This is a genomic window from Buttiauxella massiliensis (genome assembly GCF_902500225.1).
Taxonomy (GTDB): Bacteria; Pseudomonadota; Gammaproteobacteria; order Enterobacterales; family Enterobacteriaceae; genus Buttiauxella; species Buttiauxella massiliensis.
The window spans coordinates 1-57,671 of sequence record NZ_LR722653.1 but is presented as its reverse complement, the minus strand read 5'-3'; the positions used below and the strand labels follow the sequence as shown (position 1 = coordinate 57,671).

At 46.4% G+C, this 57,671-nt stretch carries 57 protein-coding genes, 1 tRNA gene and 3 pseudogenes (1 of these 61 running past the window's edge); 33 read left to right on the top strand and 28 right to left on the bottom strand.

Annotated features, from left to right (window positions below; all coding sequences use genetic code 11):
• The 10 genes from fliO to fliF form a co-directional block, all read right to left on the bottom strand.
• On the bottom strand, window positions 1-204 hold the 5' portion of the coding sequence (gene fliO, locus GC128_RS10835; protein WP_151994300.1) for a flagellar biosynthetic protein FliO. The gene continues 189 nt to the left of window position 1, outside the view; 204 of the gene's 393 nt are visible here — the first part of the coding sequence; the start codon lies at window positions 202-204; the stop codon falls past the left edge of the window.
• Window positions 205-208: 4 nt separating this feature from the next.
• On the bottom strand, window positions 209-622 hold the full coding sequence (fliN, locus tag GC128_RS10830; protein WP_134186496.1) for a flagellar motor switch protein FliN: 414 nt from the start codon (window positions 620-622) through the stop codon (window positions 209-211).
• Window positions 619-1,623: a flagellar motor switch protein FliM gene (gene fliM / locus GC128_RS10825; RefSeq protein ID WP_034458217.1), complete on the bottom strand. Its 1,005-nt coding sequence runs from the start codon at window positions 1,621-1,623 to the stop codon at window positions 619-621. Before fliM ends, fliN begins: the two co-directional genes overlap by 4 nt.
• A 4-nt stretch (window positions 1,624-1,627) precedes the next feature.
• A complete protein-coding gene (fliL, locus tag GC128_RS10820; RefSeq protein WP_151994299.1) occupies window positions 1,628-2,095 on the bottom strand; it encodes a flagellar basal body-associated protein FliL in 468 nt (155 codons plus the stop codon).
• Between the two features lie 249 nt (window positions 2,096-2,344).
• The gene (locus tag GC128_RS10815; protein WP_226812073.1) at window positions 2,345-3,577 is read right to left on the bottom strand and encodes a flagellar hook-length control protein FliK; all 1,233 of its coding nucleotides are present in this window, start codon (window positions 3,575-3,577) and stop codon (window positions 2,345-2,347) included.
• Window positions 3,574-4,017 carry a flagellar export protein FliJ gene (fliJ, locus tag GC128_RS10810; protein ID WP_134186500.1) on the bottom strand — a complete coding sequence of 148 codons (444 nt, stop codon included), beginning with the start codon at window positions 4,015-4,017 and terminating at the stop codon, window positions 3,574-3,576. Before fliJ ends, GC128_RS10815 begins: the two co-directional genes overlap by 4 nt.
• Window positions 4,018-4,079: 62 nt before the next feature.
• Window positions 4,080-5,438 (bottom strand): flagellar protein export ATPase FliI, encoded by a 1,359-nt coding sequence (fliI, locus tag GC128_RS10805; protein WP_151994298.1) that lies wholly within the window; start codon window positions 5,436-5,438, stop codon window positions 4,080-4,082.
• Window positions 5,438-6,139 (bottom strand): flagellar assembly protein FliH, encoded by a 702-nt coding sequence (gene fliH / locus GC128_RS10800; protein WP_151994297.1) that lies wholly within the window; start codon window positions 6,137-6,139, stop codon window positions 5,438-5,440. Before fliH ends, fliI begins: the two co-directional genes overlap by 1 nt.
• Window positions 6,132-7,124, bottom strand: coding sequence for a flagellar motor switch protein FliG (fliG, locus tag GC128_RS10795; protein WP_064512055.1), 993 nt, complete (start codon window positions 7,122-7,124; stop codon window positions 6,132-6,134). The genes fliH and fliG overlap by 8 nt, the downstream gene beginning before the upstream one ends.
• Window positions 7,121-8,806, bottom strand: a complete 1,686-nt coding sequence (gene fliF, locus GC128_RS10790; protein WP_151994296.1) for a flagellar basal-body MS-ring/collar protein FliF — start codon at window positions 8,804-8,806, stop codon at window positions 7,121-7,123. The genes fliG and fliF overlap by 4 nt, the downstream gene beginning before the upstream one ends.
• A gap of 217 nt (window positions 8,807-9,023) precedes the next feature.
• Here fliF and fliE point away from each other — a divergent pair, with 217 nt between their 5' ends.
• On the top strand, window positions 9,024-9,335 hold the full coding sequence (fliE, locus tag GC128_RS10785) for a flagellar hook-basal body complex protein FliE (RefSeq protein WP_134186506.1): 312 nt from the start codon (window positions 9,024-9,026) through the stop codon (window positions 9,333-9,335).
• Between the two features lie 503 nt (window positions 9,336-9,838).
• Here fliE and GC128_RS10780 read toward each other — a convergent pair.
• Window positions 9,839-10,060: a hypothetical protein gene (locus GC128_RS10780; protein ID WP_151994295.1), complete on the bottom strand. Its 222-nt coding sequence runs from the start codon at window positions 10,058-10,060 to the stop codon at window positions 9,839-9,841.
• A gap of 200 nt (window positions 10,061-10,260) precedes the next feature.
• On the opposite strand from GC128_RS10780, the gene yedD reads away from it, so the two are divergent.
• Window positions 10,261-10,674: a lipoprotein YedD gene (gene yedD, locus GC128_RS10775; protein ID WP_151994294.1), complete on the top strand. Its 414-nt coding sequence runs from the start codon at window positions 10,261-10,263 to the stop codon at window positions 10,672-10,674.
• Window positions 10,675-10,720: 46 nt separating this feature from the next.
• On the opposite strand, the gene amyA is transcribed toward yedD, so the two are convergent.
• From amyA to fliD, 4 genes are all read right to left on the bottom strand, one after another.
• Window positions 10,721-12,208: an alpha-amylase gene (gene amyA / locus GC128_RS10770; protein ID WP_151994293.1), complete on the bottom strand. Its 1,488-nt coding sequence runs from the start codon at window positions 12,206-12,208 to the stop codon at window positions 10,721-10,723.
• 102 nt (window positions 12,209-12,310) lie between these two features.
• Entirely contained in the window at window positions 12,311-12,673 is a 363-nt protein-coding gene (gene fliT, locus GC128_RS10765; RefSeq protein WP_064512050.1) for a flagella biosynthesis regulatory protein FliT, read from the bottom strand.
• Window positions 12,673-13,080: a flagellar export chaperone FliS gene (gene fliS / locus GC128_RS10760; protein WP_151994292.1), complete on the bottom strand. Its 408-nt coding sequence runs from the start codon at window positions 13,078-13,080 to the stop codon at window positions 12,673-12,675. Before fliS ends, fliT begins: the two co-directional genes overlap by 1 nt.
• A 15-nt stretch (window positions 13,081-13,095) precedes the next feature.
• Window positions 13,096-14,496 (bottom strand): flagellar filament capping protein FliD, encoded by a 1,401-nt coding sequence (fliD, locus tag GC128_RS10755; protein WP_151994291.1) that lies wholly within the window; start codon window positions 14,494-14,496, stop codon window positions 13,096-13,098.
• Between the two features lie 245 nt (window positions 14,497-14,741).
• Here fliD and GC128_RS10750 point away from each other — a divergent pair, with 245 nt between their 5' ends.
• The 8 genes and pseudogenes from GC128_RS10750 to sdiA all read left to right on the top strand — a co-directional run bounded on the left by GC128_RS10750 (window position 14,742) and on the right by sdiA (window position 22,515).
• Window positions 14,742-16,439, top strand: a complete 1,698-nt coding sequence (locus tag GC128_RS10750) for a FliC/FljB family flagellin (protein ID WP_151994290.1) — start codon at window positions 14,742-14,744, stop codon at window positions 16,437-16,439.
• 164 nt (window positions 16,440-16,603) lie between these two features.
• Entirely contained in the window at window positions 16,604-17,323 is a 720-nt protein-coding gene (locus tag GC128_RS10745) for an RNA polymerase sigma factor FliA (protein ID WP_064512046.1), read from the top strand.
• Between the two features lie 149 nt (window positions 17,324-17,472).
• Window positions 17,473-18,021 (top strand): annotated as a pseudogene (gene fliZ, locus GC128_RS10740) (flagella biosynthesis regulatory protein FliZ); the annotation flags it as partial.
• 211 nt (window positions 18,022-18,232) lie between these two features.
• Window positions 18,233-19,033 (top strand): cystine ABC transporter substrate-binding protein, encoded by an 801-nt coding sequence (gene tcyJ, locus GC128_RS10735; RefSeq protein WP_064512045.1) that lies wholly within the window; start codon window positions 18,233-18,235, stop codon window positions 19,031-19,033.
• A 123-nt stretch (window positions 19,034-19,156) separates the two neighbouring features.
• Window positions 19,157-20,143 carry a D-cysteine desulfhydrase gene (gene dcyD / locus GC128_RS10730; RefSeq protein ID WP_151994288.1) on the top strand — a complete coding sequence of 329 codons (987 nt, stop codon included), beginning with the start codon at window positions 19,157-19,159 and terminating at the stop codon, window positions 20,141-20,143.
• Between the two features lie 25 nt (window positions 20,144-20,168).
• The gene (gene tcyL, locus GC128_RS10725; protein ID WP_064512043.1) at window positions 20,169-20,837 is read left to right on the top strand and encodes a cystine ABC transporter permease; all 669 of its coding nucleotides are present in this window, start codon (window positions 20,169-20,171) and stop codon (window positions 20,835-20,837) included.
• A complete protein-coding gene (tcyN, locus tag GC128_RS10720) occupies window positions 20,834-21,586 on the top strand; it encodes an L-cystine ABC transporter ATP-binding protein TcyN (RefSeq protein WP_151994287.1) in 753 nt (250 codons plus the stop codon). Before tcyL ends, tcyN begins: the two co-directional genes overlap by 4 nt.
• Before the next feature lie 206 nt (window positions 21,587-21,792).
• Complete coding sequence (gene sdiA, locus GC128_RS10715) at window positions 21,793-22,515, top strand: transcriptional regulator SdiA (RefSeq protein WP_064512041.1); 723 nt, start codon at window positions 21,793-21,795, stop codon at window positions 22,513-22,515.
• A gap of 73 nt (window positions 22,516-22,588) precedes the next feature.
• Here the strand turns inward: sdiA and GC128_RS10710 are convergent, their stop codons facing one another.
• The gene (locus GC128_RS10710) at window positions 22,589-22,813 is read right to left on the bottom strand and encodes a DUF2594 family protein (RefSeq protein WP_034458173.1); all 225 of its coding nucleotides are present in this window, start codon (window positions 22,811-22,813) and stop codon (window positions 22,589-22,591) included.
• 420 nt (window positions 22,814-23,233) lie between these two features.
• On the opposite strand from GC128_RS10710, the gene uvrY reads away from it, so the two are divergent.
• From uvrY to ldtA, 4 genes are all read left to right on the top strand, one after another.
• Window positions 23,234-23,893, top strand: a complete 660-nt coding sequence (gene uvrY / locus GC128_RS10705; RefSeq protein WP_064512040.1) for a UvrY/SirA/GacA family response regulator transcription factor — start codon at window positions 23,234-23,236, stop codon at window positions 23,891-23,893.
• On the top strand, window positions 23,886-25,718 hold the full coding sequence (uvrC, locus tag GC128_RS10700) for an excinuclease ABC subunit UvrC (RefSeq protein WP_151994286.1): 1,833 nt from the start codon (window positions 23,886-23,888) through the stop codon (window positions 25,716-25,718). Before uvrY ends, uvrC begins: the two co-directional genes overlap by 8 nt.
• A 57-nt stretch (window positions 25,719-25,775) precedes the next feature.
• Window positions 25,776-26,333 (top strand): CDP-diacylglycerol--glycerol-3-phosphate 3-phosphatidyltransferase, encoded by a 558-nt coding sequence (gene pgsA, locus GC128_RS10695; protein WP_151994285.1) that lies wholly within the window; start codon window positions 25,776-25,778, stop codon window positions 26,331-26,333.
• 151 nt (window positions 26,334-26,484) lie between these two features.
• Window positions 26,485-27,420 (top strand): L,D-transpeptidase, encoded by a 936-nt coding sequence (gene ldtA, locus GC128_RS10690; RefSeq protein WP_407643479.1) that lies wholly within the window; start codon window positions 26,485-26,487, stop codon window positions 27,418-27,420.
• 58 nt (window positions 27,421-27,478) lie between these two features.
• On the opposite strand, the gene GC128_RS10685 is transcribed toward ldtA, so the two are convergent.
• The 6 genes from GC128_RS10685 to ttrB form a co-directional block, all read right to left on the bottom strand.
• Window positions 27,479-27,554: transfer RNA gene (locus GC128_RS10685), tRNA-Asn, on the bottom strand.
• 132 nt (window positions 27,555-27,686) lie between these two features.
• The gene (locus GC128_RS10680) at window positions 27,687-29,465 is read right to left on the bottom strand and encodes an aminopeptidase P family protein (protein WP_151994284.1); all 1,779 of its coding nucleotides are present in this window, start codon (window positions 29,463-29,465) and stop codon (window positions 27,687-27,689) included.
• Between the two features lie 12 nt (window positions 29,466-29,477).
• Window positions 29,478-30,938, bottom strand: a complete 1,461-nt coding sequence (locus GC128_RS10675; protein WP_151994283.1) for an AMP nucleosidase — start codon at window positions 30,936-30,938, stop codon at window positions 29,478-29,480.
• Window positions 30,939-31,081: 143 nt separating this feature from the next.
• Window positions 31,082-34,147 carry a tetrathionate reductase subunit TtrA gene (gene ttrA, locus GC128_RS10670; protein WP_151994282.1) on the bottom strand — a complete coding sequence of 1,022 codons (3,066 nt, stop codon included), beginning with the start codon at window positions 34,145-34,147 and terminating at the stop codon, window positions 31,082-31,084.
• Complete coding sequence (ttrC, locus tag GC128_RS10665) at window positions 34,140-35,162, bottom strand: tetrathionate reductase subunit TtrC (RefSeq protein ID WP_151994281.1); 1,023 nt, start codon at window positions 35,160-35,162, stop codon at window positions 34,140-34,142. Before ttrC ends, ttrA begins: the two co-directional genes overlap by 8 nt.
• Window positions 35,163-35,897: a tetrathionate reductase subunit TtrB gene (gene ttrB, locus GC128_RS10660; RefSeq protein WP_325063689.1), complete on the bottom strand. Its 735-nt coding sequence runs from the start codon at window positions 35,895-35,897 to the stop codon at window positions 35,163-35,165. It abuts the gene before it with no gap.
• A gap of 178 nt (window positions 35,898-36,075) precedes the next feature.
• On the opposite strand from ttrB, the gene ttrS reads away from it, so the two are divergent.
• Both ttrS and ttrR read left to right on the top strand, forming a co-directional pair.
• A complete protein-coding gene (ttrS, locus tag GC128_RS10655; RefSeq protein WP_151994280.1) occupies window positions 36,076-37,857 on the top strand; it encodes a tetrathionate respiration histidine kinase TtrS in 1,782 nt (593 codons plus the stop codon).
• Window positions 37,832-38,419, top strand: coding sequence for a tetrathionate respiration response regulator TtrR (gene ttrR / locus GC128_RS10650; RefSeq protein ID WP_151994279.1), 588 nt, complete (start codon window positions 37,832-37,834; stop codon window positions 38,417-38,419). The genes ttrS and ttrR overlap by 26 nt, the downstream gene beginning before the upstream one ends.
• Window positions 38,420-38,538: 119 nt before the next feature.
• Here the strand turns inward: ttrR and GC128_RS23105 are convergent.
• Window positions 38,539-38,688 (bottom strand): annotated as a pseudogene (locus GC128_RS23105) (Arm DNA-binding domain-containing protein); the annotation flags it as partial.
• Between the two features lie 477 nt (window positions 38,689-39,165).
• Between GC128_RS23105 and GC128_RS10640 the strand changes: the two are divergent.
• From GC128_RS10640 to GC128_RS10605, 8 genes are all read left to right on the top strand, one after another.
• Window positions 39,166-40,029 (top strand): DUF6387 family protein, encoded by an 864-nt coding sequence (locus GC128_RS10640; protein WP_151994278.1) that lies wholly within the window; start codon window positions 39,166-39,168, stop codon window positions 40,027-40,029.
• Window positions 40,030-40,175: 146 nt separating this feature from the next.
• On the top strand, window positions 40,176-40,391 hold the full coding sequence (locus GC128_RS10635; protein WP_061351232.1) for a helix-turn-helix transcriptional regulator: 216 nt from the start codon (window positions 40,176-40,178) through the stop codon (window positions 40,389-40,391).
• Between the two features lie 29 nt (window positions 40,392-40,420).
• A complete protein-coding gene (locus GC128_RS10630; RefSeq protein ID WP_151994277.1) occupies window positions 40,421-40,732 on the top strand; it encodes a hypothetical protein in 312 nt (103 codons plus the stop codon).
• A gap of 16 nt (window positions 40,733-40,748) precedes the next feature.
• Window positions 40,749-41,129 (top strand): hypothetical protein, encoded by a 381-nt coding sequence (locus GC128_RS10625; RefSeq protein WP_061351234.1) that lies wholly within the window; start codon window positions 40,749-40,751, stop codon window positions 41,127-41,129.
• 16 nt (window positions 41,130-41,145) lie between these two features.
• Window positions 41,146-41,445 carry a hypothetical protein gene (locus GC128_RS10620; RefSeq protein WP_151994276.1) on the top strand — a complete coding sequence of 100 codons (300 nt, stop codon included), beginning with the start codon at window positions 41,146-41,148 and terminating at the stop codon, window positions 41,443-41,445.
• Between the two features lie 75 nt (window positions 41,446-41,520).
• Window positions 41,521-41,814, top strand: a complete 294-nt coding sequence (locus GC128_RS10615) for a hypothetical protein (RefSeq protein ID WP_151994275.1) — start codon at window positions 41,521-41,523, stop codon at window positions 41,812-41,814.
• A gap of 59 nt (window positions 41,815-41,873) precedes the next feature.
• Window positions 41,874-42,194, top strand: coding sequence for a hypothetical protein (locus GC128_RS10610; RefSeq protein WP_151994274.1), 321 nt, complete (start codon window positions 41,874-41,876; stop codon window positions 42,192-42,194).
• A 56-nt stretch (window positions 42,195-42,250) separates the two neighbouring features.
• A complete protein-coding gene (locus GC128_RS10605; protein WP_151994273.1) occupies window positions 42,251-42,646 on the top strand; it encodes a hypothetical protein in 396 nt (131 codons plus the stop codon).
• A gap of 652 nt (window positions 42,647-43,298) precedes the next feature.
• Here GC128_RS10605 and GC128_RS10600 read toward each other — a convergent pair.
• On the bottom strand, window positions 43,299-44,033 hold the full coding sequence (locus GC128_RS10600; RefSeq protein WP_151994272.1) for a helix-turn-helix domain-containing protein: 735 nt from the start codon (window positions 44,031-44,033) through the stop codon (window positions 43,299-43,301).
• Window positions 44,034-45,310: 1,277 nt separating this feature from the next.
• Between GC128_RS10600 and GC128_RS10595 the strand changes: the two genes are divergently transcribed.
• The 6 genes from GC128_RS10595 to GC128_RS10570 all read left to right on the top strand — a co-directional run bounded on the left by GC128_RS10595 (window position 45,311) and on the right by GC128_RS10570 (window position 49,339).
• Window positions 45,311-45,580 (top strand): hypothetical protein, encoded by a 270-nt coding sequence (locus tag GC128_RS10595; RefSeq protein ID WP_151994271.1) that lies wholly within the window; start codon window positions 45,311-45,313, stop codon window positions 45,578-45,580.
• Window positions 45,581-45,709: 129 nt separating this feature from the next.
• On the top strand, window positions 45,710-46,195 hold the full coding sequence (locus GC128_RS10590) for a PAAR domain-containing protein (RefSeq protein ID WP_151994270.1): 486 nt from the start codon (window positions 45,710-45,712) through the stop codon (window positions 46,193-46,195).
• 3 nt (window positions 46,196-46,198) lie between these two features.
• Window positions 46,199-47,815, top strand: a complete 1,617-nt coding sequence (locus GC128_RS10585) for an S-type pyocin domain-containing protein (protein WP_151994269.1) — start codon at window positions 46,199-46,201, stop codon at window positions 47,813-47,815.
• 8 nt (window positions 47,816-47,823) lie between these two features.
• Entirely contained in the window at window positions 47,824-48,069 is a 246-nt protein-coding gene (locus GC128_RS10580) for a colicin E3-like toxin immunity protein (protein WP_151994268.1), read from the top strand.
• Window positions 48,070-48,523: 454 nt separating this feature from the next.
• Window positions 48,524-49,054, top strand: coding sequence for a membrane lipoprotein lipid attachment site-containing protein (locus GC128_RS10575; RefSeq protein WP_151994267.1), 531 nt, complete (start codon window positions 48,524-48,526; stop codon window positions 49,052-49,054).
• A gap of 9 nt (window positions 49,055-49,063) precedes the next feature.
• On the top strand, window positions 49,064-49,339 hold the full coding sequence (locus GC128_RS10570; protein ID WP_130956510.1) for a hypothetical protein: 276 nt from the start codon (window positions 49,064-49,066) through the stop codon (window positions 49,337-49,339).
• Between the two features lie 58 nt (window positions 49,340-49,397).
• Here GC128_RS10570 and GC128_RS10565 read toward each other — a convergent pair whose 3' ends face one another.
• Together GC128_RS10565 and mobQ are read right to left on the bottom strand one after the other, a co-directional pair.
• Window positions 49,398-49,940 carry a hypothetical protein gene (locus tag GC128_RS10565; RefSeq protein ID WP_151994266.1) on the bottom strand — a complete coding sequence of 181 codons (543 nt, stop codon included), beginning with the start codon at window positions 49,938-49,940 and terminating at the stop codon, window positions 49,398-49,400.
• Window positions 49,941-50,085: 145 nt separating this feature from the next.
• Window positions 50,086-51,584 (bottom strand): annotated as a pseudogene (gene mobQ, locus GC128_RS10560) (MobQ family relaxase).
• An 817-nt stretch (window positions 51,585-52,401) separates the two neighbouring features.
• Here mobQ and GC128_RS10555 point away from each other — a divergent pair.
• Window positions 52,402-52,716, top strand: coding sequence for a conjugal transfer protein TraD (locus GC128_RS10555; RefSeq protein ID WP_151994265.1), 315 nt, complete (start codon window positions 52,402-52,404; stop codon window positions 52,714-52,716).
• A gap of 460 nt (window positions 52,717-53,176) precedes the next feature.
• Here GC128_RS10555 and GC128_RS10550 read toward each other — a convergent pair whose 3' ends face one another.
• Window positions 53,177-54,157 (bottom strand): hypothetical protein, encoded by a 981-nt coding sequence (locus GC128_RS10550; protein ID WP_151994264.1) that lies wholly within the window; start codon window positions 54,155-54,157, stop codon window positions 53,177-53,179.
• Window positions 54,158-54,211: 54 nt separating this feature from the next.
• Window positions 54,212-55,795, bottom strand: a complete 1,584-nt coding sequence (locus GC128_RS10545) for a competence protein CoiA family protein (protein WP_151994263.1) — start codon at window positions 55,793-55,795, stop codon at window positions 54,212-54,214.
• Window positions 55,796-56,521: 726 nt separating this feature from the next.
• Between GC128_RS10545 and GC128_RS10540 the strand changes: the two genes are divergently transcribed.
• On the top strand, window positions 56,522-57,373 hold the full coding sequence (locus GC128_RS10540; RefSeq protein WP_151994262.1) for a DUF4297 domain-containing protein: 852 nt from the start codon (window positions 56,522-56,524) through the stop codon (window positions 57,371-57,373).
• A 173-nt stretch (window positions 57,374-57,546) separates the two neighbouring features.
• A partial coding sequence (locus GC128_RS10535; protein ID WP_226812084.1) for a transposase occupies window positions 57,547-57,671 on the top strand: 125 nt, incomplete at its 3' end.

The following is a 57,671-nucleotide window of genomic DNA, read 5'->3' as shown; positions in this document are numbered from 1 at the left end:
ACGTTCACGTGGGCCAACGCTACAACTGGCGCTGACTTTCATCTCTTTGCTGGAGCCAGTTTTCGGCGTAAAGCCAAAACGTTTTGCCACCCAGGCGGCGAGCAAAATAAAAACGATAATCGCGGTTAATGCGCCGCTCACCTGCACCAACGGAGAGCCGGTGCTGGCGGTGGGTTGTGACTGAACAGTTGCCTGGGTTTTCATCGAATTAACGGCTCAGGCGACGCATACGCTCGGATGGCGTAATAATGTCGGTGATACGAACACCGTATTTGTCAGCCACTACCACGACTTCGCCCTGAGCAATCAGATAACCGTTGATCAAAATATCCAGCGGTTCACCTGCTAAGCCATCCAGCGCTACCACTGAACCTTGCGACAAACGCAGCAGCTCTTTGATAGTCATACGGGTACGGCCCAGCTCCACAGTCAGTTTGACGGGAATGTCCATAATCAGGTCGATGTCTTGCATCGCGCCCGCTATGTCATTGCCTTCAAGCGCACGGAATACGCTGTCTGCGGTGCTTTTGTTGGTCGTAACTTTCTGTTCGTTTAACGCGTCAGCCCACAGATCGTCCACGGAGTCTGCATTGTCGTCGGACGGTTGATTAATATCACTCATTTGGGCTGTTCCTCGTTCAGCGAATTCAGTATCGGGTTGATCAAATGTTCGACGCGCAGAGCGTACTGGCCGTTAAGCGTACCGTACTGACTAGTCAGTACCGGAACACCGTCAACGTGCGCCAGAATCCTGTCCGGTTTATCAATCGGTAGCACGTCACCAGGTTTCAATTTTAAAATTTGTGAAAGGCGTAGCGGGATGTCAGCGAAATTGGCAATTAGCTCAAGCTCAGAATGCTGAACCTGACGTACCAGGGTATCGCGCCAGCTTTGGTCTTCCTGACGGGAGTTTTCCAGCGGCGGATTCACCAGCAGCTCGCGCAAAGGTTCAATCATGCTAAACGGCAGGCAGATATTAAACTCGCCGGTCAGGTTGCCGATTTCCACATGGAATGGCGTATTCACCACGATGTCGTTGGGCGACGTCGTAATGTTGGTAAATTTCACCTGCATTTCGGAACGCACATATTCCACTTCCAGTGGATAAATGGCTTTCCACGCGTCGCTATAAGATTCCAGCGCCAGTTTCAACATGCGGTTAATCACGCGCTGCTCGGTATGGGTAAACTCCCGGCCTTCAACTTTGGTTGGGAAACGTCCGTCACCACCAAACAGGTTGTCCACGGCGATAAACACAAGGCTTGGGGAGAATACGAACAAACCTGTGCCGCGCAGCGGTTTCAGATGCATCAAGTTGAGGTTGGTAGGCACGGGCAAGTTACGGGCAAACTCGTGGTACGGCTGAATGCGGATAGCCCCGACGGTAATGTCCGGGCTGCGACGTAACAGGTTAAATAACCCCATACGGAATTGACGAGCAAAACGCTCGTTAATAATTTCCAATGCCTGTAAGCGCTCGCGCACCACACGACGTTGGGTATTGGGGTCATAAGGACGAATGTCGGTTTCATTAACGACACTGGTCTTGGGTTCGTCGGAGTTGTCACTGTCGCCATTTAACAGTGCGTCAATTTCGGCCTGAGAAAGAATGCTATCGCCCATGGGATTACCGCAAAATAAAGGCGGTATACAGCACGTCGCTGACTGCCTGTTGAGGTTGTCCGGCGACCAGAGGCGGTGCCAGCGTATTCTTTATCGCTTCAACCAGTTTCTGTTTACCTTCATCGGTCGCAAGGGCTGCACTGTCCTGGCGGGAAAACAGCAGCAATAGACGACTACGTACTTCTGGCAGGAATTCACTCAGACGTTGACGCGTGGCTTCATCTTTCAGGCGCAATGTGACACCGATATACAAGACGCGGTCAGCATCACCGAGGTTAACCGTGAAGGTGTCCAGTGCGTAAAATACCGGTGCTGGTGGTGGCTCCGGTGCCTTCGCCTGCGCGGCAGCAGGTTGCTGCTGCATACGCCAGTAGCTGTAACCAGCGGTAGCACATGCGGCAAGTGTAATCAGGACCAGTAATGGCATCCAGATGGAGCGCTTGCGGCTTTTTGGCAAAGCGTTGTCAGTCATAAAATGAATCTTTCCTGTATCGGTACTGCATATCTACCCATCGCCCTTCAAGTTGCAGGGGTGTTGGCTGCTCTCATTCACCCGAATCACTTACACAAGTAAGCTCATCGGGATTCATTCGATTGCCGCCTACCTGCACCTTGAAGTAGCTTGGGTATCGGTTGATTATCCTGTGTCGGCGGGCGTTCAAAGGCCCGAAAACAGATGATATTTGTTGTTACCTCTGACGTTTAGCTTAGGGAGCGTGGCTCAGGCGAAAATATCCACCGCGTTATTACCCGATGCTAAACGTTGAATGCTGGCAGGAACCGTCAGCGAATCAGCATCACCCATTGATGGGAAAGTACCGCCCGATCGTGATGCTTGTTGCTGCTGTTGGCCTGATTGCTGTTGCTGCTGCCCGGCAGAACTTTCGCTACTGATACTGCTCTGTCCTAGCTGGATACCACTTTCTGCCAGCGCAATACGCAGGTTTGGTAATGTCGCCTCAAGTGCTGCGCGAACGTGGCTGTGGGCTGAAACCATCTGCAACTGTGCCTGGTTGTCATCAAGCTTCATGCTGATTTGAATCTGTCCTAAATCTTCAGGGTGCAGACGTAGCTCGGCACTTTGCTGGCCCTGGCGAGTGAATAGGGTGATGTGCTGGCTGACTGCCTGCTGCCACTCCTGGCTGCCAAGCTGGGCGCTAATCTGTGGTGCGACCGGCACAGCAATTTGCGCCGAAGCAGGTGTCGCCACCGTTGCGGTACTGAAGACTGGCGTGGTCAGTGCCGAAGCAGTGGTGGTGTTGTTCGCTGTGGCATCACGGTTGCCATTTTCAGTGCTACTTATGGTGAACGTTTTTGCTTCAACCGGTGAGTCGGTTGTTGCGGGTGCATTTTTTGCTGTCGCTGCGCTATCGAGTGTAACGGTGTTATCTGTCGCGATGGCGCTGTTGGTTCGCGCATCAACCGTCGGCGCATTTTTTATACCGCTACTGGAAAGCAAAGTATTCAGGCTAACCGCCGCGCTACTTTCACCATCTGACTGGGTATTGAGTGCGTTGGCGACCGGTAATTGCTGCGGCAGCATGGCAAACAACGCGCTTAATGCCTGCATGTCAGCATTGCTGAGCGTGTGGGTTTGCTCATGTTGCGCATCGACCTGCGCCGTTTTTTCCACGTTGCCGCTTTTCTTCACGTTAGAGAGCAGGGCAGACAATGCCTGTGGTGCATCGAGGTTATTTAACAGCGCGGCAAGCGTGGTTTTTTCATCAGCGGCATCAGCAGCAATTGCAGGTGCGTCTTTGCTCGCTGTTTTACCCAGAGCGGCTTCCAGAGACACGGTTTTACCATCTGCCAGAGTGACTTCACCTGGCAGCGCTTTGCTCAGCAGGCTCAGGAAATCCTCACTCAAGCTTTTATCGCCAGGAGCTACACTACCCGGAGCAGACGCAGTACTTGTGACATCGGGAGAGGTTATAATCAGGGGCTGCATAATCATTCTGCTTTCCTCAGTGTTGCCCGCTGGGCGTATTCATCCATCAGTTTTTGATCAAGCTTGTTCTCAGCCAACAGGACTTGTGCTGCTTTGCGCTGCTGTAAAGTGCTCCAGGCCTGCAATCTCTTCTGCTTCTCTTGCCATACATTCAGCGCCTGAGTGACCTTTCCGTTCCACTGCATCAACTGTTGGCGATGCTGATCGATAGCTTTCTCAAGCGTTTGTATAAATTGCTGATAATTCTGCCAACGGTTACTGGCAATGCCCTGACTCATGCTATCGTTGAGGCTGGAGCTATATTCAAATTGATAGTTAATCAGCATGTTGAGCTGTTCTTCTGCCGCCTGGCAGCCGCGGCGCATTTCCCCTAAGCGTACTGCTGCGTCCTCGACCTCTTTTTCTGCCAGGTCGTGCAGGGTATCCAGTGCTGTGCTTTGGTTCATTGTTACCTCTCGTCAAGCTTAAGTCGGATGACGCCGACACCTATCCGACCTACGATGGGTTATCAAACCGTTGGAAAAATAATCTCCAGTGACTGGCAGGCTTCTTCCCAGCCGCTGCGCTCAAAAATCCCTTGCTGCAAAAAGGCTTCCAGTTGCGGCCACAGCAAAATTGCTTTATCGAGCTGCGGATCGCTGCCTTTGGCGTACGCGCCTACGCTCACCAAATCTCGGTTGCGCTGGAAACTGGATAACAGCTGTTTGAAATGGCGTACGCGTGCGTAGTGCTGTTCGGTAATTAACGAAGTCATGGCACGGCTGATAGACGCTTCAATATCGATTGCCGGGTAGTGACCGCCCTCCGCCAGACGGCGCGATAACACAATGTGGCCATCAAGAATGGCGCGCGCCGAATCGGCAATCGGATCTTGTTGATCATCGCCCTCGGTCAAAACGGTATAAAACGCGGTAATCGAACCACCGCCAGAAATACCGTTACCGGCGCGTTCAACCAGCGCAGGCAGCTTGGCGAAGACTGACGGCGGATAGCCTTTGGTGGCCGGCGGTTCACCAATCGCCAGCGCAATCTCACGTTGCGCCATCGCGTAGCGCGTCAGTGAATCCATAATCAGCAACACATGCTGACCACGGTCGCGGAAATCTTCGGCGATGCGCGTGGCGTAAGCGGCACCTTGCATACGCAGCAGCGGCGAAACATCAGCAGGGGCGGCGATCACCACCGATCGCGCACGGCCTTCGGGGCCAAGAATGTTCTCGATGAAGTCTTTTACTTCACGCCCACGTTCGCCGATTAACCCCACAACAATCACATCGGCCTGGGTATAACGCGCCATCATGCCCAACAGCACACTTTTCCCCACACCAGAACCGGCAAACAGGCCCATACGCTGGCCGCGACCCACGGTTAGCAGCGCGTTGATAGGGCGCACGCCAACATCCAACACGTGTTCGATAGGGGTACGTTGTAAAGGATTGAACGGGGCGGCACCCAATGCACCAAGCGTGGTGGTTTCCGGTGCCGGAAGGCTGTCGAGTGGGCGACCACTACCATCCAGTACGCGGCCCAGAAGCGCCGGGCCGAGGGGCAGTTGTTTGCCATTATGTAGGCCACCTTCGCTGGTGGCGCGAGCATAAACACGCGCACCGGGCAGAATGCCTTCTACTTCTTCAAGCGGCATCAGAAACAGTCTTTGACCGTTAAAACCGACGACCTCACACTCGATATCTCGTGAATGCTGCTCGATGATGCAGGTCGCACCAAGCGGTAATTGCAGACCTGTGGCTTCCAGTACCAGACCGGTTGCGCGAGTCAAACGACCATAACGACGCACGGTCGGCAGTTGAGACATTTTCGCCTCAAAAGTATCGAGCGAATTGAGCCAGCGAGTCAGACGTGCAGTCATCACAACACTCCTGGCGCTGCAAGGCGGCAGAGCTCTTGCCAGCGCGTTGCAACGCTTGCGTCGAGATCGCCTTCATCAGCGGAGACTTTGCAGCCGCCCTGATGCAGACTTGGGTCGCCACGCAAACGCCAGCCATGCAGGCTGAGGGTGGCACCCAACATCTCTTCAACACGTTGCAAATCATCCGGGTGAACGCGCAACTGCGGTTTGCCGCTGAATAGTGGTTCTTGCTGCAATAGCGACTGAATCTGCTTAATCAGCGCAGTGTTATCAATGCCTTTGGTTTCGCCGATAACCTGGCGAGCCGCTTCCAGCGCCATCTGCATCAAACGAGAAGCGATAACGCTGTCGAGCGCGTCGAGCGTGTACTGGAACTCACTGACCAGTTGCTGCATTCGTGCATGTACCGGCGCTTGTTGCTGCTTAGCCTCAGCAAGACCTTGTTCAAGTCCTTGCTGAAAACCTGTTTTACGACCCTCTTCCACGCCAATTTTTTGCCCTTCGGCATAGCCCAGTTGATGGCCTTGCTCATGAGCCTGCATCTGCATTTGAGCAAGTTGTTGCTGTAAATCAGGCACGCTTTCCTGAGCCTGTTCAGGCTCATCGCCATCCGATTCCGACTGGAACATCGGCTCGAAGGCCTGTGAAGGCGGGGCCAGGTCGTCTGGTGTCCAGATTTTCCATGGCAGCGAGTTAGACATAGGTATCCTCGCTGGTGCCAATTACCATCTCGCCGGTTTCTGCCAGGCGACGAACAATAAGCAGAATGGCTTTCTGTTCGTTTTCCACTTGCGACAGGCGCACCGGGCCACGGTTGGAGAGGTCGTCGCGCAGAATATCTGCTGCACGCTGCGACATGTTGCGCAGGAATTTCTCGCGCAGCGGTTGCTCGGCACCTTTGAGGGCGATAAGCAGCGATTCGGATTCCACTTCCTGCAACAGGCGCTGGATACTGCGATCGTCCACTTCGACCAGGTTTTCGAACAGGAACATTTCGTCGATAATTTTCTGTGCCAGCTCGCCGTCGAAGTCGCGTACCGCGGAGATAACTGCTTCTTCCTGCTGAGTTTTCATCAGGTTGATAATTTCTGCTGCCGTTCTCACGCCGCCCATTTTGCTGCGTTTGAGGTTCTGACCATCGAGCAGGTTGTTGAGCACTTCGGTCAGTTCCGCCAGTGCCGCAGGTTGCACGCCGCCGAAGGTGGCGATACGCAGCATTACATCGTGGCGTAAACGCTCGTCGAACAGCGCCAGAATATCGGCCGCCTGAGCGCGTTTGAGGTGAACCAAAATCGTGGCGATGATCTGCGGGTGCTCGTCGCGGATAAGATCGGCGGCACTCTGTGGTTCCATAAAGTTGAGCGTTTCCATACCCGATGTGGTTTCGCGGGTTTCCAGAATATCTTCCAGCAGGCTGGAAGCACGCTCTTCACCCAACGCTTTGATCAGCACCGAACGCAGGTAGTCGTTGGCGTTAATCGACAGCGCCGCATATTGCTCGGCTTCTTGTTCAAATTCAGCTAACACCTCGGTCAGCTGTTTGTTGGAAATCTGGCGAATGCTGGCCATGGCCGCACTAAGATGCTGGACTTCACGTGGGCTAAGGTGCTTGAACACTTCTGCTGCACGGTCTTCGCCAATGGTCATCAACAGAATTGCGCTTTTCTCTGTTCCGCTAATACTCATAGTTCGTTACTCATCCATTGGCGTATAACCAGCGCAACGACGCGCGGATCGTTATCAGACATCTCGCGAATACGTTGACTCATCACTTCAGCGCTCAGTTTTTGATTCACTTTGCGTTGCTGCTGCTGTTCATCTTTCGTCAGACGAACTGAAACTGCATCGTCCTCTTCCGCACGCTGACGCTGTGCTGCCACCTGCGTTTGTTGCACCTCAACCTTGCGTTGAATCAGTGGGCGCACCAGTTTGCGCCACAGCAGCCAGGCAACAATCACTACTACCAACCAACGGCCTGCGGACATCAACATTTCGAAGAAGGCTTGTTGCTTCCAGAACGGCAGCTCAAGGCTGGTTTCTTCTGTCGCGCTAAATGGTGAGTTCACTACGTTGAGCGTGTCGCCACGTGTATCGGAATAGCCCATCGCTTCACGCGTCAGGTTCTCAATCTGCTTCATCTGCTCAGTGGTCAACGGCAACGGTTTGCCATCGGTTAGCTGGCGGTAATTCACGACGACTGCCACAGACAGGCGTTGAATATCACCGACGTTCAGCTTGGTATGCAAAATAGTGCGGTCGACTTCGTAGTTAGTCGTTTCGTCGCGCTGAGTATTGCTTGAGCCGGTTGGGGTAGATCCACCCATCGACGTCGTTTGATTTTGTTGAGGTGCATTTGCCGCATTATTTTGTGGTGCGTTGGCAATAGGGGCATTGTTCGGCGGAGCCGGTTGGTTTGAAAGAGCACCCGGAACACCACCTGGGTTACGGCCATTAACCTGCTCACTTTGGTTTAGCTGGCGTGAACGCACGGCGGCCTGAGAAGGATCGCTGTTCGGGCGATATTGCTCTTCAGTTTTTTCTTTATTGGCGAAATCTATCTGGGCGGTGACCTGAGCATGGACATTCCCGCTACCCACGATAGGAGCGAGGATTGATTCGATACGGCGCTGGAAGCGGCTTTCAACATCCATCGCATATTTCAGTTGAGCATCGTTTAAGTCGCGGCCTGCGGTATTGGACTGCGTGAGCAGATGCCCGCCCTGGTCAACAAGCGTTACATTACCTGGTGGCAACCCTGCAACCGCGCTGGAAACCATATGGACGACGGCGCTGATTTGCCCTTCATCTAAAGCGCGACCAGGCTCGAGGCTGAGCGTTACGGAAGCAGAAGGGGACTTTTGCTCGCGGACAAAGAGAGATGGTTTTGGCATGGCAAGATGCACACGCGCATTTTTTACCGGACCGAGTGTTTCGATTGTTCGTGCCAGTTCACCCTCCAGCGCACGCTGGTAGTTCACTTGCTCGCTAAACTGGCTGATGCCGAATTTTTCCTGGTCCAGCAATTCAAAACCGACCGCACCGCCTTTTGGCAGCCCTTGCTGGGCGAGGCGCAGACGCAGGTCGTAGACTTTATCGGCTGGAACTTCAATAGCACTACCGTTATCGGAGAAGCGGTAAGGCACATTCATTTGGGTGAGTTGCGTGACGATGGCGCCACCGTCCTGATCGGCCAGATTGCTGTATAGCACTTTGTAATCAGGTGTTTTGGCCCACAGTACCAGCGCGATAATAACGGCGATCGCCGCCGCACCTGCGACCATCAGTGGGATTTTAGGATTCGCGCGAACGCGGGTCAGCCACTCCTGGGGTTTGTTTTGTGACGTTTGTGCCTGGCTCGCTGCGGTCATTGAGCACCTCGCAGCTGAACATAGACATCATTTTTACTATAAAGAGTGAACAAAACGAGCTCCCACAACAAAAGTTCCACATAGATGGCACCGTCATTATTTTCTTTCTCAAAACTTTCGATGGCTGAATTAGCTCTATTTATTGACGCTAATTACCGCCTTTGTCCTATTGACAAGGTGTTAATCTTGCCGCGTTAAAAATCATTGGGGCAGGGAAATGGCAATTCAGGGCATTGAAGGCGTTCTTCAGCAGTTGCAGGCAACCGCGCTGTCGGCGGGGAATCCGGTTCAGAATAACGAGCCTAAAGTGAGTTTTGCCGGTGAGTTGCAGGCAGCACTTGGTCGCATCAGCGAAACCCAAACCGCTGCGCGTACCCAGGCTGAAAAATTTGCCCTGGGAACTCCCGGTGTTGCGCTAAATGATGTGATGGTCGATCTACAAAAATCGTCAGTTTCGTTACAGATGGGGATTCAGGTGCGTAACAAGATGGTGTCGGCCTACCAGGAAGTGATGAACATGCAGGTGTAGTTGCTTGATCTATCTAATATATAAGAATATAGACGTACATTTTTATCACTAAACTAAGAGAGCGTAGGTCAATATATAAGCACCTACGCAGACGTGTTGTTGTGAAAAAGTTTGTGGACTTGTTAATTATCATCTTTACTAAGCCACGATAATCATTATTTTTTTGTCATTAATTTCTTTAAAATTACTCAAATGTAATAAATGACTTGCTGCTTCCTGATTCCATTTACATAATCCGCGACAGTTTATAGGGGGTATTGTGGCAACTGTTTATTATTTTATGCTTCTGGCGTCAGGTTATACGAGTGAAGTTTCATGGAACGTGACCCCCATGCCTAGCATGGAAGTGTGCGAGCTCACCTTAAAAGAAGTGATGAAGGGAATTCCTGATGGAAGTTACGGCACTGTCCAGGCCCCATCCGCTGGAAAATGTATAGAAGTTCAGAAGTAAGCAAGATTTTTAAAATGATTCTAAAGGCTGACAATCGTCGGCCTTTTTCTATTCAAATCTTAAAGCCCTTGCCAATTTTTAAATGGTAAGGCAGCTCTACCCCAAATAGGCCTTCATTAATAACTCGGTTGAGGATCACAAACATTAGCGAAATCGGGTAAAGCGCCTTTGTTTTGGCATGAATAGTGGCCATTCTGAAAATTAAAATAATGAGCTTAGATTTGGCTGTGTTGATTTTTAAGTCATATTTTAATGTGGAAAAGAAATCACGCATGGCGATATTCCTTTTAAGATTTATAAGAATAATCTTGATTCATAATCTGCAACTCGCCATGGGGTCTGGTAAAAGATTTGCTATGCCAGGGCTTGAACGGCCCGTCTTAATTTCCTGCGATTGGTTGCAAGCTACTGAAACACTGGCGGGCTTAGTGCTTTAATGCGAAAATTATTTTTTCTCCGCAGTCGGGATAGATGATGAAGAAGATTGCATTATTGACAGTGTTGCTGGCGTTAAGCGGCTGTGTGCAGGTTGATAATTACCTCGAAGTGGTTAAAACCCCAGCGCCTGCCGGACTTGCTGGTTACTGGCAGTCACAAGGCCCGCAAAGTGAGATGGTGAGCCCGGAAGCGATCGCCACTCTTGTGGTCACGCCGCAAGGGGATACGCTCGATTGCCGTCAGTGGCAGCGCGTGCTTGCTCTGCCAGGTAAACTGTTCGTGCGTTCAGATGATTGGTATAACGTGACGAACAAACGCGATGTTTATAGCGTTGAACGTGAAGGCGATACGCTGGAATATGCCGGTATGACGCTGAAACGTGTTGATCGTCCGACGCAAGAATGTGCTGATTATTTGCAGAAGAACCCGCTGGATAGCAAATTACCGTAAGTGATGATTCCCTCTCCTTTAACTGGAGAGGGAAGTTTCAGCCAATCTATAACACCTCTTCCATTACCCACACGCTTACGCTACCGCCGTTGCAGGAAAATGTCGCGCTACCTTTTTCATCGGTGGTGACGGTTTCTTCACGGTTGCCCAGATAATCCCGCCAATTTTTGCTGCCGTAATTATCGCCAAGCGTAATGGTTTTCTCGCCTTCATCACCGTTTGATAGCACCACCACGCAACCTGGATTTTCATCGGTGCCGCTGCGGCTAAAAGCGATGCAATTAGGGTGATCAAACCATAGTGTTTGCACGCCGTGGGCGAAGCGCTCACGAGCATGAATTAAATCATCCAACTGCTCAATTATCGGCATGTCGATATGGTAAGTTTCGCCATCGCCACCCTCATCGTCGTAACTTGAGCCAAATAAATCGGGATAAAACACGCTTGGCACACCGTTTTCGCGCAGCAAAATCAGCGCGTAAGCTAAGGGTTTGAACCATGGCTCAACAGGTGCTTCAAGTGATTGCAGGGGTTGCGTGTCATGATTGGCGACGAGAGTTACAGCGTGGAAAGGGTCGGCTTCAACCAGCGTGCCGGTGAAAATCTGGCTCATGTCGTAATCACGACCTTGCTTTGATGCCTGGTGGAATTTCATTTGCAGCGGCGCATCAAACAGCATCGTTTTGCCATCGACCTGCGAGATATATTCCTGAAGTTTATCGACTTCATGTGACCAGTATTCCGCAACAATAAACAGCGGTTGTTCAGCCACTTCCTGAACATGTTCAATCCACTCTTTGTAGAACCATGCCGGAATGTGTTTGACCGCATCGAGGCGGAAGCCGTTACAACCCGTTTCTTCCATTACCCAACGCGCCCAGTACTTCAACTCTTCTGTTACGGCGTGATTGCGAAAATCTATATTCTCGCCCATTAAATAGTCGAAATTGCCGAGCTCATCATCAACCTGGTCGTTCCAGCCTTCACCGGTGTAATCGTTGATTATCTTGAAAATACCGTCTTCGTTCGGGTTTTCGATGTGGTCAACGCCACTAAAGCATTTGTAATCCCAGATAAACTTCGAATATTTCCCTGCGCGGGCAGGGAAGGTGTAACGCGTCCAGGCTTCGCATTCGATAACTTCGTCATCTATTTCATTACGGTTTTCTTCGTTGACGCGATTGACCTGAATGCGCTCCTTCTCATCAGCGCCCATTTTGTGGTTAACCACCACATCAAGCAGCACTGCGATATCGTTTTCTTTTAGGGCTTTTATTGCTGCCAGCAATTGCGCTTTATCGCCGTATTTGGTCGCCACCGAGCCTTTTTGGTCGAATTCACCGAGATCAAAAAGATCGTAACAGTCATATCCCACGGAATAGCCACCGGAACTGCCTTTATAAGCCGGTGGCAGCCAGACCATATTGACGCCGATATCATTGAGCGTTGCCGCGCGTTCGGCGACTTCTGCCCACAACTGACCCCCACCGGGGTAATACCAATGGAAAAATTGCAATAGGGTTGGGTTTTTCATCGAGTCCACGCTCCAGGAGTCATTTAGCTGACCACTGGAGTATGGAAGATTTTAGGATGACTAGCGGATTAGTTACTGAATGCTTTGCAATGTGAGGCAAAATTATTGTGGTGCATCAGGTACCAGTAACTGGCCTGATAACCTTCCATACGTGTGGTTCAGGGTTTGCTGGCGCGATGACTGGCCGATTAACGAACTCAGTTCGTCAAGGCGCTGCTGTAATAAGTTTTTTAGCGCCTGCTCATTTTCCAGGATTTGCTCTAGTTTTTGCTGCAACATATCCTGCACGCTTTTCGCCGTCCCTGGTGGAATAGGGTTGGCGTTAAGCGTCTCAATGCCTTGCAGGTAAGCGACTTCCTGCTCCAGCAATAAATCCCACTCGCCACGCTGTGCCAGTTCCAGCAACGACTGGCTTAACAGTACAACGTTCTGCCAGCGGCTGATCAGTTCTACATACGGCGACATTAGGCAGGCTCCCGCGCAGCATTCAGAGGTGAGATCTGTTTCCAGGCATCCGCAATATTGGTTAATAGCCCTTCCACTTCTTCAATGATGGCAACATCATTTCGCAGATTGGCCAGCATCAGGCGGCGAATCATGTAGTCATACAGAGAGGATAAATTCGCTGCAATTTCACCACCTTTTTCATTATCTAACCCTGCCTTCAGGCCGTTATCGATAATATTGATAGCCTTGCTCAGTGCCTCACCCTTCGCGGCAAGCTCTCCTTGCTGCATAAACAAGCGAGCTCTGACCAGGGCGCTTAATGCTCCATCAAAAAGCAAAACAATTAATTGATGAGGACTCGCGCTCATCACGGCGCTTTCTACACCAATCTGAGCATATGCTTGTGTACCCCGCGCGCTGTACATAATTACCCCTTGTTATCAGGAACTGCTGGATGAGAATTGTTGAGTCAGATAATTGCTGGTGTTGTTCAGCTTGCTCATCATGGTATCGAGCTGCGTAAACTGAGCTTTATATCGGGCGATGGTGTCATCAATGCTGGAGCTCGTTGCCAGGTATTGTTTTGTCAGGCTTTTTAGCGTGGCGTTGATGCTGTCAGTGGCGCTGTCGATGATACCGTCGTCCGCCAGATAGTCTTTTACCAGGTTCGCAGTGGTTGTGGTGATGCCGGTAGTTTTGCCGTCGCCGACCAGTAATTTTTGCGTATCAACTGAGTTAGTGGTCAATGCTGTTTTCAGCTTATCGTCGTCAATTTTGAGCTTGCCAGTCGTTGGATCTTGAGCAATGCCGATCTGCGACAGGGTACTAAATTTTGAACCAGTGTCCCCCGTCGTAAATTGACCACGAATACCGGTCTGGATAGTGCGAACCACACTGTCACCCAGCAATACGCCATTGCCCGCGCTTTGGTCGGCACCCGCATCTACTGCGCTGTATTTCGTCAGGGAGCTGAAGGTATCCAACATTGAGTTGTAGGCATCAACCCAGCCTTTAATCGCAGCGGTCGCTTTATCGTTGCTTTTTGTTATGGTGACGGTGGCGTTGGTGACTTCTTTATTCAGGGTTAACGTGACGCCTTCTGGCGTGTCTTTAACGGTATTGCTGCCGCTTACCACTTTAATATTGTTGATGGTTAACTCGGCATCTTGAGCAGAAATCGTTTCAGTTAACCCATTTTTCGTGGCGGTAGAATCATAGCCAATAAGTTCGTTTAGCTCGCTGTCGCCAGTGACACTAATCGTCATTGCTTTGTCTTCGCCGGTTTCGGTAGAAGTAATAACCAGCTGGAATTTGCCTTCACTGTTTTTAATAACGCTCGCAGAAACACCACCGTCGGCAGTATTAATCGCATCCCGAATACCATTTAGTGAGGTCTGATCGTCGGTAAGTTTGATTTCCAGCGGTTCTTTACGACCCGGCTGGTTGATGACCAGCGTGCGGTCGGTCGATGAAACGGTGCTTTGTTTATCTGTCGCGCTCTTAGCACCACCCGTTGCCAGCGATTGTGCTTGCGCCAGTTGCGTTACGCTAATGGTGTATTTGCCTGCAGCGGCACCCGCGCCAGTGCTCACACCTAAATCAGTGGTACTACTAACGGCTGTGCTGCTTTTGAAAAGGGTAGCGTCATTCAGTGCGGTATTCGCGGTCTGGAATTTTTCAATCGCGCTTTTAAGCGAGCCATAAGCCGTTAGTTTTGAGCTGTAGCTGGACTGCTGAGCAGTAATTGGTGTGAGTCGACCTTTTTCCGCCGTGCTGAGGTTAGCCAATAAAGTATCCAACGGCAGGTTGGAGCCGACCCCTAATGAAGAAACGCTAGCCATTATTATTCCCTTTTCATTACTAACAATTATTCACAGTGGTATCGGCAACGAGAGCGCAAAGTTTAATGATATTTACAGTCAATTAATGGCGGGAATAATGAAGGCGTTGCGGGTTATTTCTGCGGCTAGAGAAAAAGTGAAATTATTCTAAAGTTCGAAATTAGTGTGCCGATACATGGGTAGACGGTGAGAAACCGTGGGCAACAGCCCAACCACAAAATGTGAATTGATAAGGATAAAAAATCATGGCACAAGTTATCAACACTAACAGCCTGTCGCTGTTGACCCAAAACAATCTGAACAAATCTCAATCTTCTCTGGGCACTGCTATTGAGCGTCTGTCTTCCGGTCTGCGTATTAACAGCGCCAAAGACGATGCGGCGGGCCAGGCCATTGCTAACCGCTTCACTGCAAACATCAAAGGCCTGACTCAGGCTTCTCGTAACGCCAACGACGGTATCTCCATCGCGCAGACGACTGAAGGCGCCCTGTCTGAAATCAACAACAACTTGCAGCGTGTGCGTGAGCTGTCTGTTCAGGCAACTAACGGGACCAACTCCACGTCTGACCTGGATTCAATCCAGAATGAAATCACCCAGCGTTTGGGCGAGATTGACCGCGTTTCCGGCCAGACTCAGTTCAACGGTGTGAAAGTTCTGGCTGGTGATAGCTCTATGAAAATTCAAGTTGGTGCTAACGATGGCGAAACCATCACTATCGACCTGAAAGAAATCACGTCCAGCACCCTGGGACTAGATGGTTTTAACGTGAATGGTAAAGGTGGTGTGGCTAATACCCTGGCTAAAACAACCGACTTGGTGGCTGCAGGCTTCCAAACTGCTGATAACGGTAAAACGTATACTGGTGATGCTGGATTTACTAAAGCCTCAGCAACAGACATTTTTGGAACACTTAAAAGTACTGATAAAGTTACCACTACTGTATCTAACGGTTTTGGTACAGCTGCTGCCGTAGATTATACATATGATTCTGACAAGAAAAACTTCTCTTTCTCTTCGGCTACGGGTGCAGCAAAAGCTGCTGATGTTCAGAAATATCTGACACCAAAGGCTGGTGATACTGTCACAGCAACTGTAGAAATACACGGTTCTAAACAAGATGTCATCATTTCTAGCGACGGTAAGATTACTGCTGCAGATGATAATTCTATTCTGTATCTTGACACTACTGGTAATCTTACCAAAAACGGTGCTAGCTCCTCTCTCCCGCAAGCTACCTTAAACAATCTTCAGGATAATAACGTTGGCGGCACCACTAAGGTGGCGTCAACAATTGTTACTCAAGATGGGAGCTCATTTACGTTCGAAGGTAGTACAACTACAGCTGTAGGATCAGGTACGGTTAAGGTAGAAAAAGCTTTCATTAGCTCGGCTAACTTAGCTACTGCTTCAAAAAATGTGTTAACAGCTGTAGATGCTGCCGATGCTGCTGATACTGATTATTCAATTGACGCCAATGGTAAAGTTACATCGACTGCAACTGGCACACCTACCATTTATTTGGATAATGAAGGTAAGCTCGCCAGCAGTAACGTTGCAACCTATCATGTGCAAAAAGATGGCGCGATAACGAATGATTCTGGTAAGGCCGCTTATGTTTCCGCTGACGGTAAAGTTTCTACTGACGCTAAAACTGCAACCAGCAAAACTACCGATCCTTTGGCAGCTCTGGACAAAGCCCTGGCTAAAGTCGATGCACTGCGTTCAGACCTCGGTGCGGTACAGAACCGTTTCGATTCTACTATCACCAACCTGGGTAACACCTTGGGCAACCTGACCTCTGCTCGTAGCCGTATCGAAGATGCTGACTACGCGACTGAAGTTTCCAACATGTCTAAAGCGCAGATCCTGCAGCAGGCGGGTACTTCTGTGCTGGCACAGGCTAACCAGGTTCCGCAGGGCGTTCTGTCTCTGCTGCGTTAATTCGCCAAAACCTGACCAAACCCCGCGCTTGCGGGGTTTTTTCATATCCATTGTTACCCATAACCCCCAAATAACCCCTTATTTCACCCACTATTCTTGCGATTAAAAACCCTCCAGAAACGGATAATCATGCCGATAACTCAACTAACGCAGGGCTGTTTATCGTGAATTCACTGTATACCGCTGAAGGTGTGATGGATAAACACTCGCTGTGGCAGCGTTATGTACCGCTGGTGCGTCACGAAGCATTGCGCCTGCAGGTACGCCTGCCCGCGAGTGTGGAGCTTGACGACCTGCTACAGGCGGGCGGCATCGGGTTGTTAAACGCAGTGGACCGTTATGATGCCCTGCAAGGAACGGCATTTACTACCTACGCGGTGCAGCGCATCCGTGGGGCGATGCTTGATGAGTTGCGCAGCCGTGACTGGGTGCCCCGCAGCGTCAGGCGTAATGCCCGCGGCGTTGCGCAGGCAATTGGTCAACTGGAGCAAGAGCTGGGCCGTAATGCTACCGAAACAGAAGTAGCAGACCGGTTGGATATCCCGCTCAACGAATACCGTCAGATGTTGCTCGACACCAATAACAGCCAACTCTTCTCTTATGACGAGTGGCGTGAAGAGCATGGCGATAGTATCGAACTGATTACTGAAGAACATCAGCAGGCAAACCCGCTTCAACAACTGTTGGAAGGGAATTTGCGTGAACGTGTGATGGGCGCAATTGATGCGTTACCCGATCGCGAAAAGATGGTGTTGACCCTTTACTACCAGGAAGAGCTGAATCTGAAAGAGATTGGCGCGGTGCTGGAAGTGGGGGAGTCGCGCGTCAGTCAGTTGCACAGCCAGGCGATTAAACGTTTACGCACTAAGCTCGGTAAGTTGTAAATGCCCGTCATACTTCAAGTCGCATCTTTGTTGGCAGCGTTCACACGCCCGAATTACTTACTGATGTAAGTTTATCGGGACTTGTTCTCTTGCCGCCGCGCTGCGACTCGAATTATTTGGGTATTTGGCGAGATAATCGGGATTACATAATGACGGTGCAGCAATTAAAAAAACGGCCATTAAGCCGTTATTTGAAAGACTTTAAACACACACAAACTCATTGTGCGCAGTGCGCAAAATTGCTCGACAGAATCACGCTTACGCGTGGAGGTGAAATTGTCAGCAAAACCGCCATTGCTCAACTTGATACCTTAATAGATGAAAATGGCTGGCAGGCTGAACGCCAGTCCTGGGCAGCACTGTGCCGTTTTTGCGGTGATTTGTATTGCAAAGAGCAGCAACACTATTTCGATATCATTGGCTTTAAAGAATACCTGTTCGAGCAAACCGAGATGAGCCACGGCACTATCCGCGAATATGTGGTGCGCCTGCGTCGTCTGGGGAATCATTTTGCCCTACAAAACATCCCATCTCCCACTTCAACTAACGCCTTCTTTGACGATTCACTGGAAGAATGGTTACCGCCAACCAGCACCAACAATTACCGTATTGCACTGCGCAAGTACGGGCAGTTCCAGACCCTGAACCAAAATACCCTTGCCCATTTCCAGGAAAATAAATCAACTTCTGATCATTACCCAAAAGATTTCATGTTGCAGGAAGGCGGCAAGCGAGTGAATCCCGATGAGCTTACTGTAGTAAGTGATTCGGGTGAAAGAGAGCAGCCAACGCACCTGCAACTTGAAAGATAAGGGTATATATTAAAATGGCATAACTTGTAGCGTAGTGGTTTTGATTGATTATATTAAGTCGTTACACTACATCAAATTATCGACATTCGGGGTATCTATGAAATTAGCAATGGTGGGGCGTCAGGCGCTGATGGGCGTGCTGGCTGTGGCAATGGTAGCTGGCGCGAGTGTGCAGACGTTTGCGGCGGAAAACTTACTCAATAAAGTTAAAGAACGCGGCACGTTGCTGGTTGGGCTGGAAGGGACTTACCCTCCGTTCAGCTTCCAGGGTGATGATGGCAAACTGACCGGTTTTGAAGTGGAATTTGCAGAACAACTGGCACAGCACCTGGGCGTGAAAGCCGCGCTTAAGCCGACTAAATGGGACGGCATGCTGGCGTCACTGGACTCCAAACGCATCGATGTGGTGATTAATCAGGTCACAATTTCCGATGTGCGTAAGCAAAAATATGATTTCTCCACGCCATACACCGTTTCCGGTATTCAGGCGCTGGTGAAAAAAGGCAATGAAGGCAGCATTACCGGGCCTGAGTCGCTGAAAGGTAAGAAAGTGGGTGTTGGCCTTGGGACAAACTACGAAGAGTGGTTGCGTGCCAATGTGCAGGGCGTTGATATCCGCACTTATGATGATGACCCAACTAAATATCAGGATCTGCGTGTAGGTCGTATCGATGCCATTCTGGTTGACCGCCTGGCGGCACTGGATCTGGTGAAGAAAACCAAAGATACCCTGGCAGTAGCTGGCGCTCCATTCTCTCGTCAGGAAGCGGGTGTTGCCGTGCGTAAAGGCAACGAAGACCTGGTTGAAGCTATCAACAAAGGTATCGCTGAAATGCAGAAAGATGGTTCTCTGGCCAAGCTTTCCGAGAAGTGGTTTGGTGCAGACGTGACTAAGTAGTTTACGAAAGCCTGAAAAAAGGTGCTGATTTCAGCACCTTTTTTTATTTGCATTTGCGGGCATTCGGACAGGCTCGTGCATAATGAAGAGATATGAATTTTTAATAAGTGTATGGAGTTGCTCATGTCACTGCACAATCTGACGCGTTTCCCGCGTCTGGAATTTATCGGCGCCCCGACGCCACTCGAATATTTGCCGCGTTTTTCTGATTATCTCGGCCGTGAAATCTACATCAAGCGTGACGACACAACCCCTATGGCGATGGGCGGGAATAAGCTGCGTAAACTTGAGTTTCTGGCTGCTGACGCATTACGTGAAGGCGCTGATGTACTGGTCACTGCGGGTGCAATTCAATCTAATCATGTTCGCCAAACCGCAGCGGTTGCCGCAAAACTCGGCCTAAAATGTGTCGCCCTGCTGGAAAACCCGATTGGTACGCAGGCAGAAAATTACCTCACCAATGGCAACCGTTTGATGCTCGACCTGTTTGATGTCGAAATTGAGATGTGTGATGCGCTGCATTCGCCAGACCAACAACTCGAAGAAATAGCCATTCGTCTTGAAGCTCAGGGTTTTCGCCCGTACGTGATTCCGGTCGGTGGCTCGAATGCACTGGGTGCGTTGGGTTATGTGGAAAGCGCGCTGGAAATCGCCCAGCAATGCGAAGGTGCGGTGAGCGTATCATCTGTTGTTGTTGCGTCCGGAAGTGCCGGGACTCATGCAGGACTTGCGGTAGGGCTTGAACAGCTTATGCCTGATGTTGATTTAATTGGCGTTACCGTATCGCGCACCATTGCTCAGCAGTTGCCGAAAGTGGAAGCATTGCAGCAGGCTGTCGCGCAGTCGCTTAGTGTCAGCGCAAACAATCCGATTAAACTTTGGGATGACTACTTCGCTCCGGGCTACGGCACGCCGAACGAAGAAGGGCTTGAGGCGATTAAAATTCTCGCCCGCCTGGAAGGGATACTGCTCGATCCGGTTTACACCGGCAAAGCGATGGCGGGGTTGATAGATGGTGTTGCGCGAGAGCGTTTTAAAGACGAAGGCCCGATTATCTTTATTCATACCGGTGGGGCGCCAGCGCTGTTTGCTTACCATCCCCATGTCTAAGTCATAATAAAAATACAGGGTTATTATGCAAGAAAGTATTCAACTGGTGCTGGACTCAGCGCCATTCCTGCTCAAAGGTGCGGTGTTCACGCTGCAACTCAGCATCGGCGGTATGTTCTTTGGGCTGATTCTCGGTTTTTTACTGGCGCTGATGCGCTTGTCTCGATTCTGGCCGTTTTCACTGCTCTCACGTTTCTATGTGTCGATTTTTCGTGGTACGCCGTTAATCGCTCAGCTGTTTATGATCTATTACGGCCTGCCGCAGTTTGGTATTGAGCTTGATCCTATTCCGGCCGCAATGATTGGTTTGTCGTTGAATATGGCGGCATATGCATCAGAAACTTTACGTGCTGCCATTTCATCAATTGAGAAAGGGCAGTGGGAAGCGGCGGCAAGTATCGGTATGACGCCGTGGCAAACTTTGCGTCGGGCGATTTTACCGCAGGCTGCTCGTGTGGCATTACCACCACTGAGTAATAGCTTTATCAGCCTGGTAAAAGACACCTCGCTTGCAGCCACAATTCAGGTTCCCGAGTTGTTTCGTCAGGCTCAGCTTATTACTTCGCGCACGCTTGAGGTGTTTACCATGTATCTCGCGGCTTCCTTGATTTACTGGGTGATGGCAACGGTGCTCTCTTCGTTGCAGAACTACTTTGAAAATCAACTCAATCGCCAGGACAGGGATCCAAAATGAGTGCCATCGACGTAAAACAACTGGTCAAGAAATTCCATGGGCAGACCGTGCTGCATGGCATCGATCTGGAAGTAAAAGCGGGTGAAGTGGTGGCGATTATTGGGCCAAGCGGCTCAGGTAAAACTACGCTCTTACGTTGCATTAACTTGCTGGAACAACCGGAGTCGGGAACCATAAGGGTTGGCGATATCTCCATTGATGCAGCGCTTTCGCTGAATAAGCAAAAGAATAAAGTGCGCGAACTGCGCCAGCATGTTGGTTTTGTATTCCAAAGTTTCAACCTTTTCCCGCACCGCACGGTGATTGAAAATATCATTGAAGGGCCGGTGATTGTTAAAGGTGAGCCGAAGGAAGAAGCAATAGCACGCGCTCGCGAGCTGCTGGCGAAAGTTGGCTTAAACGGCAAAGAAACCAGTTACCCGCGCCGCCTTTCAGGTGGTCAGCAACAGCGTGTAGCGATTGCCCGTGCGCTGGCGATGCGCCCGGAAGTGATTCTGTTTGATGAGCCAACCTCAGCACTCGATCCGGAGCTGGTGGGGGAGGTGTTGAGCACAATCCGCCAGTTAGCGCTAGAAAAGCGCACCATGGTGATTGTGACCCATGAAATGAGCTTCGCTCGAGATGTTGCTGACCGAGCTATTTTTATGGACCAGGGGCGTATTGTGGAGCAGGGGCCGGCTCGTGAGTTGTTTGCTAATCCTAAGCAGGCTCGTACCCAGCAATTTCTTGAGAAGTTCCTTACGCAGTAGCTTGAATGGCCCCCATCGGGGCCATTATTTATAGTGAATTAACCCTGTAATTAATAAGCGTTATAAATAAAAAATAACTATTGAGTAATGATTTTCAATATTCAGCTGTTGTTGCAGTTAAATCATATAAATAATCTTGGTAAATGTGATAGCGTTAAGCATTACATTCGGAAATGAATTCAATGTCAGGAGATTCGCCAGATATAATGGATGATCGTAACTTTTTTAGCTGGCGGCTGGATGCGCTTAATATCTTCCAGTCTGTCACTCAGGCTGATGAAATAACAAAAATTCTGCATCAGCAAACTGAGCTGTTGGAGTTTGACTATTACTCGCTATGTATACGTCACCCGGTGCCATTTACTCGTCCTAAAACCTCTTTAAGGTCGTCCTATCCGCAGAGCTGGCTCGACCACTACCATGCAGAAAACTACTTCGCGATTGACCCGGTGCTACGCCCGGAAAACTTCATGCGTGGTCATTTACCCTGGGATGACGAGCTTTTTAGTGATACCCCACAGTTCTGGGATGCGGCAAGGGATCACGGCCTGCGCCGCGGCATTAGCCAGTGTGTAATGGCACCTAACCGGGCAATTGGTTTTTACTCAGTTTCACGTACTCAGGGCAAAGGGAAAGTATTACCTGGCGATGAGCTTCAGTTACGCCTGCAGTATTTGGGTGAATTGAGCCTGATGACATTAACGCGTCTCAACGATCCGTCTATGGATGCGCTGACATTAAAACTCAGTAAGCGCGAGCGGGAAATATTGCAGTGGACGGGCGAAGGAAAAACATCGGCTGAAATAGCTATTATTTTGTCGATATCAGAAAATACCGTCAATTTTCATCAGAAAAATATGCAGAAGAAATTTAACGCGCCAAATAAAACACAAATTGCCTGTTATGCGGCAGCGATTGGAATAATTTGAAAGGGAGAGTTAATTCGATGACTCTTCAATGAAACGGCTGGAGAAACATTCCTCATCCAGCCGCCTTTAACGATTACTGACGGTAAGCCTGTTTAATTTGCTTAACAGTATTACCAAAGACTTCTGCGTGCGCCGAGTCATCCATCTGAGCAATTTGCTTTTCCATTTTAATGATAACCTTGCCTGCATCGGCTTGGCCCATGGCTTTCAGCATCTGAGTCAGCATAGCTTTCAGGCAGGTAACTTCAATAGCCAGTTCACTACTGTTGTCTGCGGTGGAAAAATCAGGAGTGCTCATTTGTGTTCCTCGGTCTCGGTTGGTACACCGTTGAATTGTGTAACGGTTTCGTAAGGCGGCGGAGTATAGCACAATCGTAAACCATTTTATTAGTGCTAACGCTAATCGTGCGGGTTGTTATCTGTACAATGCTGTCAAATTGTTTTGATTATGTTTGTTTGTGGTTAAATGTTGCGGTTTATAAGCATTATTTAATACGTCTAATATTAATGGATTATCGTTTTTTTTAATGTGAAAAGCATTTTTATTATTTAAAGACATAAATTAATCAAATTGCTTGTACAGTTTCCACTGTACAATTAAATTTCCAAAAACAGTGGAAACTCTGAAAATCTGTTTTTGCATTTTAAAGTTACCGGAAAACCCGTTAATATAGCGTGATAATTTTAGTAGCGTAATTCCTTTTCTGGAGAGTCCCCTTTGATCAACGTACTTCTTGTTGATGACCACGAACTGGTGCGCGCAGGGATACGACGCATTCTTGAAGATATCAAAGGGATCAAGATATCAGGTGAAGCAAATTGCGGTGAGGATGCCGTTAAGTGGTGCCGTAGCCATCAGGTTGATGTTGTCCTGATGGACATGAACATGCCGGGCATTGGCGGCCTTGAAGCAACACGCAAAATCGCGCGATATTCAACTGATATCAAAGTGATTATGCTGACTATTCACACTGAAAATCCACTGCCGGCGAAAGTCATGCAAGCAGGTGCTGCGGGTTATTTAAGTAAAGGTGCAGCACCGCAGGATGTTGTTAATGCGATTCGCTCAGTAAACGCGGGTCAGCGTTACATTGCATCAGACATCGCCCAACAGATGGCGTTAAGCCAGATTGAACCGGAAAAAACGGACACACCGTTTGCCAGTTTGTCTGAGCGTGAATTACAGATTATGCTGATGATCACCAAAGGCCAGAAGGTCAATGAGATATCTGAGCAGCTTAGTCTAAGCCCGAAAACGGTCAATAGTTACCGTTACCGCATGTTTAGTAAACTGAATATCAGTGGCGATGTTGAGCTGACACACCTGGCCATTCGTCATGGTTTATTTAGTGCGGAGACGTTAATCAGTAGTGAGTGAAATCTTTGACCCACGAGCTTTTCTCAAGACAGTAACCAGCCAACCTGGCGTCTATCGTATGTATGACGCCAGTGAGACGGTTATTTACGTTGGTAAAGCCAAAGATCTGAAAAAACGCCTGTCGAGCTACTTCAGAAGCAATCTTGCCAGCCGTAAAACGGAAGCTCTGGTTGCGCTCATCCAGCATATCGACGTGACGGTAACCCATACCGAAACAGAAGCACTGCTGCTTGAGCATAACTACATCAAGCTTTATCAGCCTCGTTATAACGTATTGCTGCGGGATGACAAATCCTATCCTTTCATTTTCCTGAGCGGTGATACTCACCCGCGACTTGCTATGCATCGTGGGGCGAAACATGCGAAGGGTGAATATTTCGGGCCATTCCCGAATGGCTACGCAGTACGCGAAACGCTGGCGTTATTACAAAAAATCTTCCCGATTCGTCAGTGCGAAAACAATGTCTATCGCAATCGCTCTCGTCCATGTTTGCAATACCAGATTGGGCGCTGTCTTGGGCCATGTGTTGCGGGTTTGGTCAGTGAAGAGGATTACGCCCAGCAGGTGGAATATGTGCGCTTGTTCTTGTCAGGAAAAGACGATCAGGTTTTGAACCAATTGATCGCCAGAATGGAAGAGGCGAGTAAAAACCTGGAATTTGAAGCCGCTGCGCGAATTCGTGACCAGATTCAGGCAGTCCGCCGTGTGACTGAAAAACAGTTTGTCTCAAATACCGGCGACGATCTGGATGTGATCGGCGTGTCGTTTGATTCGGGTATGGCGTGTGTACACGTGCTGTTTATCCGCCAGGGTAAAGTATTGGGTAGCCGCAGTTACTACCCGAAAGTACCCAATGGCACGGAACTGTCAGAAGTGGTTGAAACTTTTGTTGGCCAGTTCTATTTGCAGGGCAGCCAGATGCGCACCTTGCCTTCTGAAATTCTGCTCGACTTCAATTTGCCGGATAAAAACCTGCTTTCAGATTCCCTGACGGAACTGGCGGGGCGGCGCATCAACGTGCAGACCAAACCACGAGGCGATCGCGCTCGTTACCTTAAACTTGCCCGAACTAATGCGGCTACCGCACTGGTGACGCGTCTGGCGCAGCAGTCGACTATCCACCAACGCCTGGCGGCGCTCGCCAATGTGCTGGAGTTGCCAGCGATTAAAAGGATGGAGTGCTTCGACATCAGCCACACCATGGGTGAGCAGACTATCGCTTCTTGTGTCGTTTTTGATGCGAACGGGCCAGTACGTGCCGAATATCGACGCTATAACATTGAAGGGATTACACCTGGCGATGACTATGCCGCGATGAACCAGGTATTGCGTCGTCGTTACGGTAAAACTATCGATGAAAGTAAAATTCCGGACGTTATCCTGATTGACGGTGGCAAGGGGCAACTCGGCCAGGCAAAAACCGTCTTCGCAGAACTTGATGTGGAGTGGGATAAAAATCATCCGCTGTTGCTCGGTGTGGCAAAAGGCGTTGACCGCAAAGCTGGACTTGAGACGTTGTTCTTCGAACCGGAAGGGGAAGGGTTCTCACTGCCGCCAGATTCCCCGGCGCTGCATGTTATCCAACATATCCGTGATGAATCCCACGACCATGCCATTTCCGGGCATCGTAAAAAACGCGCAAAAGTGAAAAATACCAGTGCGTTGGAGACAATCGAAGGGGTTGGGCCAAAGCGTCGCCAGATGTTGTTGAAATATATGGGGGGATTGCAACCATTAAAGAATGCATCCGTAGAAGAAATTGCAAAAGTGCCAGGCATCTCGCAAGCGTTGGCAGAAAAGATCTTCTACTCGTTGAAACATTAAGGGCTCTGTAGCAACATAGAGACAATTTCCACTTACGACAGACAGTTAACCAGCACTATGCAATTTAATATTCCGACATTGCTTACTCTGTTTCGTATCATCCTTATCCCATTCTTTGTGCTGGCTTTTTATCTGCCGTTCAGTTGGGCACCTTTCCTATGCGCGTTTATCTTCTGGTTTGCTGCAATAACAGATTGGTTTGATGGCTATCTGGCGCGGCGCTGGAATCAAAGCACGCGTTTTGGAGCATTCCTTGATCCGGTAGCGGATAAAGTCATGGTCGTCGTTGCGTTGGTGCTGGTAGTGGAACACTACCACTCATGGTGGGTGACGCTGCCTGCGGCCACGATGATTGCTCGTGAAATTATTATCTCTGCGTTACGCGAATGGATGGCTGAAATTGGCAAGCGCAGCAGCGTTGCTGTCTCCTGGATTGGTAAGTCCAAAACCATGGCACAAATGCTGGCGTTGATCGGTATGCTCTGGCGTCCAAATATGTGGGTTGAGTATGCGGGGATCGGTTTATTCTTTATCGCTGCGGTACTAACTTTCTGGTCAATGTTCCAGTATTTAAAAGCGGCAAGTAAAGATCTGCTCGACAGCTCAGGCACTTAATAACCGTATCAGACACAAGAGATGAGCTCCTGTCGGGCTCATCTCTTAAAAGCACCAAACTCCCCCCAGTTCCAAATACCGAAATCCTCACTGAATCTCAATAGAAGGTTATATTTAACCTATCGATACCATGTCCGATAATAGGGAAATTATGATTCGCTTATCCTCGCTTGCACTTGTGCTTGCCGCCGTTACCTGTAGCGCCCAGGCCGTTACCTATATGCTTCCACCCGTGGGTAGCCGCTTGGTTGGCTCGCCGCTAACCGTTAGCGTACCTGAAGGGAATACCCAGCCGCTAGAGTACTTCGCCGCGCTGTACGGGCAGGGGCTAAGCAATATGCTGGAAGCCAATCCAGGGGTCGATCCATTTCTGCCAAAAGCCGGTACCCAGTTGACGATTCCGCAGCAAGTGATTTTGCCTGATACCGTACGCCAGGGCGTCGTGATTAACGTCGCCGAAATGCGGCTTTACTACTATCCGGAAGGGGGCAATACGGTAGAAATTTTGCCCATTGGTATCGGACAGGCCGGGCGAGAAACCCCGCGTAACTGGGTGACGAGGGTTGAGCGTAAGCAGGAAGCTCCAGGCTGGACACCAACACCTAATACCCGACGCGAATATGCGAAAGAAGGGAAAACTCTGCCAGCGTACGTGCCACCGGGTGAGGATAACCCGATGGGGTTGTATGCGATTTACATCGGCAAGCTTTATGCTATTCACGGCACTAACGCCAACTTTGGTATCGGCCTGCGCGTTAGCCAGGGGTGCATACGTCTACGCAAAGACGACATTAAGTATCTGTTTGATAATGTGCCGGTGGGCGCGCGCGTGCAGCTGATCGATCAGCCGGTGAAAGCAACCGTCGAACCGGACGGGAGGCATTGGCTGGAAGTGCATGAGCCGCTGTCCCGTAACCGCGCGGAGTTTGAATCTGACAAGAAATTGCCGCTACCAATGACATCGGCACTGCGCGATATGACGCAAGGTTCTGGCGTAGATGCAGGTATGGCGAGCGCAGCGTTGACCCGTCGTTCCGGCATGCCGGTGCCAATTAGTATTGAATCTGGAAAAGTAGGTCAGCTATAAAACGCAAATGCTAGAAAGCAAAAAGCCCGCTTAGTTTCCTAAGCGGGCTTCTCTAATATGGCTCCTCTGACTGGACTCGAACCAGTGACATACGGATTAACAGTCCGCCGTTCTACCGACTGAACTACAGAGGAATCGGTTAACGGGGCGCATAGTAACTAGCGGCTACTGGGTTGTCAAAGGCTGTTTAGGTGAAATGTGTTTGATTGCTGGTTTAATCAACAAAACGAAGAAAAGAGCCGCAAAAATACGGCTCTTTGAGGGTTTTACATGCGCTGCGTTCTGACTGGCGCGGTCGCTTCTATCAGCCATGGCCGCGCAGTACTGGAAACGAGCGGCGACAATGTTTCCCGCACCAACTGGTGATAATCATCAAGCCACGCAATCTCTTGCTCGCTTAACAACGGCAACTCCACCGCGCTTAAATCAATCGGGATCAGCGTCAGCGAGGCGAATTTACAGAAACCAGGAACAGAGGCGACAACTTCCACCTGGTTTTCAATACGAATGCCGTGGCTGCCAGCGAGGTAATAACCCGGCTCAATAGTCAGCACGTTGCCCGGCAGCATTGGCCACGGGTTCACTTTTTTCGCCATACGGTGCGGGTTTTCGTGAATCAGCATGTTATGGCCGACACCATGGCCCGTACCGTGGTCATAATCCAGGCCCAGTTCCCACAGCGGACGGCGGGCAAATGCATCCAGTTGGTGGCCCTGTGCACCTTGCGGGAATTGCAGCGAAATCAGCGACAGGAAGCCTTTCAGAACCGCGGTATAGTGCAGACGGCGCTTGGCATCGAGTTGTCCAAAGTTCAGCGTACGGGTGGCATCGGTGGTGCCGTTGAAATACTGGCCACCGGAATCATTGAGATAAAATTCATTACCGACGATGGCGAAGTTGGTTTCCGGCGCGCTGTGGTAGTGACACATCGCGGCGTTACTCGCTGCGGCGGAAATGGTGCCAAAGCTTTGCTCGATAAAGTTGTCACTTTCCTGACGGAAAGCGAGCTGTTTTTCCTGGGCTTCAAGTTCAGTAATCGGGTTGCCAGCGGCTTCACGCAGCGGTACTTCATGGCTGAGCCATGCAAGGAAATTAACCCATGCGGCACCATCCTGAACGTGGCTTGAACGATAGCCTTCCAGTTCAATATCGTTCTTATTGGCTTTCATCAGTGTGATTGGATCTGGCTGCCATTCGATGTCACCGCCGCCTTGTTCCACAGCAAAGCGCACGGCGACAGGCGTGTTGTCGCCATCAAGCAAAAAGCGTTTGCCGGCCGCAAGTTGCTGGCAACGTGCGAGGAAGGCATCCGGTAGATGTACGGTGATCGAATCCAGCACTGAACTGTCGAGTTGTTGCAGCTTCGCCTCGTCAACAAACCACTCAACGGCACCGTCGTTTTTAACCAGCGCAAAAGAAAGCGGCACCGGACTTGTTGGGATGTCTGAACCGCGCACGTTAAGCAACCAGGCAATGTTGTCTGGCAAAGTGAGCGCAAGGTAATCGACACCCTGGCGCGTCAACGCTTGCGCGACTCGGGCACATTTAGACTTAGAAGATTCGCCGCTAATCTCATCAGGCATCTGGCGTATCAGGCCGCGAGGAATCGCCGGGCGTGTCGCCCAGATTTGATTGATCGGATCATCATTAACGGCAACCAGGTCGCAGCCACTGGTCCGCAGGCTTTCATATTGGCTGCTGACCATCAGTAGTGGTTCAAATGCGATACGTTTGCCGGCTGACAAATTTTCCTGAAGCCAGAGATGAATCGGCTCATCGTGCAAATGGTGGATTTCAAACTCGTCCAGATTCACCTGCTGGCGCGCCTGAACCTGGTAGCGGCCATCAACGAACAGCAACGCGCGGTCAGCCAGAATCAGCGCCAGGCCCGCAGAGCCGTCAAAGCCGCTGATAAACTCCAGTTTGTCGTCATAAGGCGCGCAATATTCACTCTGCCAGGCGTCGGTGCGTGGAACCAGCATGCCATCCAGTTCGCGCTCTTTAAGCAGGCTGCGCAAGGCAGCCAGGGGTGATGTGTGTTGCATTATTATTTTCTCTTAACGGAAAGGAGGTTCATTAAAAGTACGTAATTTGCGTGAGTGCAGGCGTTCGCCTTCAGCTCGCAAGAGGTCTATCGCGCAGATACCAATCTGCAAGTGCTCCGAAATCGCCCCTTCATAAAAACGGTTGGCCTGGCCGGGGAGTTTAATTTCACCGTGCAGAGGTTTATCGGAAACACATAACAACGTGCCATACGGTACGCGGAAGCGATAACCCTGTGCGGCAATGGTGGCGCTTTCCATATCAATAGCGACGGCGCGGCTCAGGTTAAAGCGCAAGGCCGAGGCGGAATAGCGCAACTCCCAGTTACGATCGTCGGTGGTGACGACAGTCCCGGTACGTAAACGTTGCTTAACTTCTTCACCCGGCATGCCGCTCACCAGTTTGGTTGCGTCATAGAGCGCACGCTGCACTTCGGCAATGCTTGGGATTGGGATATCTGGCGGTAGCACCGCATCCAGAACATGATCGTCACGCAGATACGCATGGGCCAGAACATAATCACCAATCGACTGGCTTTCTCGCAGGCCGCCGCAGTGGCCAATCATCAGCCACGCCGCCGGGCGCAACACCGCCAGGTGGTCACAAATGGTTTTCGCATTTGACGGGCCAACACCGATATTCACCAGCGTGATGCCGGTACCGTTGGCATCGATCAAGTGCCATGCAGGCATTTGGTGTTTTTTCCACGCGAGATCGGAAATGGCTTCTTCCGGGGCCTGGCTGTCGGCCGTCAACCATACGCCACCGGCGCAGGAAAGTGCGACATAGGGGCTTTCAGGGTCAAGAATTTGCTGGCATCCCCAGCGCACAAACTCGTCCACATAGCGGGTGTAGTTGGTAAACAACACGAAAGACTGGAAGTGTTCTACCGGGGTGCCGGTGTAGTGGCGTAAACGCGCGAGCGAAAAATCGACGCGGCGGGCATCAAAATGCGAAAGCGGGTAGAACTCGCCAGGGTGGAACAACCCATCCGCTGTCTCATCGCCAATCTGCGACAGTTCGGTGGTGGGAAAATAGCGCGGCAAACCGGCGCTCATTGAGCGGTCCAGCGACAAACTGGAACCATCAATCACATACGGATACGGGATTTCATGCTGCGATAACCCCACTTCAATGTGTGCGCCATAGTCGTCATAAAGCAGTGTGAGTTGTTCGGCGAGATAATGGCGGAATAAAGCAGGACGGGTGACGGTGGTGGTGTAACTGCCTGAATGGGTAAAGCGGGCATAGGCACGGGTTTTATTTGGGTGATGTACTGTGCCATCCCAACTGACGCGTAACTCCGGGTAGACAAATAAACCAGCGGCACGTTTTTCAATTTCGGGTAGTGCGCCGTTCTCAACATACTGGCCAATAGCGTCGCGCAGTGCGTTGACCGAGGCATCGTACAGCTCCTCTAGTTTATCGAGGGCCTGGTTCGGGGTAAGGGCTGTGGCGGCTGTCTGATGCGTCATCTTTTCTCCTCATCCTGCTGATTTTTACAGGGCTGTTTGCAGCTTCGATAGTATGTCATCGGGAGGAGGGAACGGAAGGGGGCGTGGTCAGAAAAGCAAAAGCCGGCTCAGGAAACATGCAGGCCTTTGCACCTGTGAACGGATTATATCCGTTCAATTTTTGCCGGAAGCCCCTGTCTGACTGATGCCCCAGACACCCAATCCAGCCAGGTATTTGCCACCTTGCGTGTAGGGTCGGCAAAGCCCAGGTCATTGAGGTTTATCCCTGCTTTTATTTTCTCATCAATTGGCATGGCTTCACCGTCGAGATAATGCTGCGCCGCCCCCATTTCACGGTGCCCGTAACCGTGCTCAATGGCAATGACTCCGGGCATCACGCCGTGAAGCAGGCTGATTTGTGCCACCGCGTGCCCGCCGGGTGTCGTGATACGAACGGTGTCGCCGTGCACCAGGCCGTAGCGCTTGCCATCTTCAGGATTGAGCGCCACCAGGTTAGTCGGTTTGACATGATGTAACCGTGGGATTGTTGCTGTGCTGCTGGACATGGTATTGGATTTAAACGAAATCAGTTTCAGTGGCCACTGCTGCACAGGGAATATCTCGTCCACGGAGCGCCCGTCAGACAGCCGTGCAGGATACCAGGCCGGACAGCCGCTGTAACGTTCGCCAGTAATGGCATGACGATGTGCGGCGACTTCTGCATTCCAGATTTGCAGCGGTTTCTGCCACGCATTGCCGACGCGATTATCCTCACGCCCGCTGCTGTCTGGGGCAAAACGTCCGCCTCGGGAGTAGATGAAGGCGACGCGGCTGACCTCATCAGGTTTTAGCGTTTGTTGCATCAAGGGCAAAATGCGTTGCACGCCGGTTAAAGCCACATCCTCCTGATTTGCTTGCGCGACAGGGGCTTTGCCCATATATGCAATGTTGGCGGCAACACGCAGATAGTAATCTTCCGCGCGATTAAGCGGGTAGCTGTTGCCTTGCGCGTCGGTAATTGCATTGTCGCCAAAACCTGGCAGTTCGAGGCGTTTAGCCACTGCGATGCAGAAGGCCTCCATTGATACTGGCTGCCCATCGGCAGTTTGGCTAGTTGCGGATGAAACGACAGGCCAGCGGGCGGTGGTGGCTTTGCTGGCAACGCCAGCCCACGGTGCACTGAATCCCCAGCTTTCGAAGTTGTGCGTATCCGGCACGATATAATCTGCCAGCGCTGTGGTTTCATTCATAAACGCGTCAATTGCGATAAACAACGGCAGGTTTTTAGGATCTTTGAGTTTCTCTTCCGCCACGGCTCGCAGCCCAGGGATGCCGTAAAACGGATTCGTCATATTGGAGATCCACGCTTTCAGCGGGTAGGGGTAGCCTTCCAGTGCCGAAGTGAGCAGTTCTGTCAGTTGCCCCGCCACGAACGGATACCACGGTGCTTTAGCCGGGAAGGGGGACTTCCCGGCGGCGATTTTATTCCGGTATTCTTCAGAGGATTCATAGGACGTTTTGCTGCGCGCGATGCTCAGCCCTTTCGGTTTTACCTTTCCAGGGAAGCTGTCCATATTGTAGCGCGGGCCATCGGCTGCACCGTTGAATTTACCCCCGCTAACAAACACGCCGCCTTCCAGACTGAGGTTGCCAATCAGCGCGTTGAGCATCATGACGGCCCAGGCGTTGTAAAACCCGTTGCCTGCCATCATCCCGCCGTGGGTAATGACAGCGGCTTTGCGTCCGTGGCGCGTGAAGGTATCCGCCAGCGCGGCAATTTTGGCTTCCGACACGCCGCACTGCTGGCTGTATTGCGCCAGTGTGAGTTTGTTGGCGGTCTCTTTGAGCAACTGGAATCCGCTTTTCACGGTGACGATTTGTCCGTCAGCCAGAGTGACTTGCTGAGTCACAAATAACTGCGCGCGCTGGCAAAGGCTGGCGGCAACTATTTCTGCGTTTTCATTAAGCACTACAGGGTCGCTTGCGCCATCAGCCACCAGATGCGCCAGCGTCAAATGCTGCCCGGCAAGTTGTGGGAGCTCATCGGTGATCACCAGATGCGAGGCGTTGGTCCAGCTTTTTTCACCAGCCTGCTGCATGGCTTGCGCATCAGGGGTGGCAAGGTAGTCTGCGTTATAGCGTTCTTTCTCAATGATCCAGCGGATCATTCCCATCGCCAGCGCTGAATCAGTACCAGGAATAACGGGTAGCCAGTGACCGCGATCGTCTGCCAGTACCGTGGTTAACGGCAGCGCTGGGGCGACCACAACATACTGGAAGTTATCGCGCACACGGGCACTGGAGAGTTGCCGGGCCTGGCGCTTAAATGGGTTGCCGGACTGCGCCGGTGAGGTGCCCATAAACAGCGCAAATTCAACATGATCCCAGTCCGGTTTCACGTGCGGGTTTTTATCCAGATCGCCCATCAGGGCACCAGAACCGGCCCGATAAGCCAGGCCGCAATAGGCGCCGTGTGCGCCGAAGTTTTTGCTGCCGAAACTGTTGAGCGCAAAGCGCCGCAGGAATGTATCGCGTCCATCATCACCGGCATTGGTCACCAGTAATTGGTTAGTTTTCGGGCCAAATCCAGGGTGCTTCGGGTCAATTGGCGTATCTGGTGCATGAAGTGCGCGTAAACCTTCTACATGCCCTTCACCAAACAGATCGCCACCTTCCACGACTTCTTCAATCAGTTGTTCAAAGCTGATGCGCTGCCATTTTCCTTCGCCACGTTTACCGACGCGTTTCATGGGCTCCAGGATACGTAGCGGGCTGTACAGACCTTCCATCATGGTTGCGCCACGGGCGCAGGCAGTGGAGCGGGAATCGAGGCCAGTTTCTCCTGCAAGTTGCGCCATAGCCTCGGCAAACGGAACGGAGGCGTTAATGTGGTGTTCATGGGATAAAGGGTGATAAGGGTTGCCTGCAATTCGCAGCACTTTCCCTTTTTCGCGGTCGACCCGTACTCGCACGCCACACTGCGTCCAGCAGCCAAAGCATTGCGTCATCGAGATCACTTGCTGCGGGTTTTGTTGCCATCGGGGTTGCGCGTTAGCCTCAGGAATCAATGCATTACCGAAGATGCGGTCGCGGGTTATCTTGCCGGATGTGCCGTTTTGCAAACCGTCAATGGCACGCTTTGCGATATCCCGATAACTCAGCCCAAAAGTCACCATTCCGCCCAGAGCGAGGCCGACTTTAAGCCACTGACGACGGGTTAAATTAGCCATGTTGCATTCTCCTTGCCAAACCATTCACGGTTTCACGAACTATAATGAGCAGCGCTATCCACAAACCAAAGGTGCCGAAGATGGCGAGCCAGCCATCAGTTCCTGCGGGCAGGGTATAAGGGTTAAATTGCGCGTTAAATTTCGGTATGGTTTGCACCTGAATCAGTAAGGTCCAGCGTATCAGCCAGCACAACGCCATGGCGCTGAACGCCTGCAAAATGCGTAACGGCGTGGATAACGGTTTAAGCAATGCCATGCCGCTAATACCAAGAGATAAACACCAGAATACGGCCCAACCGGCAGCATAGCCTCTGGCGGAAGGGGCCACTGCAAGCCAGTCGCGAATAGCAGTGCCAGACAGCGTGTCACCGCTGATCCAAAACACGACTACGATGGCAAGCAGTCCCAACGCCCAAAGTTGCCCCTGGGCCAGTTTCCGCTGTAATGCCTGTTCACTGCGCAGCGACACAATGAGCAGAGCAAAAAAGGTGTGGAAAGCACTGAGAAACATCACGAGAGGAAACGCATAGCTAAACCAGACAGGGCGCGCCTGTACCACAGACACTTCGCGACCGGTATACACTAGTAATCCCACTGCCGTTAAGGCACTTGCCAGCGCCAGCCATTTCGTCACGCGGTAACTTTTGTGTGTGAAGCGTTTGAGCTGCTGGGCCAGAAACCACAATCCCAAAAACCCGGTGAACAACGGTAAAAATAATGCGCCCCAGGGCATCCATGACCACGGCGTTGGGTAAGCGTAGAAATGCCAGAAGCGAGCGGTCTGGTGCAGATCTGCCGTTAGCGCCAGTGGGGCGGTAATGGCGCAGGTTAAGGCAATCAGCAGCGTCAGGTTTTCCAGTTTTGCCGACTCGTTTTTGCGCCAGTGAAGCACACAGGCAAACAAGGCCGCACACGCAGCAATGCCGATGAAAAAGAAGTATTGCACCGCCCAGGGGAGCCAACTGATGTCCTGCGGACGAGCCAGCACTTCCTCGATTAACAGAGAATGCGTCATTTAAACCTCCTGCCAGAGTGCGGGTTGAGCGCGCCCCATCAATGGGGTAACGAACGCCTCGTCCAGACCTAAGTAGAAAACGTGGGGTAGGGTGCCGTTCTCCGGTTTCAGTACTTTGATGGCATTGCGGTGCTCTTGAAGCATCTGCGCGATGCGGCTGTTCGGATCCTTCAAATCACCAATAATTCGTGCGCCGCCAACACAAGACTCCACACAAGCGGGGAGTAATCCGGCTTCCAGACGGTGGACGCAGAAGGTACATTTATCGGCAGTTTGTGTTTCGTGGTTGATAAAGCGTGCGTCATAGGGGCAGGCCTGAACGCAATAGGCGCAGCCGACGCAACGCGTGTTGTCTACCACCACAATGCCGTCTTCTCGCTGAAACGTCGCCTGAACCGGGCAGACCGGAACGCAAGGCGGGTTATCGCAATGGTTGCACAGGCGGGGTAGCAGCACGTTGGTGACGCTCAGTTTGCCTTCCAGTCGCACCTGATATTGATTCACATGGGTGCGGAATTCGCCCAGTGGTGTCTGGTTTTCAATGGCGCAACTAACCGTACAAGACTGGCAGCCAATACAACGGCGCAGATCGATAAGCATGGCATAACGATGGCGCGTGGAGCCTTCATGTCGCTCAGGGGAGAAGGGGAATTTCGCCTGAGCCAGCGGTACTAAAGAGGCACCCGCGCTCAGGATACCCAGTTGCTGGAGAAACTGCCGTTTGCTGCTATCCATATTTTCTCCCGTCGTGATGCAACAACAAAACATAAGTCACGTCGTTGACTGGCTGGTGATGTATTAAAAATGTCTATGATTTACAGTGTAAAAATCAGGGAGGGGGGACTCTATTGTGGTTAACCACATACCCGTCTTGTTGTTGATCTAAAACAACATATTTAACAGGGATAATTCGGTGAGAGGCATAAAGATGAGACGCCTGGCATTACTGCTGTCAGCCATTATGATGAGCAGCGTGGCATGGGCGGGGTCTTGGAATATTGGCATTCTGGCGATGCGTGGCGAGGTGCAGACTCGCAGCCACTGGCAACCGCTGGAAGCCCTCCTCAATCAACAGCTTCCTGGCGAGGAGTTTCATATCCAGCCGCTGGATCTCCATCAAATGCAGGAGGCAGTGAACCGTAAAACGGTGCAGTTCGTGGTGACTAACCCCGCGCAGTTTGTGCAATTGAACAGCCATTCACCATTACGCTGGCTGGCTTCTTTGCGTTCCACGCGCGGCGGCAAAGCGGCGAGCAATGTTATCGGCAGTGCTATCCTGGCCAGGCGCGACAGCGGTATCACCTCGGTACACGATCTGATCGGCAAAACGGTGGGCGCGATTGATGCACAGGCTTTTGGCGGCTATTTGCTGGGGTATAAGGCGTTAAATGATGCCGGAATTCGCCCTGAACGGGACTTGCAGTTACGTTTTACCGGCTTCCCGGCCGATGCCCTGGTGTATTTACTACGCGAAAAAGCCGTACAGGCGGCGATTGTGCCGGTATGCCTGCTGGAAAATATGGATAAAGAAGGGCTTGTCCGTAAAGAAGATTTTGTGGCGCTGATCGATCATCCTGCCTCCATTCCCTGTTTAACCAGTACACCGCTTTATCCCGACTGGTCTTTTGCGGCACTGCCGACGGTCAGTGATGAACTGGCGGACCGTGTCACACGGGTACTGTTTAATGCACCAGAAACCGCCCCTTTTCATTGGGGGGCTCCGGCTTCTACCAGCCAGGTTGAAGCGCTGTTACACGATGTGCGCCAGCATCCGCAACAGAGACGTTTGTGGCTGGATATCAAAAGCTGGTTGATCCAACACCAGGTCGCGATGGGCGCAGTTGCGCTGGTGTTACTGTTGCTCACGCTAAATTACATCTGGGTCATGCTGCTGGTGCGGCGGCGCGGTCAGCAATTGGAACGCAATAATGTACTGTTGCGCCAGCAAGAACAGGCGCTGGAAACGGCAAGACAAATGAGTGTCCTGGGGGAGATGACCTCCGGTTTTGCCCATGAGCTTAATCAACCACTTTGCGCTATTCGTCACTATGCCGGGGGCTGCCTGATCCGACTTGAATCGCAGGATGAGCAGCATCCGTTGCTCCCCGCCCTGAAAGAAATTGACAGCCAGGCACAACGTGCAGCCGATACGCTACGAAATTTGCGCCATTGGGTGAGCCAGTCGCAGGGAAATCCGGTCATGACGGAGGAGTGGGGGCAGGTCAATATTCATGACGCTATTTTGCACGTCTGGCGATTATTACGCATGGCGCAGAATTTACCGGCAGTCACGCTGCAAATGGAAGTACATTCTGAGTTGACCGTGCACCTGCCGCCGGTCCTGCTTGAACAGGTGCTGACAAACCTTATCCTAAATGCGGCTCAGGCGGGAGCGGCAACGGTGTGGATTATGGCGCAGCATAAAAATGGCGGCGCGCGAATCACCTTGCAGGATAATGCCGGAGGGATTGATGAAATGTTATTGCGGCAAGCCTTCCAACCCTTTGTGACAACCCGCGAAGAAGGGATGGGATTAGGGCTGGTGATTTGCCAACGGCTGGTCCGTTACGGGCAGGGCGAAATTACTATCCAGAATCACAAAGCCCCGGATGGCCTGACAGGTGCGGCTGTAGTGTTAGATTTCACGGACAGAGAGGAACGAAGCCGCGATGGCGATAATTCATTTGCTGGATGACGATGTGGCAGTGACCAAAGCCTGCGCATTTTTGCTTGAAAGCCTGGGGTACGATGTTCGCTGCTGGAATGAGGGAGCGGTATTTTTGTCTCAGGCCGAGCTGTACCAGACCGGAGTGTTGTTGCTGGATATGCGCATGCCAGTGATGGACGGGCAGGGTGTGCATGAGGATATGTTGCGGCGCGGCAGTACGCTGGCGGTGGTGTTCCTTACAGGTCATGGCGATGTGCCAATGGCGGTGGAGCAAATGAAACGCGGCGCCGTCGATTTTCTGCAAAAGCCCGTTGCGGCAAAGCCCCTTCAGATTGCTTTAGAGCACGCATTACTGGTTTCCGCACAAGAGTTTGACCGGCAAAAGATTGTTACCTGTTATCAGCAACTCACCCCCAAAGAGCGGGAACTCGCAGGGCTTGTGGCAAACGGGTTATTTAATCGCGAGATTGCCGACAGCATGAATATTGCGGTGCGCACAGTAGAAGTGCATCGCGCTCGCGTAATGGAAAAGATGCAGGCGGGCAGCCTGGCAGAACTGGTGAACCGCCTGCAGCAGGTGCGGGAATGACGGGTTGCGGTAGAAACGCAAAAACCTGGTTAGAGCCAGAACCAGTCGATGCTAAATAGCTGAGCGGTTTTTTGGCAAGACGCTTGAGTCAGCAGTTTTCGGATGCCATCACGTTGCTGTCAGGCTTCTGCAAGAGACAATGCGGGATAAGCCCCTAAACCAATGCGAGATTTTTTGCCGTTAAAGCGATATTTGAGATACCAGAGACTGGAACCGTCGGGATTGAAAAGCAAATAGAAAACCTGAGCATCGCTCAGTTTGAAAGGTTTATCAGAAGGTTTGGAACTGAGGGTTTTGAATCAAAATCATAAAGAGATTTGCAGGAATGCATGAAAACAAGAATTTGGCTCCTCTGACTGGACTCGAACTTCATCTGTATCTCCTGTTATTAGTGGGTTTGTGAAATTTACTCGAATATTTACCAACATATTTACCATAATTATTGTTTTCTTATGAAAATAATGTCAATTAAAAACAATTGGTTGTTGTCTTAACCATCCAACTATAAGCATCTCACTTTTATTTCATTATCAACATGGTGTTGTCGTTATTATCGTTAAAGTAATTGATATAAAACAATTAGTTAATTATTAGTAAAGAAAGAATGTTTAGTCAAGGCTAAAGCACTTACATCCAAGATTACTATCTGCTCTCACACCATTCTGAAAACCCGCACCTCTTTTCCACTTTCTCTATCATGTTGAATGGGTTAACTTTTATGAAACACAAAAGCAATCGGAAGAACAATGACTACACAAAAAGAAATAGAAGAAATCAGGACTGCGTTATCTTGGTTTGATGTACGCCGATATGATGGCCTGAAAGACCTCACGCTAGAACAAATCTATGCAGAGCTTGAAAGACGGATGTTGGCTTACAAAACAAGACAACAATGGGAAACAGCAGGCAAAGATAATCAAATGCAAGCTATATACCACGATGCCAAAATCAGATGTGGTGATGTGATACTTCAATCGGACTGGATTTCAGACAATCACAGACTGTTGCATAGCTATGCTGTAAGACCAATGACCAGAGTTCAATTGTTTAACTATGGGCGGGCTATGTATCGGCTGGAGACTTCAGAGCAAACAGATCCTGTTGCAGTGAGTTCTGACTACATCTCTGAGTATCTGAAACAGGGGGGGATGAACCCAGCTAACAAGATGCTGATTGAAATTGACTTGGAAGAAGCCAGCAGTGATGATCTCGCAGAACACCTGCAAGTGCTGATTGCTCTATGGCAAAAGCACCTAAAAACGCCTAAACCCCCGAAACGAAAGTTTAGGTTTGGTCATAAGACCTTTGAAAGAATACTTGATTACAAAGTCATCCCTTTGATGGATTTGATATCATGGGAACAGCTCTATAACGAAAGTAAGAACATACCTTTCAACATCTTAGCTGACATTCTACATGGTACTGGTGGGGTTCGGAGCCGTGATAACATCAAAGATACTGATTATGATTACGCGAAAAGTTATCTCGATAAGGATGAGTACTTTAAGGTTTTAAATGATTTCTATATTAAAAACAATATGTTAAAGGATTGGAAGATCACTGAAGTTATTACATTTAACGATAAAGCTACGGATAAAAACAAAAAGTAAACATAAGGGATGTTCACAATCTGCGAACGTCCCTATAAAGAGTATCCCTCCAAAATTTCCGCGAAACTCACGGTTGGTGAACATCCCTAGTTTAAAACCAGCCAAAATCCTAGAATTATCTCCATCGAACAACACAGGAGATAAATATGGTTCAAATCAAAACAGATAAACATCCGAAACTGATTCGCTTACCGGAAGTAAAAAGAAGAACTGGTTATGGTAAAACGTGGATATATACCCTAATAAGAGAAGGTAAATTTCCTAAGCAAGTAAAAACCGGATTGCGTTCGATAGCTTTTATTGAAAGTGAGATTGATGAATGGATTTACCAAGTCATTTCTGATTCTCGCAATCACATCTAAAATAAATATATTAAAAATAAGGAGTTAATATGAAAAGAAATGATATCCCACCGTGCAGATTTATAGTCAGCAATGACGAAACGGAAATATTTATGGAACTAGCGATAAAAAACTTTAAGAAACATCTTCAGGTTATGGTTGAGTGTATGGGGGATGACTATAAGCGACATTTCTACGACAGGCAATATATTGAAGAAGTTTTTAATAAGGTTATAGAGAGAACAAAAGATGACTTTAATAAAGTGATGAAGGATGATTCACGAATGGAATACATGTTATTTATAGATGAAGTTAAAGGGAATCTAAAATCCATGTATTCACTGTACTGCTTTTACTTATAATGAAAGAGGAAAATAAATGAACGAGAAAAGTATGGAATGGAAAGAAACATCGATTAAAATAATCGCAACAACCCCTGAAACAGCAAGTTTCATCTCTAATGTGATAGGTACATACAATGAGCTAATACACTATATGTATTATAGCATGGAGGATGATTTATTTTTAAAAATAATCAATGATGGATTTTCTGTAGAAAGATATATTAGGTGTGTGATTAGCATGACATTAGATGAATGGAAAGAAGAAGGAAAGCAGACAAAGGAAATACATTTTCATGAGGTTAAGATTGTTCTAACAAGTTATCATGATTTTGTTATTAAATGCCATGATGAAAACAGCGTTACCTTTTATTATAAAAGTGTAGAGCTAAGCCATAATAGACAGTCTGTATTCTAAAGTGAGAGGTAATAACATGAGTGAAAAACTGATAAAAGAATCCCGGAAGGTTTTCATGCATATGGCAAGTTTGTTCTATGAAATGAAAATAAATACGCTTAAGGAAAGTCATCCAGATGAAGTTGAGGTTTTAATGGAAGATGATGCATTCATGGATAGTATTTATAAGGGTTGTATCAAAAATGCAAGCTCATCGTTTAAAAAAGTAGTCAAGGCCGAGTATTTTGAAGTAGGACATTCAGTAAAAATGGTTGATAAGGTGGTGGTATTGATGACACTACGTGCTAATCACAAAAAGAGATTGGGTATTGTTTAAAAAATCCATCCAGCCTCATTTATGGGGCGGAAAAATAAAAAACAAACAAATATCATTTAATAGTGAGGAATAATCATGAGAAAAAATATTGAAATTAAAAATGTATCTACAGAGGTGTTTTATGATTTGGCCCTGCGTTCTTTTGAAGCAAGCTGGAAATCCCTGCAAGAGATGTGTAGTTATAATATCTCACATTATATTGATGATGCTGATGTGATGAGTCTATTTATTCAAAATGTGATAGCGCATATCAGCAATCACTTCTACAGGTTTACTTCACTGGAAGGCAATAGTGGAAGTCTTACTGAGGTTAACTTTGAAGAAGTGGCAGAACGACTTGTACGCCATTCTTGGGTATTTTGTAAGTAACATCTAAACAAAAACAGATTTTACTAGTAATGTTATTAATATAAATAAAAGGTGAAGAAATGAACGTTAAGTTTGAAAATAAATCAATACAGTTTTTCTACAAAATGATGATGGTAAGATTTGAGGCAAGTATTGATGATATAAAAAGAGTTAATATTAAGCAGCTAAATACATTTATAAAAAATGATATGGCTGGTGTGATATTCATACATGCTCTTGCCGAATACATTAAACTCCATTTTTATGAATATAAAAAGGAGTATGGTGAACAATCAGTAAAACTATCTGATGTGGATATCAATATGGTTAGAAATGAGTTTTACAAAACATACCAAAGTGAGATTAAGCCATCATGGGTAGATCTATTGTCTATACAATGAGTTTGCTTATATAGCCCCGTAATGGGGCTGTACATCGATTACAGGAGGAATATGATATGAATGATGTGGTGTTATATGAAAGAAATGAATCAATGTTTTTTGCGATTAATACGGTCTTATCTTTATATTGCGATTTCATATACGAAATGGCATATGGATTTCATAATGAAGTTGTAATGATCATTGGAAATGAAAAATGCGTGGAACAGGCACTTCAAATACAAATAAACAATCTGTTCGATGATTTTGATTACTACAAAAAAATGAATGGAACAGGAAACGAAAAACGGGAAGATATAGATGAAAAAGAACTCTTTAACAAAGTAATGGCAGCGCATAACCAAGGCGTAAAAGCGATACTCATGAAAAATCTTGAGGCTAATCTTAGAGAGAAAGAGGAAGGAACTGAATATTGGAAATTAAAAATATTTAATAAATTTCATGATATATAGAAGCCAATGGATACTTCTATGTGTTCAGATAAAGGGAGTAGCCATGAGCTTTAGTTCATCGGAGAAGATGTTTTTCAGGCAGGCATTTGAAAATAAAATCAATATATATTGTATTATATTATTTTGTTTTTTAAATCAAGATTATGATTTTCATCAATCAAAGACTTTCTTTTATTATATACTTCGTCACTGAAAGGATGAAAATCATCATCTATTTTTTCATCTGAGCAAGAAAAAAGGAGATTTCTGTTAAAATAATCGCATCTAAGCTCATCGGAAATTTTACCACTATCAATAATTGTTTCATATTCCTGTGCTTTTTTATATGGTCTTTCATGTTATTTCCTCTTATTTTTGAGTTAATCTGGTATATGTTAATATTAATATATAAGGGGGCGAATTTAAGGGTGCGGCATGGTGTTAATTTATTTATCTATTTTCCCTGTCGTGCCTCTATAATTTACTCTTGTTGAGTAACCTCGTTCAATAAACTGTGTTTTATCGTAGTTATAAAGATAGTCAGCATCTATTCTTCCACAAGACAGACATAAAGAATATTCCCATCTTAAATTACATTTCTTAGAAACAGAAAACCTGCCTGTCATTTATCTTCTACATGAACATTGCATATTGATTCCCCTTATTAACTATTTCAGGACTCTGCTTTCAAATGGGTGCCAGCGTCAGTCAGGATTTTTCGTGCTTCCTCATTCTCTTTGGTTCGTTTATATACTTTTCGGGGCTTATCGATTCTTATGCTGTTTTTGGCGTTAGGGACAGCGTGGTTTTTTTTCTTCTTACTAAAAATAAAAGCATCAGTATAGATGTCTTTAGTTTCGGTTTCTAATAATAAACTTCGTCTTTCCTGTTTTGTAAGGTCAGTGTAGTTTTCTGGATATTGTTCAATATCAGCGGAAATATTTTTGGAGTTACTCAAATGTTCTTTACGTTTTTCATCAAGTTGATGGCTCATGCCTTTGGCAAAAATATTGGAGTTGATATACAGGTGTCCATGATGTTCAACGAGTATTCCTTTTTGTCTGAGTTTCTTAAATATATTGGACATATTTCCGGAGGCAATATTTAAAGCCTTACAGAGTGATGACTGTGAAAGATTGATAAGGTTTCCAAACTCCATGTATTCCAAGATATAAGTTAATACACGGAATTCATTTTTAGAGATGTCCAGATCGGAAAAAACACGGAAGTTAGATGTAAAAGCAAAGACATAAGGTTGTGAAAATGAAATCGCTTTATCGTCTTCTGTGGAAATAACGGTGGTGGATTTGATCTCTTTGTTTTTTATCAGGGTTCGCGCGATATCAATCTTTTGCTCAGTAGTTAATGTTTCAAAAAGGTGTAATAGTTCGTCGTCATTAGTGTTCATATTAATCTCTCGTGTTATTGTTATTATGTATATTTAAATACTATGCAAAAAAATGAAAGTCAATAGATAACCTATAAATAAAATAGGAGATGTATTTTTAAAATAATATAATATGTCAAGAAATGTTAAAAAAACTATGTTCAGACATAGATCAAGCTATGTTCGAACATAGGTACGATCTATGTGCGCACGTAGGACTTTGCTATGTTCGAACATAGCAAAAAAAGTTGTGAAGCCCCGATTTCATTGGGCTGAGAAGGTGCTTATAATTAAATAATTAGTAAGAAGTTAAGAGAGTTAGGTTTTCCTTTAATATTATTCTGGGAACGTTTTACGCAGGGATACAGGTTTTTCTTGCTACTTATTTTCAGCGATGTGATTGTCTTATACAATCACGAAGCGCTGCTGATCGCTTGGTTTTCCTATTTGACAGGAAAATTAGTCTCAAATGAATAATCGGGATCGGAATTTTGCGGCAATAATAATATTGCAGAGAAAAGGCGAAGCCATATGCGAAACCTCACGGGATAAAAATATTTTAAAATAGTGTTTTTGATTAACAGGAAGGTTAAATGTATAGATTTTAATTGTATGATTAAGTTTACTCCTTTTTTACTGGCGGCTGTCGCCGAGATCTTTTATGGATAAATCCATCATTAACAGGGCAAGCCCTGTTTCAGCAGTGTGATTGTCCAAAACAATCACGAAGTGCTGCCATTGGTAATATAGTTTTACTATGTGTTTAAGAGCAAATGCTATATGTACGAGGGAGAATTCTGCATTGAAACAGGAAAAGGGCGAAGCCATGAGCGACAGCTCATCGGATAAGAGATGTTTTCAAAATGGATGTGGATAAATCACAACGTAAAACCTCACCAGCGTGGAGTTCTGTAATTAACATGCCTTCTCCCTTACTGGCGGCTACGCCGCAATTATTTATGGATAAATCCATCTCTTACAGGAGCAAGCCCTGTTCAGCAGAGTGATTGTTTTTTAACAATCACGAAGTGCTGCTACGGTTAATATAGGTTTTCTATACATTTAAGAGTAAATGCTATAGGTCAAATGCAGAACGATATGATCGGGTGAAAATGTTAGCTGCATGGGTGGGATGCAGATAAAGGGCGAAGCCATGAGCTGCAGCTCATAAGATAAATATCTTTTCAAAAATAATGATAAATAAATATCAACCCTGTTATGCAAGGTGAATTAAATTTGATTTTTTAATGGGAAGTGGTATTTAAATATATAACAAACACAATGAAGAGAGGTAAAAAATGATAAACATAAAAATAATAAGTATCTTTAAAATAAACAAAAAAATACTCTTCATGACATGTATCGTATCCGATATGGAAGAAAATAAAGACGGAATAAAACTCATGCTGGAGAGTGGTGAAAGCATCTGCATTAAAGATTACGGTTATTACTTCCTGTCAGAAGCTGACGGCGATTTGGACAGAGAACCAATGATAAACAGTTACAGAAGGTTATTTTCTGAACTTAGCGGGATAAGTAAAGTGACAATAAATTCTTTAATGCCCTAAGCTGAATACGTCATCATTGTTGTTTTGTGGTTGGTTTTTGTAACTCCATGACAAACATCGCTTTTAAGTCAAATTGTAAATCGGTTAGTATTGCATCAACTAATCCGTACAAATGACAAGGAAAAGAAAATGGATCGTCAATACAACAATGAACTGACCCCGGAAGTGCTGGCAACAATGGATCAATCCCCGCTTACGGTGGAACAACTGGCCGGAATGAATGATGAAACGCGAGCGCTGACCGAAGAGCAGGATGAGTACATCAGACAGCATCCTGTCACATCGATCTGGCGTCAGGCCGTGGTGGGAAGCTTAACCCGCAAGGGAGGCAAAGTTTCTTCTGCCAGCTCAGGTGGAGAGGTGATAACCAGTAGTGGTAAGTTTGCTGAATTTGCTCTGGTTGGGGATGAGGTTATTTATCCTGATGGAACAACAGCACGTATTATCAGTGGTTCCGGTAGCAGTATCAGCAACAATGGAAGAGGTTATGCACTGGTTGGCAGTTATCTGAGTAATGGTGATGAAATTATCAGTACGCCTCAAGATATTGCCGTCTTCTGCTGCCGTGTAGGAGAAACGATGCCGGACGATTTTATGGGTGCAATGGAGATGTAAACGATGGGCTATCGTGAGGACTGTTATGGTCGGGGACTTGCCCTGCATGGAGATAAAACCACTACTGGCGCAAGTTGTATCAGTTCGCTAGGGGTTAATACCTCTAATTTTGGTCTGGGGATAGTGCGTAAGGGAGATTGCACCACCACCTGCCCTAAGTGCGGTAAGCGTGGGGTGATTACTACTGGTGAAGAGAAAGCGCTCTATAGTGGCATTCCGGCAGCAGTAGACAGGTCGTTGGTGAAATGCGGTTGTCCTGATGGAACGAATAAAATCATAGCTCCTGCGGGTCAGTGGATGGGTAATGGTCCCTCACCTGAACAGATAGCGCAGGAAAAACATGCAGCAATGCTGCTGGTTCGTAAAGCCGAAAAAAAAGCTGAAGAGAAGCGGCTGGCTGAAGAACGTGACCGCAATCGGGTATTCGCCAAATCCTGCCTTCGTGGTGATGGTTGTAATGATGCCGGAAAACAGCGGGAGCCACATACCAATTTTGCTGCGATGGCATTTTATCAGGCCGTTTCTCCTGCCGATCCTGCATCGGATAATGATGTAGTCCAACATGCCCAGACTGCCAAGAAAAAGAAACCAGCAGAGGATATTCCAGAGCCGAAGAAGCGAAGCGCCCTGTATAAATGGTGGAATGGCAATCATGAGGAAATGGATTATCAGGCCGCAAAAGCTGCTGCAGCCAGTGCTGCTAATGCTCAGACGGCGGTTAAAGGTGCCAGTGTTCTTGGGTTGGTAGGTGGAAGTGCCATTACATCAGGCACATGGGCGGTAAAGCTTGGGGAAATGGCGACAGGACTCGGAAGGGTCGCAGCCAGCGGCCCCGGTGCTCCTATCGCTGCAGTCGTGATGGGAATGATGCCCGGAAGACTCAATGACGGTGAGCAGGACTTTATTGACCGGATGCGTCTGGAACAGATGCGTGAAGCACCAAGCCGTGTGCGTTATACGTGGGAACAGGATGATAAAGGTAATCCTGTTCCTCATGGCTGGCATACGCCACCCGGTAAAGATATGGTGCGTGTGCGCAAAATGGAGTGGGACAGCAGCCGAAAAGCGTATACGTTAACCACAGAGGAAGATCCGCGTATCACCATCATCTGGACGCCCGACAGTTCAGGTGTCAATGTTCCTTCAAATACAGGTAACCAGAATCCTGTAAGGATACCGAACCCGGTAGTTGTTGATCCGTTGCCGGAAGATACCAGTATTGAGGCTACAACCACTCCGGCACCGGAAGAAAAGAAATTTGAGGATTATATTCTTGTTCTGCCAATATCGGATATTCCGCCTATTTATGTATATCTTAGTCAGGGACGTTCAGGTATTCCTGATAAAGATCATGATTATCATCCAGCCCCGGAAACTAGTGAAATTGGTATTTCAGGTCTCAGACAGGCTAAGAAAAAAACACCTAAACAAGGTGGCGGTGGACTTAGAGAGCGCTGGGTTGATGCTAAAGGTAGGAGGATTTACGAATGGGATTCTCAGCACGGTGAGCTTGAGGAATACAGGGCAAGTGATGGTGAGCATTTAGGGTCTGTAGATTATAAAACAGGTGAGCAGTTAAAACCTGCAGTTAAAGGCCGAAATATTAAAAGATACCTTTGAGGTGAAAGATGGGACTGAAATTAACATTAGAATGGTTTGATAAAATAGATGAGATTTTGATCAACAAAGAGACCTCTGCAGATTTAGGTCAGGATGGGAGTCTAATCAAAAAACTTAATTTGCCATTTGATGGAAGAATATATGACGGTGGATTCGATGTATTAAGTTCGTGGAAGAACGATTTACAACCATTATTTTCACACCACATTGATTTCGATAAATATGACTACCAGCTAGTATTTAAACGAGATTAATAAAACAATATACGTTTTCCATTCTAGCGCTTAGCAGTCGGTAGTGTTTAGTCGCAGCACATTGTTCCTTATGTGCTGCTTCATTCCTTATTCCTTCGAACATACAGCCGAAGCACCCCAACTGTGGTTTTCCATCGCTCACCGCCACTATCAATCAATTGATATAAAAGATCGATAATTTATTATTGATAGTTTTTGCCGATTGAAAACGGTTTATCGATCGATCATTTAATTGTTTTAATCGATCGATTTCATATTTTTGATAGGTTTTAACTATCATTTGTTTTTTATCGATCGATTTAAACGATATGACGAACATCAAAAATAATTCAATTCTATCAATTGGTTAAACAGACTGCTTCTGGATCGGGTGTGATTAGGCTAAGAATAGGGTCTCTTTTGCTTTCATTCCTGCCATGAACAGTCAGTTCGTAAACATTGATGGGATATTAAGATGAAAAAAATCTTACTTATGGCAGGCGCTGCGCTGGTTCTGGCGGGATGTGGTGAAAAAGGTGACTATGAGAAAGCGATCAACGCGAAGATTGGTCAATCAAAAACCTGTTTCTCACTGCGAAGCAATGACGTCACATTCCCTGTCCAGCTCTCCAAACCACGATTTGATGAAACAGGGACTGGAACAGGGTCTGTAATTCTCGACGGTCTCGTAGAACAGGGCTTAATGGCCTTTGTTAAAGGCTGGGATAACAATACGCTTGGGATAACAGATGAAGGTAAACAAGCCAAAATCTGGGATGCCAAAGAAGGTGTTTGTGTTGGTCGCCGTATTGTTGATGAAGTCAAAGAATGGACCGAGCCGGGCAACGGTAATCAGAAAGTTGTTCGCGTCACATATACGTGGAAATTAACTGATGTTCCATCATGGGTGGACAAAAGCGCATTCTCTGGTGTGAAAGGGATGAACGGACCTGCTGATAGTGCCATGAATCTTGTTAAAACCAGCAATGGCTGGAAAGCGAACTAAGGAGCTATCATGGAAAACAATACCATCAAGTGCCCGTTTTGCCTGAAAGAAAGTCAGAGAGGCGTCCATGTCTGCACCGGCTGCATGGCAACTGTTTTATATGGAGCCTACCCCGGCTGGTATGCTTTCGTGGTTATATTATTGACCTTCGGCCTGTCTATACTGATCGGAATGTCTACAGGCATGGCGGGAGCTACTATCAGCCTACCAATCATCGCGGCTGTTGGGTTTGTCGCAGGTAAGGCAATTTTCTCTGATAATGTTGTCTTCAGAAGAAGAATGTGATTACCTCATAGATAACCACGTCCATGATGTCCACATGGACGTGGTTTAAAATTATTATCTATTCAATAATAACTAATTCACGCCGTATACTTCCATATTTTTCCACAAGGGAACAACGATTTAAATCCAATTTACATCTTGAACCTATTAAAACAGTGAAATCCCAAATATCAATATCAGTATCCTCACTGTCGTTATATTCTTGTAATGTCCATCTCGATACGCTTAGAGCGGGTTCACCGAGTCCTTCAGCAGTTTGATATCTAAAACAAACATCAGAATATTGATCTGTAGAAAGATCAATACTATTAAATATAGGGCCACACACATATTTCCCACCCAATTCCGGTGGCTGAGGATAACCTATAGCAACATCAAATATATGGTTATCCATTTCTATCCATGAATGATCAAAGCAGACTTTATTAGAGTATAAACAAACCTCACCAATTTTTAATTTTGGATTCAGTCCCAATTCGGATAATAATATATACATCGCTGCTGAAGTTGAATGACAGGCACCTGTGAAATTATTATCTACAACATAGTCCAACATTGATTCATAAACATCCTCTAAAGAAATTATATTTGTATTGTTCATAACGCATCCTGATATGTTACGGGTGTAATTGAAGTGATGACATACATTTAGTATAAGCTCGAGTGGTTCTAAAATAAAGTTATTTATAAACAGTATCAGGAAAAAATATAAATGTATTATTTTAGTTAAAGTTAATATAATGAGTTCATCCGTTTCTTCGATATCCCGGCGGCCTCAATTGTATGGTGCTGTTCTTGCTGGGATACGATATAGATTGGGTGAGATCAATATTTTTATCAGCATCAGCTTTATCATTCATATGTCGGCTTGGAAAACGGTTTATATCATCCTTTGTTGGCTTGTAGTCATCGTGGTTAAATTTAGCTTGTTTCTCATATTCAGTGCGTAGAACAGGATAGCCTAATACTTCATCAAAGACATAGTTTTCAGCAATACGTTTATCATGTTCTTCACTGATACTATCAACTTTAGTATTGTTCATTTTAGCCCATATGAATTTATCCCTGAAAAAATCAATAAGAAGGGCAGAGAAACGTTTAAAAATATTATCCTGATGAGTAGTCTGTTTCCTCTTAACACGTTCAGGGGCGCTTCTGGATACCCTGTTTAGGTTTTGAGAGGAGGATGTTTTCAGGATAGTATTTGTTCCAGAATCAGAAATACTGACTGATGGTTTCTTACCAGCAACGACCTTACTGACTTTTGTTTTATCACGGTAAGATTTAACGCCACGCATACGAGTATGAGGATCTGGCGCTACCAATACAGGTCTTTGATTCTCATCAGTAGAAGAGGCGGAGTGTGTTTCAGGTAATACAATTTGTTCTGGTTCAGCAAGAGTAGCCACGGTGAAGCTTCTGACATCAACGACTATTTCAAGATCAAGTTCGCTGAATGTTTTGTAGACTTCAACAGCTTCTTGCTTGGCAGCATCACGAACAGCCTGTTCTGTGGCTCTTTGCTGTTTAGCCGTTTCACTACGCCATTTAGCACTGTGGATACGCTTCATTGGAGGACGGTTTGTTTCAGCGGCTTTGGCAAGCCATAGCGCTTTTTCTTCATTATCAAGAGCAACCGCTGCTTTCTCTAATGCTTCCTCATGCTGGGCTTGGAGAGAGCGATGGTCAATACGTTCTGATGAACCAGCGGCAGCGAGATAGCTGTTAGCCATAGTTGACCATGATTCACGCCACAGCACAGACATTTTTCTGTCGTTCCAACTTCTTTCTTTTTTACCAAAACTTCCGGGCCTATGGTTTTTAATGTCAACATAACGTGAGCATGAGGATTATCGCTATCAAGATCATGAAAAGCGATATCGGCAATCATGCCTTTATCAACGAAATTTTTCTGGCAGTATTCAAGAACAAGTTTTTTCTTGTCATCATTGTTTAACTCGGCAGGAATAGCAACATCGAAATAACGAGCTGTTTGTCCGTTATTTTGACGCTCAACTCTTTCTACTTCATTCCACAATGCTGTAGAGTCTTTTACGATATGTTCTGGAGCATTAACAGGTGCTAATATGAAATGCCCGCATAAATCAGTACGGCGGCTATAATCATAGGTATCACCTGTTCTTTCATCTGTGATTCTGCAACGAGCGTGATAGGCAGCTTTCGCAACGGAAGACTTACCCTCAGAACGTTTCACAATTTTAAAATCAAGATGAAAAATAGCCATACAATAAAAATAACCTCAATATAAATTTAAATATCAAACCAAAACGTAAATCCTCAATATAACCAAGCTGGTTTTAGTTTTTCGTAAGAAAAACTCTGGTGTTGACGTTGACCTTGTATTTAGCCTGCGGCAGCAACCGTCGGTAGACCCCACACGCTCACGAAGTGAGTGTATAGGTGGGCATTGCTTTATTTTTATATCTCCTAAAGGAGCTAAAAATAACGACAATGTTTTAAGTTTCTCTATATTATTAATAATAACGCTAGTTTTACAGGCTGTGAAATTAATGAGAGCTAAATCGGATGAACGGCTGAGGTAGGATAGTGATATTGGATTTTGGTCTTTAGATAGCGCCCGTAAGGGCAGAAAGAGTCTTTTTATCTCCCGCCGTTAGGCGGGAAAGATAAATCAAGATAAAACAGAGGAAATAACAGATGCTTTTATGTGTTGCACAAATTACAGGTTAAGCTCAAAAATACGAGTTTAAAAATAACAGATAAAATTGTTTTCATTAATTTGATAAAATAAGTAACGCGGAGAGTATCAGATAATCAATGTTAGTGGTTGCACTTGTTTGTGTTTCATGATTTTATTTTAAGCCTACTTATATTTCATTTTTAAAACCAAAACACCATTTTTTCGGGATAAATCCCATCATTAACAGGCAAGACTGTTCAACTACTGATTGTCTGGAACAATAATCTCGCGCTGCGTAATTTAATCTGGAATACAAAGTATTCAATCTTATGCCTATGGTTTGACCTTTTCCTTTTTTAATTGTATTTCATGTTTTTAAGAACAAAAAGGGAAAGTAATTATGAGTACGGATGATAAGGAAAGCAGAAAACCAAGAACAGAAAAAACAATTAAGCAAAAAATAGCATCAGCGCAGATGCGTCTTAATCGTCTAAAGAGTAAGGAGAAATCCTTGACTAAGAGCGCTGAGACACGTCTGAAGATTATTTTAGGTGCAGAAGTTGCTAAAGCTATGGGCTGTAAAGTTGAAGATGTCGATAAGGAGTTTGTATTGGGGATATTATTACAAACTTCGAACATTAATGCGGATGCTAAAGCAAGAGTTAAATTACGAGGGAAAAGATTTCTTGAGGATATGGTGGGTAGGCAGGAATGATATATATTCATAAAAGCGAAGTGAGATTAATTTTTTTGTGGCGATTAAAATGAGTTAGTGACTCCATCATAATAACAAAAAGTCGTTATATACTTTGCCCTGATATTCAGAAATATAACATGAGATATAAGATGGATAAGGTGTCAGGAACTCGGTTTAATACTCCAGACTTTTCATAGCGGATTAAAGTCATTCGTGATTAGCTGTTATGATAATGTTTTTTCAAAAATAGTTAAATATATTTGACAATCAGTATTTAATGTCGTATTTAATAAGAGTTCCTTGAGAACATTCACTTCATGAAGTGTCTGATTGCCCCATGTATGGGGAGTAGTTTACAGCCCAATGGGCTGATTGCGTTGCCCCAAATATGGGGATATGTATATTCTCTCCAATGGAGAGTTCCTTTCAAGGGGAAACGAAAGGGCCGTAAGGCCCTTTTACTTGTGTATTTGTCTAATTAATCACAACTTACTTCACTTAGTTCTTTGGCAATGAACATAAACTCTGCACGATGATTTTTATCTTTAGATATGTATATCTTTCCGTTTACATCTGCAATAATGAACAGCTTTATCTTGCTTTTGTCTTTCTGTATTATAACTAACCTTTCAGGTATGGAGTATTTAACCAGATCCTTTTCATGATAACATTGATTCACGTAACCTAACCCGATCATATTCGCTATTTTTTCTGATACACCTGTTGAAAATGCTGTTGCAATATAAAAAACAATAAGCAAGGAGAAAAAAACGTAACACCATATTCTATTCTTTAGATCTCGATTACGTTGATGTATGTCCGCTAATCCAATAATCGCCAATGTAACGATAATAACAAATATTGAAAGAGCTTGAATAATACTATTAAAAGAAGAATTTGTTTCTATATCAAAATTCAGTGTAATGGAAAGGAATCCAAACATAGCAATACTTATTGCTAATAACAATGCAGTATATAAAATTAACTTTAATGTGACGGCTATTTTTTTGTAATAAAAGGGTTTTTTAATCGCTAAAAAATGGAAAGTCAATGCAACTATAACAACTAATGAAACTCCGAAGTAAAAATGGTAAAAAATGAATAAAGAAGCTACTCCACATGATGTGAAGTATAATAAATATATTAATTTTCTTCTTTTTACCCCTTTTATTTTTTCTCGAACTAATATGTCATAATAAAGGCATCGGGCAATTGCTGGCGATAAATTGAATGATATTAAAAAACATCCAACAATAAAAAGTATTATAAAGAAAGATAATGCCCCTGTACTGATGAGTAAATTTGATTGTATCAGATCAATAAACTTCACACCGTGGGTGCGTGCATAGCTAAAGAGGAACCACGCTCCTGAAAACGTGCACATAAAAATTATTAGAGTTATGATTTTTTCTATGTTTTTTAATCCCAAGATGGAATGTTGTTTTATTTTGTTTAACACTTTATTGTCCTTTTTATAGGGGTATCTGGAAAATATTTTTTCCCCGATAGATAGTTAAACTATGCTTTGTAGAAACAATTGTTGCAATGGTGTATCCTTAATGACAATATCACCTTTCACAGTCAAAATACTTCTTTCGATTAATGGTTGTAGAACCTCAAGAATTATATTCCTTCTAAAAATAAGATGGCGATGAGGTAATTGAATGGTTTTTTTATTGGCAATTGCTTCTGCTTCTAAAGATATAAATTCAGGATCGAGAGGTAGGATGTCACTCATTTCATCAAATATGTTATAAACTGTAATGCTGCTTCCAGTTGAAATGTTATCTATTATATTAATCATAATGCTAATTACTAAGATTGACCATCTCTGGAACATCCAAAGGCTGGGTGATTCTTTCATTTCTTTAAGCATTATAGGTAATTTCGGCCACTTCCTCTGTATGTTCGGAGTAAATAACTTATGGCTTATAAGCCATTTATTCCATGTGCTGAAGTCTCTATTGAATAGTTCATCGGTCATGTTTAAATACTCATATGAGCGATTTTTTAATCTATTGCTCATATAAATTGTTAGGGATTTTATATGTATATTTTCTTTACAGGTTTTAATGAACTGAGACCGTACTCGTGTTTTTTCTTTTTCAAGTGATGGATATTTCAACCAGCGCCATTGAGGATTGTTACTATCTTTAGGATAGAATCTTATAATTACACTTCCATCAAAATCGTCCATTAGCTTCAAATCAAATTCATTTAGTAAATATATTATCCATATATGAAATTCTTTCCCTTTATGCAAGGTGTCTCCACGTAGGATAAAATAATTATCGTTTTTTTGTATAACCGATAGTTTATCAACGGAACGATTCTTCTTTGTGTACAGGCAGAAGCTTTCAGTAAAAACCTCATTAGATTCTTCATAAGTTATACTCTCATGAATACTTGGCAGGAATATGGTCTTATTTTTCATTGTTTTGTTGATTGAATTTAGTGTGTTTTTTAATCTTCTTGAACGTCTTTCATTTATTTCTTTTTCGACAGCTAACTCATGACATTCAATCGCTTTAATACACTCAGAGTAATAAAACCATTCATTGGGAACTTGATTGTTTTTAATACGTTGATGCCATTCTTCTATCTCGATATCTTCAGAGTATTCGAACACTAACTCTACTGAATTTATTTTGTTATTTTTAAAGTAACGTACTTTTTCAGGCTCGCATTTGTGTGTTACGCAGATCTCGACGATGTATAATCCAGTATCTGTGTTAAGGCAGACATCTGACACATAGTTTCCGATTCTGTGTTCTAAGGTTGCGGCTAGTATTTTGGTTTTTATTAGTGGTGTTTTTAGCGTATGATTCTTATACGCAAAAGTCATTTGAGGTATTGTTAATACATCTAAGCTAAGAAAATAATGTTGCATTGCTAAATGCAACTGTGTCATTCGGCAAGCACGATTCTCGATAAGATTTCTATGGGCGAAATGATGTTTTTTTAATTTTCCACCATTGCGAGCAATCAATTCATCATTACATGACTTACATATGCAATTACACTTAGCTCCATTAGGAACATCATCAATATGCATGATCTGTTTTGTTTCTTTTTCCACTGCATATTCAATGATCACTACAAACTCCATTTCTTTACTATGACTGACTTGTCTAGATTAAATCCTTGTATTGAATATGTCTACTGTATAAAGCAACGTAATCCTTAGCTTTCAGGTCTTTATTTGCTGCGAGCAAATTGAGATAGTATAACCATGTCATTAATATTGGCACCTAAATAGCTGTGCGGGATTGTAATCCATTTATAGCGTAAGGCTTTGGTGCTGTTTTCTCTGTCTGCCACGCTGTATCAGGTCTACGATGTATGCCTTTACGCAAAATGTTACATGCCAGTCAGCGTAAGTGTAGTGGTATTAGATACAGCTATTTAGATAACAAATCCACCACTGCAACATCAGAAGGAGCTGATCAAGATGTTTGCCTAAGAGTGTAAGTAATGTGGACTCTGTCGTCTTACTTATGGCATATCTGAATGACTTTTTCTTTTCATATAACCATATTGCATAATGAATTACCTGTTGACCTGTCAATGCCACCGTATAACCATCAATATTGATTCCTGATAGTCATTATCATTGTCTTTATCACTCGATTACCGACATGAGCATGAGATGCTGGCAGCATATGTTAAAAAAATGCTGGTTCTGTTTATCTGCAATGCTCTGTGCTGTGATAGCTCTACTTCAGAACGGGCTAAGACCACGATTTTATAGACTTTTTGCCCTTCCTAAATTAGATTGGTGAGAAAGTTAGTAGTGATTTGTTAAGTAAGGGTGGGGTTTTCAATGGAACGTAATGTTTTGGGTCATGCTCAAAGAGAAATTTCAGGAGCAACCACATTCGGAAAATATGATTTTCAATATCATTGGGCTTTATGCAGAATAATTGAAAAGCATAAATCTAATTCTGACTATGCATTATTAATCGAATATCATGAGGATGTCGTTATCGCAGACTCATTGTATGGAGATTCGGCAAAATTTGAATTTTTCCAAGTAAAGAATACTGGAAAACCTTTCACTTCTGACGCCTTAACTAAACGAGAGCAAGGTGCTGAGGGACCTAAGAGTTCCATTCTAGGTAAGCTATTAAGCTCATGTATTGGTACAGACTATGAAGCACGCATTACGGAAATCGGTCTTGTGTCCTCAAGTGGTTTCTCATTTGATCAAAGAGATAAGAAGTTAAAATTAGACATTATAACTTCAGGAGATCTTAGTGTAGATTGCTTATCAGGATTAACTGAAAAGTTAAAGGATGAGCTTGGAATAGCTCTCTTGCCAGAAAATATAAAATTTATTGTTCCAAAAATAAAATTAGAGAACCACGAAGAGTTTGTCATTGGTAGATTTGCTGAATTAGTAAATGAAATATTTCCAAATAGTCATTGCAATGCCGTTAATATTTATAGAGCAATAATCGATGAAATTCATCGCAAAGGACAGAATACTTATGATTTTACTGTTTGGGAGAGAATGGTAGAGGATAAATCTCTCACATCTCATAAGGTAAAAGATGTTATAGCCGTTAACACAACAAGCCCGAAACTTGAAGACTTTGAGAAAGACTTTGAGTACTTAGCTAAAAATGATATGAAATGGAACACCTTAACTTATCGAAAGATTAATAAAAAATAAAACAACTTTTCTTGCGCCGAATCGGACATTCGTCGGCTTTTGATATGAATATAATGAGAATAGTCTGTAAGTATCCCACCAAAATGGCCCATTCACTTTTAGAGATCTTCCGACATACTGATTATGTCCCCGAGGAGATCGCCATGCGTAAAATCCGGTTCACCGAGCACTAAATCATCGCCGTACTGAAATCCGTCGAAGCGGGCAGAACCGTCAAAGATGTGTGCCGCGAGGCCGCTATTTCCGAAGCCAGCTACTACAACTGGAAGGCGAAATATGGCGGGATGGAAGCCGCTGA

Coding starts and splice junctions, on each gene's coding strand:
- GC128_RS10600 (WP_151994272.1), bottom strand. CDS start 44,033: ATGAACACTAATGACGACGAACTATTACACCTTTTTGAAACATTAACT.
- dcyD (WP_151994288.1), top strand. CDS start 19,157: ATGTCACTGCACAATCTGACGCGTTTCCCGCGTCTGGAATTTATCGGC.
- ttrR (WP_151994279.1), top strand. CDS start 37,832: ATGGCGATAATTCATTTGCTGGATGACGATGTGGCAGTGACCAAAGCC.
- GC128_RS10540 (WP_151994262.1), top strand. CDS start 56,522: ATGGAACGTAATGTTTTGGGTCATGCTCAAAGAGAAATTTCAGGAGCA.
- fliE (WP_134186506.1), top strand. CDS start 9,024: ATGGCAATTCAGGGCATTGAAGGCGTTCTTCAGCAGTTGCAGGCAACC.
- tcyJ (WP_064512045.1), top strand. CDS start 18,233: ATGAAATTAGCAATGGTGGGGCGTCAGGCGCTGATGGGCGTGCTGGCT.
- GC128_RS10640 (WP_151994278.1), top strand. CDS start 39,166: ATGACTACACAAAAAGAAATAGAAGAAATCAGGACTGCGTTATCTTGG.
- GC128_RS10675 (WP_151994283.1), bottom strand. CDS start 30,938: ATGACGCATCAGACAGCCGCCACAGCCCTTACCCCGAACCAGGCCCTC.
- yedD (WP_151994294.1), top strand. CDS start 10,261: ATGAAGAAGATTGCATTATTGACAGTGTTGCTGGCGTTAAGCGGCTGT.
- GC128_RS10625 (WP_061351234.1), top strand. CDS start 40,749: ATGAACGAGAAAAGTATGGAATGGAAAGAAACATCGATTAAAATAATC.
- GC128_RS10570 (WP_130956510.1), top strand. CDS start 49,064: ATGGAAAACAATACCATCAAGTGCCCGTTTTGCCTGAAAGAAAGTCAG.
- GC128_RS10815 (WP_226812073.1), bottom strand. CDS start 3,577: ATGATTATGCAGCCCCTGATTATAACCTCTCCCGATGTCACAAGTACT.
- fliJ (WP_134186500.1), bottom strand. CDS start 4,017: ATGAACCAAAGCACAGCACTGGATACCCTGCACGACCTGGCAGAAAAA.
- GC128_RS10615 (WP_151994275.1), top strand. CDS start 41,521: ATGAGAAAAAATATTGAAATTAAAAATGTATCTACAGAGGTGTTTTAT.
- ttrA (WP_151994282.1), bottom strand. CDS start 34,147: ATGGCTAATTTAACCCGTCGTCAGTGGCTTAAAGTCGGCCTCGCTCTG.
- GC128_RS10580 (WP_151994268.1), top strand. CDS start 47,824: ATGGGACTGAAATTAACATTAGAATGGTTTGATAAAATAGATGAGATT.
- ttrC (WP_151994281.1), bottom strand. CDS start 35,162: ATGACGCATTCTCTGTTAATCGAGGAAGTGCTGGCTCGTCCGCAGGAC.
- GC128_RS10595 (WP_151994271.1), top strand. CDS start 45,311: ATGATAAACATAAAAATAATAAGTATCTTTAAAATAAACAAAAAAATA.
- amyA (WP_151994293.1), bottom strand. CDS start 12,208: ATGAAAAACCCAACCCTATTGCAATTTTTCCATTGGTATTACCCCGGT.
- tcyL (WP_064512043.1), top strand. CDS start 20,169: ATGCAAGAAAGTATTCAACTGGTGCTGGACTCAGCGCCATTCCTGCTC.
- fliI (WP_151994298.1), bottom strand. CDS start 5,438: ATGACTGCACGTCTGACTCGCTGGCTCAATTCGCTCGATACTTTTGAG.
- fliL (WP_151994299.1), bottom strand. CDS start 2,095: ATGACTGACAACGCTTTGCCAAAAAGCCGCAAGCGCTCCATCTGGATG.
- fliM (WP_034458217.1), bottom strand. CDS start 1,623: ATGGGCGATAGCATTCTTTCTCAGGCCGAAATTGACGCACTGTTAAAT.
- GC128_RS10630 (WP_151994277.1), top strand. CDS start 40,421: ATGAAAAGAAATGATATCCCACCGTGCAGATTTATAGTCAGCAATGAC.
- sdiA (WP_064512041.1), top strand. CDS start 21,793: ATGGATGATCGTAACTTTTTTAGCTGGCGGCTGGATGCGCTTAATATC.
- fliF (WP_151994296.1), bottom strand. CDS start 8,806: ATGACCGCAGCGAGCCAGGCACAAACGTCACAAAACAAACCCCAGGAG.
- GC128_RS10680 (WP_151994284.1), bottom strand. CDS start 29,465: ATGCAACACACATCACCCCTGGCTGCCTTGCGCAGCCTGCTTAAAGAG.
- pgsA (WP_151994285.1), top strand. CDS start 25,776: ATGCAATTTAATATTCCGACATTGCTTACTCTGTTTCGTATCATCCTT.
- fliS (WP_151994292.1), bottom strand. CDS start 13,080: ATGTACAGCGCGCGGGGTACACAAGCATATGCTCAGATTGGTGTAGAA.
- ldtA (WP_407643479.1), top strand. CDS start 26,485: ATGATTCGCTTATCCTCGCTTGCACTTGTGCTTGCCGCCGTTACCTGT.
- fliT (WP_064512050.1), bottom strand. CDS start 12,673: ATGTCGCCGTATGTAGAACTGATCAGCCGCTGGCAGAACGTTGTACTG.
- GC128_RS10710 (WP_034458173.1), bottom strand. CDS start 22,813: ATGAGCACTCCTGATTTTTCCACCGCAGACAACAGTAGTGAACTGGCT.
- GC128_RS10555 (WP_151994265.1), top strand. CDS start 52,402: ATGAGTACGGATGATAAGGAAAGCAGAAAACCAAGAACAGAAAAAACA.
- fliH (WP_151994297.1), bottom strand. CDS start 6,139: ATGTCTAACTCGCTGCCATGGAAAATCTGGACACCAGACGACCTGGCC.
- GC128_RS10575 (WP_151994267.1), top strand. CDS start 48,524: ATGAAAAAAATCTTACTTATGGCAGGCGCTGCGCTGGTTCTGGCGGGA.
- GC128_RS10750 (WP_151994290.1), top strand. CDS start 14,742: ATGGCACAAGTTATCAACACTAACAGCCTGTCGCTGTTGACCCAAAAC.
- ttrB (WP_325063689.1), bottom strand. CDS start 35,897: ATGGATAGCAGCAAACGGCAGTTTCTCCAGCAACTGGGTATCCTGAGC.
- fliN (WP_134186496.1), bottom strand. CDS start 622: ATGAGTGATATTAATCAACCGTCCGACGACAATGCAGACTCCGTGGAC.
- tcyN (WP_151994287.1), top strand. CDS start 20,834: ATGAGTGCCATCGACGTAAAACAACTGGTCAAGAAATTCCATGGGCAG.
- GC128_RS10780 (WP_151994295.1), bottom strand. CDS start 10,060: ATGCGTGATTTCTTTTCCACATTAAAATATGACTTAAAAATCAACACA.
- GC128_RS10610 (WP_151994274.1), top strand. CDS start 41,874: ATGAACGTTAAGTTTGAAAATAAATCAATACAGTTTTTCTACAAAATG.
- GC128_RS10585 (WP_151994269.1), top strand. CDS start 46,199: ATGGGCTATCGTGAGGACTGTTATGGTCGGGGACTTGCCCTGCATGGA.
- fliD (WP_151994291.1), bottom strand. CDS start 14,496: ATGGCTAGCGTTTCTTCATTAGGGGTCGGCTCCAACCTGCCGTTGGAT.
- GC128_RS10590 (WP_151994270.1), top strand. CDS start 45,710: ATGGATCGTCAATACAACAATGAACTGACCCCGGAAGTGCTGGCAACA.
- GC128_RS10620 (WP_151994276.1), top strand. CDS start 41,146: ATGAGTGAAAAACTGATAAAAGAATCCCGGAAGGTTTTCATGCATATG.
- GC128_RS10565 (WP_151994266.1), bottom strand. CDS start 49,940: ATGAACAATACAAATATAATTTCTTTAGAGGATGTTTATGAATCAATG.
- GC128_RS10635 (WP_061351232.1), top strand. CDS start 40,176: ATGGTTCAAATCAAAACAGATAAACATCCGAAACTGATTCGCTTACCG.
- fliG (WP_064512055.1), bottom strand. CDS start 7,124: ATGAGTATTAGCGGAACAGAGAAAAGCGCAATTCTGTTGATGACCATT.
- GC128_RS10605 (WP_151994273.1), top strand. CDS start 42,251: ATGAATGATGTGGTGTTATATGAAAGAAATGAATCAATGTTTTTTGCG.